Source organism: Kitasatospora sp. NPDC058048 (assembly GCF_042885555.1).
Taxonomy (GTDB): domain Bacteria; phylum Actinomycetota; class Actinomycetes; order Streptomycetales; family Streptomycetaceae; genus Kitasatospora; species Kitasatospora lactacystinica.
The window spans coordinates 57,672-110,395 of the sequence record NZ_JBHVRT010000014.1 but is presented as its reverse complement, the minus strand read 5'-3'; the positions used below and the strand labels follow the sequence as shown (position 1 = coordinate 110,395).

43 protein-coding genes are annotated in these 52,724 nt (G+C 74.6%); 13 read left to right on the top strand and 30 right to left on the bottom strand.

Annotation, left to right across the window (positions count from 1 at the left end):
• From ACFVVA_RS17065 to ACFVVA_RS17035, 7 genes are all read right to left on the bottom strand, one after another.
• A partial coding sequence (locus ACFVVA_RS17065) for an SflA family class IV lanthipeptide (protein ID WP_387690385.1) occupies positions 1–64 on the bottom strand: 64 nt, incomplete at its 3' end.
• 135 nt (positions 65–199) lie between these two features.
• Positions 200–367, bottom strand: a complete 168-nt coding sequence (locus ACFVVA_RS17060; RefSeq protein WP_387690250.1) for an SflA family class IV lanthipeptide — start codon at positions 365–367, stop codon at positions 200–202.
• A 240-nt stretch (positions 368–607) separates the two neighbouring features.
• Positions 608–1,519 (bottom strand): phytoene/squalene synthase family protein, encoded by a 912-nt coding sequence (locus ACFVVA_RS17055; protein WP_387690248.1) that lies wholly within the window; start codon positions 1,517–1,519, stop codon positions 608–610.
• 101 nt (positions 1,520–1,620) lie between these two features.
• Positions 1,621–2,166, bottom strand: coding sequence for a hypothetical protein (locus tag ACFVVA_RS17050; RefSeq protein WP_387690247.1), 546 nt, complete (start codon positions 2,164–2,166; stop codon positions 1,621–1,623).
• A 155-nt stretch (positions 2,167–2,321) separates the two neighbouring features.
• A complete protein-coding gene (locus ACFVVA_RS17045; RefSeq protein WP_387690245.1) occupies positions 2,322–3,560 on the bottom strand; it encodes a styrene monooxygenase/indole monooxygenase family protein in 1,239 nt (412 codons plus the stop codon).
• A gap of 159 nt (positions 3,561–3,719) precedes the next feature.
• Positions 3,720–4,370 (bottom strand): helix-turn-helix domain-containing protein, encoded by a 651-nt coding sequence (locus tag ACFVVA_RS17040; protein ID WP_387690243.1) that lies wholly within the window; start codon positions 4,368–4,370, stop codon positions 3,720–3,722.
• A 263-nt stretch (positions 4,371–4,633) separates the two neighbouring features.
• Positions 4,634–5,833, bottom strand: coding sequence for an MFS transporter (locus ACFVVA_RS17035; protein ID WP_387690241.1), 1,200 nt, complete (start codon positions 5,831–5,833; stop codon positions 4,634–4,636).
• A 207-nt stretch (positions 5,834–6,040) separates the two neighbouring features.
• Between ACFVVA_RS17035 and ACFVVA_RS17030 the strand changes: the two genes are divergently transcribed.
• Complete coding sequence (locus ACFVVA_RS17030) at positions 6,041–6,811, top strand: slipin family protein (RefSeq protein ID WP_387690239.1); 771 nt, start codon at positions 6,041–6,043, stop codon at positions 6,809–6,811.
• A gap of 116 nt (positions 6,812–6,927) precedes the next feature.
• Positions 6,928–8,292 (top strand): FAD-dependent oxidoreductase, encoded by a 1,365-nt coding sequence (locus ACFVVA_RS17025; protein ID WP_387690237.1) that lies wholly within the window; start codon positions 6,928–6,930, stop codon positions 8,290–8,292.
• 146 nt (positions 8,293–8,438) lie between these two features.
• On the opposite strand, the gene ACFVVA_RS17020 is transcribed toward ACFVVA_RS17025, so the two are convergent.
• The 3 genes from ACFVVA_RS17020 to ACFVVA_RS17010 form a co-directional block, all read right to left on the bottom strand.
• Complete coding sequence (locus ACFVVA_RS17020; protein ID WP_387690235.1) at positions 8,439–9,005, bottom strand: DUF6529 family protein; 567 nt, start codon at positions 9,003–9,005, stop codon at positions 8,439–8,441.
• A gap of 4 nt (positions 9,006–9,009) precedes the next feature.
• Positions 9,010–9,582, bottom strand: coding sequence for a hypothetical protein (locus ACFVVA_RS17015; RefSeq protein ID WP_387690233.1), 573 nt, complete (start codon positions 9,580–9,582; stop codon positions 9,010–9,012).
• Positions 9,583–9,735: 153 nt separating this feature from the next.
• The gene (locus tag ACFVVA_RS17010; RefSeq protein ID WP_387690231.1) at positions 9,736–10,353 is read right to left on the bottom strand and encodes a TetR-like C-terminal domain-containing protein; all 618 of its coding nucleotides are present in this window, start codon (positions 10,351–10,353) and stop codon (positions 9,736–9,738) included.
• Between the two features lie 398 nt (positions 10,354–10,751).
• On the opposite strand from ACFVVA_RS17010, the gene ACFVVA_RS17005 reads away from it, so the two are divergent.
• Positions 10,752–10,958: a hypothetical protein gene (locus tag ACFVVA_RS17005; protein WP_387690229.1), complete on the top strand. Its 207-nt coding sequence runs from the start codon at positions 10,752–10,754 to the stop codon at positions 10,956–10,958.
• Positions 10,959–11,117: 159 nt separating this feature from the next.
• Here the strand turns inward: ACFVVA_RS17005 and ACFVVA_RS17000 are convergent, their stop codons facing one another.
• The 5 genes from ACFVVA_RS17000 to ACFVVA_RS16980 all read right to left on the bottom strand — a co-directional run bounded on the left by ACFVVA_RS17000 (position 11,118) and on the right by ACFVVA_RS16980 (position 17,400).
• Entirely contained in the window at positions 11,118–13,175 is a 2,058-nt protein-coding gene (locus ACFVVA_RS17000) for a histidine kinase (protein ID WP_387690227.1), read from the bottom strand.
• Positions 13,176–13,305: 130 nt separating this feature from the next.
• Positions 13,306–13,983: a response regulator transcription factor gene (locus ACFVVA_RS16995; RefSeq protein ID WP_359898427.1), complete on the bottom strand. Its 678-nt coding sequence runs from the start codon at positions 13,981–13,983 to the stop codon at positions 13,306–13,308.
• Positions 13,980–15,350, bottom strand: coding sequence for a sensor histidine kinase (locus ACFVVA_RS16990; RefSeq protein ID WP_387690383.1), 1,371 nt, complete (start codon positions 15,348–15,350; stop codon positions 13,980–13,982). Before ACFVVA_RS16990 ends, ACFVVA_RS16995 begins: the two co-directional genes overlap by 4 nt.
• Positions 15,351–15,598: 248 nt before the next feature.
• Entirely contained in the window at positions 15,599–16,447 is an 849-nt protein-coding gene (locus ACFVVA_RS16985) for an ABC transporter permease (RefSeq protein WP_387690225.1), read from the bottom strand.
• The gene (locus ACFVVA_RS16980) at positions 16,444–17,400 is read right to left on the bottom strand and encodes an ATP-binding cassette domain-containing protein (protein ID WP_387690223.1); all 957 of its coding nucleotides are present in this window, start codon (positions 17,398–17,400) and stop codon (positions 16,444–16,446) included. Before ACFVVA_RS16980 ends, ACFVVA_RS16985 begins: the two co-directional genes overlap by 4 nt.
• A gap of 315 nt (positions 17,401–17,715) precedes the next feature.
• On the opposite strand from ACFVVA_RS16980, the gene ACFVVA_RS16975 reads away from it, so the two are divergent.
• Positions 17,716–18,108, top strand: coding sequence for a DUF302 domain-containing protein (locus tag ACFVVA_RS16975; protein WP_387690221.1), 393 nt, complete (start codon positions 17,716–17,718; stop codon positions 18,106–18,108).
• Between the two features lie 10 nt (positions 18,109–18,118).
• A complete protein-coding gene (locus ACFVVA_RS16970; RefSeq protein WP_387690219.1) occupies positions 18,119–18,961 on the top strand; it encodes a universal stress protein in 843 nt (280 codons plus the stop codon).
• 92 nt (positions 18,962–19,053) lie between these two features.
• Here the strand turns inward: ACFVVA_RS16970 and ACFVVA_RS16965 are convergent, their stop codons facing one another.
• The gene (locus tag ACFVVA_RS16965; protein WP_387690217.1) at positions 19,054–19,575 is read right to left on the bottom strand and encodes a MarR family winged helix-turn-helix transcriptional regulator; all 522 of its coding nucleotides are present in this window, start codon (positions 19,573–19,575) and stop codon (positions 19,054–19,056) included.
• A 52-nt stretch (positions 19,576–19,627) separates the two neighbouring features.
• Between ACFVVA_RS16965 and ACFVVA_RS16960 the strand changes: the two genes are divergently transcribed.
• Positions 19,628–20,494: an alpha/beta fold hydrolase gene (locus ACFVVA_RS16960; RefSeq protein WP_387690215.1), complete on the top strand. Its 867-nt coding sequence runs from the start codon at positions 19,628–19,630 to the stop codon at positions 20,492–20,494.
• 87 nt (positions 20,495–20,581) lie between these two features.
• On the opposite strand, the gene ACFVVA_RS16955 is transcribed toward ACFVVA_RS16960, so the two are convergent.
• The 3 genes from ACFVVA_RS16955 to ACFVVA_RS16945 all read right to left on the bottom strand — a co-directional run bounded on the left by ACFVVA_RS16955 (position 20,582) and on the right by ACFVVA_RS16945 (position 22,384).
• Entirely contained in the window at positions 20,582–21,565 is a 984-nt protein-coding gene (locus ACFVVA_RS16955; protein ID WP_387690214.1) for an alpha/beta fold hydrolase, read from the bottom strand.
• A 193-nt stretch (positions 21,566–21,758) separates the two neighbouring features.
• The gene (locus ACFVVA_RS16950; RefSeq protein WP_387690212.1) at positions 21,759–22,076 is read right to left on the bottom strand and encodes a DUF6300 family protein; all 318 of its coding nucleotides are present in this window, start codon (positions 22,074–22,076) and stop codon (positions 21,759–21,761) included.
• 29 nt (positions 22,077–22,105) lie between these two features.
• Complete coding sequence (locus ACFVVA_RS16945) at positions 22,106–22,384, bottom strand: hypothetical protein (RefSeq protein WP_387690210.1); 279 nt, start codon at positions 22,382–22,384, stop codon at positions 22,106–22,108.
• Positions 22,385–22,616: 232 nt separating this feature from the next.
• Here ACFVVA_RS16945 and ACFVVA_RS16940 point away from each other — a divergent pair, with 232 nt between their 5' ends.
• Together ACFVVA_RS16940 and ACFVVA_RS16935 are read left to right on the top strand one after the other, a co-directional pair.
• On the top strand, positions 22,617–23,399 hold the full coding sequence (locus tag ACFVVA_RS16940; RefSeq protein WP_387690208.1) for an NAD(P)-binding domain-containing protein: 783 nt from the start codon (positions 22,617–22,619) through the stop codon (positions 23,397–23,399).
• Between the two features lie 172 nt (positions 23,400–23,571).
• Positions 23,572–24,660, top strand: a complete 1,089-nt coding sequence (locus tag ACFVVA_RS16935; protein ID WP_387690206.1) for a branched-chain amino acid aminotransferase — start codon at positions 23,572–23,574, stop codon at positions 24,658–24,660.
• Between the two features lie 114 nt (positions 24,661–24,774).
• Here ACFVVA_RS16935 and ACFVVA_RS16930 read toward each other — a convergent pair whose 3' ends face one another.
• The 8 genes from ACFVVA_RS16930 to ACFVVA_RS16895 all read right to left on the bottom strand — a co-directional run bounded on the left by ACFVVA_RS16930 (position 24,775) and on the right by ACFVVA_RS16895 (position 32,639).
• The gene (locus tag ACFVVA_RS16930; protein WP_387690205.1) at positions 24,775–26,373 is read right to left on the bottom strand and encodes a long-chain fatty acid--CoA ligase; all 1,599 of its coding nucleotides are present in this window, start codon (positions 26,371–26,373) and stop codon (positions 24,775–24,777) included.
• A gap of 38 nt (positions 26,374–26,411) precedes the next feature.
• On the bottom strand, positions 26,412–27,389 hold the full coding sequence (locus ACFVVA_RS16925) for an alpha/beta fold hydrolase (protein WP_387690203.1): 978 nt from the start codon (positions 27,387–27,389) through the stop codon (positions 26,412–26,414).
• Positions 27,386–28,351 (bottom strand): beta-ketoacyl-ACP synthase 3, encoded by a 966-nt coding sequence (locus tag ACFVVA_RS16920; RefSeq protein ID WP_387690201.1) that lies wholly within the window; start codon positions 28,349–28,351, stop codon positions 27,386–27,388. The genes ACFVVA_RS16925 and ACFVVA_RS16920 overlap by 4 nt, the downstream gene beginning before the upstream one ends.
• Positions 28,348–29,160, bottom strand: coding sequence for an enoyl-ACP reductase FabI (fabI, locus tag ACFVVA_RS16915; protein WP_387690199.1), 813 nt, complete (start codon positions 29,158–29,160; stop codon positions 28,348–28,350). The genes ACFVVA_RS16920 and fabI overlap by 4 nt, the downstream gene beginning before the upstream one ends.
• A complete protein-coding gene (locus ACFVVA_RS16910) occupies positions 29,160–30,401 on the bottom strand; it encodes a beta-ketoacyl-[acyl-carrier-protein] synthase family protein (RefSeq protein WP_387690198.1) in 1,242 nt (413 codons plus the stop codon). The genes fabI and ACFVVA_RS16910 overlap by 1 nt, the downstream gene beginning before the upstream one ends.
• Positions 30,398–30,652 carry an acyl carrier protein gene (locus ACFVVA_RS16905; protein WP_387690196.1) on the bottom strand — a complete coding sequence of 85 codons (255 nt, stop codon included), beginning with the start codon at positions 30,650–30,652 and terminating at the stop codon, positions 30,398–30,400. The genes ACFVVA_RS16910 and ACFVVA_RS16905 overlap by 4 nt, the downstream gene beginning before the upstream one ends.
• Positions 30,653–30,752: 100 nt before the next feature.
• Positions 30,753–31,871, bottom strand: coding sequence for a radical SAM protein (locus tag ACFVVA_RS16900; RefSeq protein WP_387690194.1), 1,119 nt, complete (start codon positions 31,869–31,871; stop codon positions 30,753–30,755).
• Between the two features lie 48 nt (positions 31,872–31,919).
• Complete coding sequence (locus ACFVVA_RS16895) at positions 31,920–32,639, bottom strand: Phenylacetic acid catabolic protein (RefSeq protein WP_387690192.1); 720 nt, start codon at positions 32,637–32,639, stop codon at positions 31,920–31,922.
• A 397-nt stretch (positions 32,640–33,036) separates the two neighbouring features.
• On the opposite strand from ACFVVA_RS16895, the gene ACFVVA_RS16890 reads away from it, so the two are divergent.
• The 5 genes from ACFVVA_RS16890 (at position 33,037) to ACFVVA_RS16870 (ending at position 50,258) form a co-directional block, all read left to right on the top strand.
• On the top strand, positions 33,037–33,495 hold the full coding sequence (locus ACFVVA_RS16890) for a PaaI family thioesterase (RefSeq protein WP_380548341.1): 459 nt from the start codon (positions 33,037–33,039) through the stop codon (positions 33,493–33,495).
• Positions 33,496–33,693: 198 nt separating this feature from the next.
• Positions 33,694–33,861: a hypothetical protein gene (locus ACFVVA_RS16885; protein WP_387690190.1), complete on the top strand. Its 168-nt coding sequence runs from the start codon at positions 33,694–33,696 to the stop codon at positions 33,859–33,861.
• 216 nt (positions 33,862–34,077) lie between these two features.
• On the top strand, positions 34,078–35,325 hold the full coding sequence (locus tag ACFVVA_RS16880; RefSeq protein ID WP_387690188.1) for an MFS transporter: 1,248 nt from the start codon (positions 34,078–34,080) through the stop codon (positions 35,323–35,325).
• Positions 35,326–35,595: 270 nt separating this feature from the next.
• Positions 35,596–48,756: a MupA/Atu3671 family FMN-dependent luciferase-like monooxygenase gene (locus ACFVVA_RS16875; RefSeq protein ID WP_387690186.1), complete on the top strand. Its 13,161-nt coding sequence runs from the start codon at positions 35,596–35,598 to the stop codon at positions 48,754–48,756.
• Between the two features lie 29 nt (positions 48,757–48,785).
• Entirely contained in the window at positions 48,786–50,258 is a 1,473-nt protein-coding gene (locus ACFVVA_RS16870; RefSeq protein WP_387690184.1) for a condensation domain-containing protein, read from the top strand.
• A gap of 78 nt (positions 50,259–50,336) precedes the next feature.
• On the opposite strand, the gene ACFVVA_RS16865 is transcribed toward ACFVVA_RS16870, so the two are convergent.
• From ACFVVA_RS16865 to ACFVVA_RS16855, 3 genes are all read right to left on the bottom strand, one after another.
• On the bottom strand, positions 50,337–51,806 hold the full coding sequence (locus tag ACFVVA_RS16865; RefSeq protein WP_387690183.1) for a flavin-containing monooxygenase: 1,470 nt from the start codon (positions 51,804–51,806) through the stop codon (positions 50,337–50,339).
• A gap of 69 nt (positions 51,807–51,875) precedes the next feature.
• Positions 51,876–52,259 carry a hypothetical protein gene (locus tag ACFVVA_RS16860; RefSeq protein ID WP_387690181.1) on the bottom strand — a complete coding sequence of 128 codons (384 nt, stop codon included), beginning with the start codon at positions 52,257–52,259 and terminating at the stop codon, positions 51,876–51,878.
• Between the two features lie 135 nt (positions 52,260–52,394).
• Positions 52,395–52,700 carry a hypothetical protein gene (locus ACFVVA_RS16855; RefSeq protein WP_387690179.1) on the bottom strand — a complete coding sequence of 102 codons (306 nt, stop codon included), beginning with the start codon at positions 52,698–52,700 and terminating at the stop codon, positions 52,395–52,397.
• Between the last annotated feature and the right edge of the window lie 24 nt (positions 52,701–52,724).

The following is a 52,724-nucleotide window of genomic DNA, read 5'->3' as shown; positions in this document are numbered from 1 at the left end:
CGTCCTCGAAGACGATGGCGTCCTCGTCGATGTCCAGCAGGCCGGCGTCGCGGATGTCGGTCATCAGGGCACTCATGGGGGTCCTCCCAATGATTGAGGTTTTGGGGTCCTGCGTGCTGACCGCGCTCGGAGCCGGGGTCGGGCGGCTCGCTCGTCGTTCCGCCCGCCCCGGTCCGCCGTGCTTCGGGATCCGGACGGATCAGGAGTTGAACTCACAGGGGAAGCGGGTCGGGACGTAGGTCACCCACGGGTCGGCGAGGCAGGCGACGGGGGTGAGGTCGGCGTCGAGCTCGTCCTCGAAGACGATGGCGTCCTCGTCGATGTCCAGCAGGCCGGCGTCGCGGATGTCGGTCATCAGGGCACTCATGGGGGTCCTCCCAATGATTGGGGTCTTTGGGTCCTGCTTGCTGAGCGCGCTCATGCTAGCCAGGCGGCCCCACCCGGGACAGGGCGCCGACCGACCTGCCGGATCGCCTACGACAAAGGGAGGTTCCGTTTGTGGACGCCGGCTCCGACGGCTCTCACCGGGGCCGCACACACCGGATCGGCACCTCCGGGACCGGAGGCGTTCGCCGACCGGCGGGCGGTCAGCCGCGCAGGCGACCGGTCAGCCCCGTAGGCGGCGGGCCCGGAGGTACTCGCGGGCCAGCAGGCGCAGCGCGGCGGGCTTGGCCGGACCGGCCGAACGGCGCAGCAGGGCGCCGAGGTCGGCGCGGGCGGCGGCGCTGGTGAGCTCCTCCACGCCGACGATGCAGCGGACCATCGGCCGGTGGGCGGGCGGCACCCGGTCGATGACGGCCCTGCCCTCGGCGAGGGTGCGGTCGGCGCGGTCGAGCAGGGCGGCGAGCAGGGCCCGCACGGCGGGCAGGTCGCGGGCCCGCTCCAGGTCGGCGCGGGTGACGCCGTGTTCCTTCAAGGTCTCTTCGGGGATGGTCAGCCTGCCGTCGGCGAGGTCCTCGGCGAGGTCGTTGACGAAGTCGAGCCGCTGGCTGCCGTCGATGAAGGTGCGGCAGGCGGCGCGGTAGCCGGCCTGGTCGCCGTCCGGGCCGATCAGGCCGGCGACCACCATGAAGCCGGGCAGCGAGTACCCGTCCACGTAGGCCTGGTAGTCCTCCTCGGTGGCGAATCCGGTGAAGTCCAGGTCGGCCCCGGTCGCGGCGAGGAAGTCCAGCACCCGGTCCCGCAGGACGGGGTGGGCGGCGACGCTGTGCAGCAGCGGGCGCAGCTCGGGGTCGTCGGTGCGGCCGGCGGCGAGGCCGTCGGTGACCTGCTGCCGCCAGTGGGCGGACGCGGCCCGGCGTTCGGCGAGCGGGCCGCTGTCGAGCAGGGTGTCGGTGCGGTGCATGAAGGCGGCGGCGGCGATCACGTGCGGGACCATCCGCGCGGGCAGCAGCAGCTCGGTGGCGAGCGCGGCCTCCCGCCGGTAACGGGCCATCTGCTGCCGCTGCCGGCCGTAGTCGGCCCGCAGGCCGGCCTCCCGCACCCCGGCCGCGTCCAGCGCCCGCTCCCACCTGCCCACTCGGTCCACCCCATCGTTCGTTCGACGGGGCCGAGCGTAGCCGGTGGGAGCGGGAGGACCTATTCGGGGGCCCTGCGGCCCCGGGGTCGCGGCGGCGGCGGTCAGCGCTGGCGGATCGTGGCGAAACCGCAGGCCGGGGTGCAGAGGGTGACGATGCCGCTGTAGCGGTGGGTGGTCCGGCCCCGGGTGACGCTGTGCACAGTGTGCTTCTCCCGCAGGTTGAGCTCCCGGCAGCGCGGGCACGCGGCGCCGACCGGATCGCCCCAGGGGCGGTTGGGGTTGAGCTTGGCGATGGAGACGACCATCAGGACGGCGGCCACGCCCGCGCCGCCGAAGCCGATCACCCGCCACACCCCGTTGCCGGACTCCCGACGGTCGATCATCTCGTCGTAGGAGTAGGTGCCCCCGCCCCCGCGGCTGGACCAGATCCGGCACTCGCTGTGCCGGGTCATGGTCTTGCCGTCGCAGGTCGGCGGGGTGTCCGGGTCCGCCTTCCCGACCACCAGGGCCAGGAAGAATCCGAGTGCGATCAGCAGGCCGAGGACGACCACGGCGACGGTCCGGCTGCGGCCGCTGTGCAGCCGCTTGCGTTCGTTGTACGCCGTATCCATCACAGCCTGGGCCATGTTGCCCCCGTCGACCGCCACTGGTCTTCTCCCGTTGTCCACGTCGCCCGCCGGGCCCGGGTGCCGGGCCGGACGGGGCCCCCGTCCGGGGGCGAGAAGAACCCACCACGAACGAAGCCGACTTGTCCGGGACTTGGGAAGATCTTGACCCTTCGGTGGTCCGCCCGGCCGTCCGCTCAGTCGCCGACGGCGACCGAGGCCAGGTAGGAGCCCGCCCGGGCCGGGTCGAAGTACCACTCCTCCAGGTCCGCCGGCTCGTCGAAGGCGTTGGCGAACCGGTGGGCCACGGCGGGCGACCGGCCCCCGGCGCCGAGGATCTGGAGGACGTGCGGGGGCGGTGGGGCGAGCAGTTCGTTGCTCCAGGTGGTGGCGGGGGCGGCGAGGTGCCAGAACCTGTCGAAGGCCTCCTGCTGGAAGGCCCGGTCGAAGGGCCTGTCGCCGTGGTCGAGGATCGCCTCCAGGTAGACGGCGGCGCACTTGGCGGCGTTGTTGGAGCCCTGGCCGGCGATCGGGTCGTTGAGGACGACCACGTCCGCGACGCCCAGCACCGAACCGCCGCCGGGCAGTTCGCCGATCGGGTGGCGCACCGCCGGGGTGAAGCGCCCTGCCAGGGTGCCGCCCGCGTCGGTGAGTTCGACGCCGGAGCGGGTGCGGTCGTACTCCCAGGGTGTGAAGGTCTTCATCAACTCCAGGGTCACCCGCAGGTGTTCGGCCGGATCGCGGATCCCGTCGAAGGCATCCGCCGGGCCTCCCGGCCGGGCCTCCCAGATCATGATGTCGCAGGGCCCGGCCTCGGTCAGGGCGGGCACCATGAACAGTTCGCCGACGCCGGGCACCAGGTTGCAGCGCACCGCCGGGTAGTCGTGCTCGGGGCGCGGCCCGAGCCCGTGCACATAGCTGGCGGCCAGCGCGCGCTGCGGCCGCTCGTACGGGGAGCGCGCGTGGTCGCGCTCGAACAGCGAGGCCAGCGCGCCCTTTCCGGAGGCGACCAGCACCAGGTCGTAGGAGCCGGCCAGGTTCTGCAGGTCGGCCGCGGTCACCTGGCGCAGCTCCACCCGGCCGCCGCGCCCGGCGAACAGCTCCAGCCAGGTGGACATCTTCAGCCGCTGGTCGACGGACTGGGCGCGGGCGTCCAGCCGGGCGACCCAGTCGATCGCCCGCTCCGCCTCCGGCCCGGCGACCGACACCCCGAGGCCCTCGATCCGGGGCGCCCGGTCGGCCCACAGGTCGAGGCCGAGGGCGCGCTCGGTGCGCAGCGCGGAGTCGAACATGCACTGGCTGGACATCACCCGCCCGCCGCGCACCTCCTCCGGGCCGCGGTCGGTCAGCACCGTCACGTCGTAGCCGTGGGCCTGCAGCCCCAGGGCCAGTTGGAGTCCGGCCTGCCCGGCGCCGACGATCAGAATTCTGCGCATCGCCCCTGCTCTCCTGGTGGTACGTCCCGGACGGCGGCCCGCACGGCCCGGCCGCCACCGGACTGCTTACCAGTCATCCGGACGCCCGTCCACGGGCCGTGCCGTGCCCGTCGCCCGCCCTCCTGCCGGAGTTCCCGGGCCCGGCGGGACGCCAGGGCGTCACCCCGTGACCAGCTGCCGTCCGCTGACCTCCTCCGGGCGGATCCGCACCCAGCGCGGCCGGTCCCCGCCCGCCCAGGGGGCCGCGCCGGGCAGGCCGGCCAGACGCTCCAGTTCGACGGGGTCGTCCACGTAGTGCGCGGGGCCGAGGGCGAGCACGCTCCAGCCGCGCCCGAGGTACTCGTCGATGTGGTCGACCTGGAAGGAGACCGCGGCCCCCTCCTCCGGGGAGGCGGCGCCGTGCTCGCCGGTGCGGTAGGCGAAGGAGCCCCGGTCCACCACGTAGTTGACCGGCAGCACCACCGGCCCCGGCTCGACCGGCAGAGCGATCCGGCCGATGCCGTGGTCGCCGACCAGCTGCCAGCACTCCTGCTCGGTGAGGTCGAGCAGCCGGGGGCGCGGGCCGGGGCCGCCCTGGCCGGGCGGGGCGTCGGCGCGGCCGGACACCAGCTCCTCGGGGGTGCTGTCGAGGGCGGCGGCGATCCGGACGAAACCCCCCGGGTCGAAGGAGGGACCGGCCTCCAGCAGGCACCGCAGGTAACGGGGAGCCATCGAGGCCCGGTGGGCCAGGGCCTCCTCGCCGAGGCCCAGTTGCTCGCGCCGTTCGGCGATCCGACGGGCCACGACGGCGGGGTCGGGGGTGTCGTTCACAGGGGTGACTCCTCGGCTTGCCGGGGGCCGTCCGGCCGCGTCCGGGCGTTGACCAGGCCGGATCCATCCAAGCGCCCGGCCTGCGGCAAGTCGAGCAACAGCACGGCCCCGTGCGTGTCGGTCCGCGCCCCGGGCCGGCCGCCGCCGGCGTGCGGTCGACCGGCCGGTGCCACCCGGCCGGGGCGCCGCACCCCGGCGCCGCCGGGCGGGCCCGGGTCGCCGCGCTCGTCGGGGCGCTGCCAGCGTGCCCCGGACCGGGCCGTTCAACCGCGGGCGGGCGTGCTCGCCCCCGCCCCGGCCCGGCGACGGTCCCACCGGGCCGGGGCGAGCGCGGCGAGCATCACCGCCGCCGTGAGCACGAACGCCCACGGGTAGCCCGTCCCGCCCGCGACCGCCCCGAAGGCGACCGCGCCGATCCCCATCCCGCCGTCGTACGCGACGTTCCACAGCGCCGTCACGGTGCCGTAGCCGGCCGGCGGCACCCGCGCGTACATCAGCGCCAGCGTCGCGTTCTGCGCGACGCCGAACCCCGCGCCGAACACCGCGGCCCCGGCCACCACCGCGACCGGGCTGCTCGTGGCGGCCAGCAGCAGCACCCCGCCCGCCGAGACCAGCAGCGCGGGCAGCACCAACCCGGCCGAGCCCCGGCGGTCCCCGTACCGCCCGGCCAGCCAGCGGGTCAGCGTCGCGGCGCCGGGCTGGACCAGCAGCGCCACCGCGACGGCGGCGGCGGACGGCACGGCGAGCGGCAGGAAGGTGACCAGGATCCCGGCCGCCAGCGCCGTCGCGCCGAACACCGCGGCCGGTCGCAGCAGCGCGCCGTTGCGCAGCCCCTCCCGCACCCCCACGGCCGGCCCGCCGGCCCGGGTGCGGTCCGGCAGCGCCGGGACGGAGGCGACGGCGGCCAGCGGCGCCGCCGCCCCGATCGCGAACACCCAGCCCCAGCCGAGGTGCTCGCCCAGCCAGACGCCGAGCGGCAGGCAGGCCAGGGCGGGCAGCCCGGAGACCAGGCCGACCAGCGCGAGTCCCTCCCCGCGCCGCTCGGCCGGGATCAGCGCGGCGGTCAGCGCCCCGCCCGCCACCAGCGCGACCGCGAAGCCGAGCCCGCGCAGCAGGCAGACCGTCACCACCGCCGCCATGCCCCCGGTCCACGCCAGGACCGGCGTGGGCGCGCCGAGCAGCACCAACCCGGCCGCCAGCACCGGGCGGTAGCCGAAGCGCGCGGTCAGCCACGGGGTGGCCAGTTCGCCGATCACGGTGGCCAGCATCAGCGCGCCGGTGGCCAGGCCCGCGGCGTGCTCGCCGCCGCCGGACTCCTGGGCGTACAGCGGCACGGCGGAGAGCAGCAGGTTGAACCCGACGGAGGTGCCGAGCAGGGAGACGAAGCGCAGCAGCAGTGCCCGCGTCAGCAGTGGCGGCCAGGCGCATCCTGAGCCCGTCGCGGAGTCGGTCGTCGTCGTCACCCGGCGACGCTACCGGCCCGAACAGCCTGCCGGTAGAGCTTGCTTCGGCCCGCGGCGCCCGCCCCGCCGACGCTCCGTCGGATTACCCGCGCACGACGCTGTCCACCGCCCCGGCCCGAGCGCATACTGGCCAGCGCGGCTCGCACCGGGCGACGGGGCCACTCCGGTCCCCGGCCCGGCCGCGCCGCGACGGGGGAGGCCGGAATCGTGGCAGTTGTCGTGATCGTCGCCGTGGTGCTCCTGCTCTGGCTGGCGACCGGTGTGCGGGTGGTCCAGCAGTACGAGCGCGGTGTGGTGTTCCGGCTCGGCCGGGTGAGCGGGCAGGTCCGCCAGCCGGGACCGAGCCTGCTGCTGCCGGTGCTGGACCGGATGCGCAAGGTCAACGTCCAGGTGGTCACCATGCCGGTGCCGGCGCAGGAGGGCATCACCAAGGACAACGTCTCGGTGAGCGTCGACGCGGTGCTGTACTTCCGGGTGGTGGACCCGGTCAGGGCCACCGTGGACGTCCAGAACTACTCCTTCGCCATGCTCCAGGTCGCCCAGACCTCGCTGCGCTCCGTCATCGGCAAGAGCGAGCTGGACGACCTGCTCTCCGGCCGGGAGAACCTCCACCAGGGGCTGGAGGTGATGCTGGAGAGCCCGGCCACCGGCTGGGGCGTGCAGATCGACCGGGTGGAGATCAAGGACGTCAGCCTGCCGGACTCGATGAAGCGCTCGATGGCCCGCCAGGCCGAGGCGGACCGCGAGCGCCGGGCCCGGATCATCACCGCCGACGGCGAGTTCCAGGCCGCCACCAAGCTCGCCGAGGCGGCGGGCAGGATGAGCGAGACCCCGGCGGCGATGCAGCTGCGGCTGCTCCAGACCGTGGTCGAGGTCGCGGCGGAGAAGAACTCGACGCTGGTGCTGCCGTTCCCGGTGGAGCTGCTGCGCTTCTTCGAGGCCTCCGCCGCCGCCCGGGCCGCCGACCCCGGGGCATAGGCCGGGCCTATGGCCCCATAGATCACCACCGCCTGCTTCGCAGGTCATCCGTAGGGTTTGCTACAAAGGTTCGGCTAACCTTTGTTGCATCGCGCCCGACCGGAGGACCACTCGTCATGCCCCGCCCGATCCGAGTCGCGATCGTCGGAGCCGGCCCCGCCGGCATCTACGCCGCGGACGCCCTGCTGAAGTCCGACGCCGCCCAGGACCCCGGTGTCTCGATCGACCTGTTCGAGCGGATGCCCGCTCCGTTCGGCCTGATCCGCTACGGGGTCGCGCCCGACCACCCGCGCATCAAGGGCATCGTCACCGCCCTGAACCAGGTGCTCGACAAGCCCCAGGTCCGGCTGTTCGGCAACGTCGACTACCCGAACGACCTCGCCCTGGACGACCTGCACCGCTTCTACGACGCCGTGGTGTTCTCCACCGGCGCGACGGCCGACCGCGCCCTGGACATACCCGGCATCCACCTCGACGGATCCTACGGCGCGGCCGACTTCGTCTCCTGGTACGACGGCCACCCGGACGTGCCCCGGACCTGGCCGCTGGAGGCCGAGAAGGTCGCCGTCCTCGGCGTCGGCAACGTCGCCCTGGACGTCGCCCGGGTGCTCGCCAAGACCGCCGACGAACTGCTGCCCACCGAGATCCCGCCGAACGTGTACGAGGGCCTGAAGCGCAACCGGGCCGTCGAGGTGCACGTCTTCGGCCGCCGCGGCCCCGCCCAGGCCAAGTTCAGCCCGATGGAGCTGCGCGAGCTGGACCACTCCCCCACGATCGAGGTGATCGTCGCCCCCGAGGACATCGAGTACGACGAGGGCTCGATCGCCGAGCGCCGCTCGGTCAAGCACGTGGACCTGGTCGCCTCGACGCTGGAGAACTGGGCGATCCGCGACGTCGGCGACCGCCCGCACCGGGTGTTCCTGCACTTCTTCGAGTCCCCGGTGGAGGTGCTCGGCGAGGACGGCCGGGTGGTCGGCCTGCGCACCGAGCGCACCGAGCTGGACGGCACCGGCAATGTGCGCGGCACCGGCGGCTTCACCGACTGGGACGTGCAGTCGGTCTACCGGGCGGTCGGCTACTACTCCGACGAGCTGCCCAAGCTGCCCTTCGACCCGGCCTCGGGCACCGTTCCGCACCAGGCCGGACGAGTCCTGGACGGCGACGGCTCGCACCGCACCGCCACGTACGTCACCGGCTGGATCAAGCGCGGCCCGGTCGGCCTGATCGGCCACACCAAGGGCGACGCCAACGAGACCGTCGCCTGCCTGCTGGACGACCACGCCGCCGACCGCCTGCCCGGCGCCGTCGAGCCGGACCCGGCGGCCGTCGAGGAGCACCTGCGCGCCCAGGGCGTCCGCTTCACCACCTGGGACGGCTGGAAGCTGCTGGACGCCCACGAGCGCGCGCTCGGCGAGGCCGAGCAGCGCGAGCGGGTCAAGGTCGTCGAGCGCGAGGACATGCTCCGCCACAGCGGGGCCTGAGCCTTCGAGGTCCTGATCATGTCGCCCCGCCGAGCCCGTGCTCGGCGGGGCGATCCGGAGTGCCGGGCTGCCCGTCGGGACCGCCGCACCCGGTCACTCGCACTTCACCGACAGCGCCCGGAGGCACAAGGGCCGCCGGGGACGACTCACAGACCCGGCACGTGGTAGCCGTTGAGGCGCCAGAGCGCGGCGCTGTACCAGAGCAGGGCGATCAGGACGAGCAGGGCGCCGCCTGCCGTGGGCAGGGCCCAGCCGGGCAGCCGGCGGTGGCGGACCACGATGACCTTGGCGACGAACGCGCCGTAGAGGAAGCATCCGGCGAACGAGTGCACGGCGATCCGACTGTCCGTCAGCTGCACGCCGTAGGCCGTGAGGCAGTGGTAGGCAATCGGGAGGGACAGCAGGAACGCGGCCAGGCCGACCAGCCGGTGCCCGGTCCGGACCGACCGGGGTGCGGTGGGCAGGCCGGGCAGCCGGCCGTACATCCGGAGCGCCAGCAGGAGCTGGACCAGCGCGAGGCCCAGCAGGGCGGTGCCGAGCTGGGCCTTGAGCTGGTTGGCGTCGTCGAACCGGCGGCCGAAGAGGCCGCTCGCGTAGTCGGGTGTGTGCGCCCGGCCGTACCAGAAGAGGCCGGCCGTCACGGCCACCGGCAGCGCTGCCCACAGGAGGCCGGAGGCCCGCCGAGGGCGGGACGACCGTTCGACGCCGTTCATCCGCTCAGCTGCCCTCGACCTTGTTGCCCGAGGTGTTGACCACGTACCACGTGGCACCGAAGGCGCTGGACTCCTCGCCGTTGGTGTCGCCCTGCGCCGTGTCGCCCTCGAAGTAGTAGAGCGGGTGGCCGTTGTAGACGATCTGGGTCGTGCCGTCCTTGCGGGTGCTCGTGGAGAGCTTGGCCTGGTCGACGCCGTTGGCGGCGGTGGGGGTGCCGGTGGTCAGGGCGGGGGGCCAGGCGGTGGCGCAGGCGTCGTAGCAGGTCGACGTGGGCGAGGTGTCCGCCTCGAACAGGTAGAGCGTCTTGCCTCGGGCGTCGACCAGGATGTTCTGGTACTTGCCGACGGTGGTCGCCGAGACCGTGGCGGCAGCAGCGCCGGCTCCGGCGGAGGGGCTCGCGCTCCCCGTCGGGGTCGCTTCGGCGGACTGACTGCCGGAGGGGCTCGCCGCGGAGGTCGCCGCGGGTGTCGGGCTTGCCTCGGGTGTCGACTTCTTGCTGCTGGAGCAGCCGCCGCACACCACGGTGATCAGGGCGACGACGGCGGCCGTGGCGGTCACCGTACGGGAAATTCTCATGGGCTTCTCTCCGGCCGGGGTGGGAACTGGTGCCACCACTTCAGCGCGAACAGGCTCGGCCGCTTCACCAGGCACGCCAGCAGGCGGGCAAGGCGAGGCGACCGTTGACCCTGATGGCCGACAGCAGCGGCTCGCGGCCGGTCCGCGTGCCCGTCAGGTACGGACGATCGGCAGCAGCAGCTCGTCCACGATCTCCGCCGGATCGAGCCGCACCGCGTCCCCGCCGCACATCTTGATCCGGTACAGCATCAGCGCCGGCACCAGGTCGGTGACCAGCGGGGTGACCGCCCCGGGCCGGACCTCGCCGCGGGTGGTGCCGCGGTCCAGCACCTCGGCGATCAGCGCGGTCGTCGGCTGGACGACCCGCTCCAGCACGATCTCCAGGAAGGCGTGCGCCCGCTGGTGGTCGAGCTCGCTCATGACGGCCCGCACGGCGGCGCCGATCTCGCTGACCATCGCGGCGCGCAGCCTGGTGACCACCTCCAGCAGGTCCCCGCGCAGGCTGCCGGTGTCGGGGGCCGGGCCGGACGGCGGCAGGCTGGCCCGCAGCGCGTCCTTGACCAGCTCCTCCTTGGAGGACCAGCGGCGGTAGAGCGCGGCCTTGCCGGTCTGCGCGGCGGCGGCCACTCCCTCCATGGTCAGCCGGGCGTAGCCGTCGGTGGTGAGCTGCTGGAGGACCGCCTCGTAGATGGCGCTCTCCAGCGCCTCGCCGCGCCGCCGCAGCGGGGCGGCCGTCACCGGCCCGTGCCCGGTGTCCGTCTCAGCGGTCATGGTTGCGCACCTTCTTCAGTCGCCTTTCCTCGGTCCCGTCGCTCCACGTGTGCGGCCGCGGTTCCCGGGGAGGTCCCGGGCCGGCCGCGCGGACGGTGAAGCACTTCCCCGGTCGCGGAGATCACCTGGACCCCACTGTCGATGTTAGTGAACGAACCCGTTCCCGGCGTCGCCCCCGGCGCACGATCCGATCTGGTGTTCGAGTTGCGATGGGTTCCCCCCTCGATACGCTTCGAGAAGAGGCTCCCCGAGCCCGGACCCGCGCCGCCCCCGGCGCACCCCTTCCGCACGACAGGACCGGGACAGGACCGTGGCCCCATGCGGCTGGGGCGGGACCGGCGGTGGCATGGAGGAGCAGGTCGAAGTGGACCCGCCTGCGGAACCCCGTGGAGGACCCTATGACCGAGAGAACGGCCGGCATGGCGCTGGCAGCCGCCGGCGCCGCCGCGGTCTTCGCCGTGGTGAGCATCGTCGCCGCCGCCAGGGCGTGCAGGTGCCGGATCTCCGGCGCCGAGAGCGCCTCGGAAGCGAGCCGGCACCACGGCCCCGGCTCCGGCATGACCGCCACCAGCCACGGTCGCTGCACACCCCCGAACGTCTGTTGACCCCTCTCTTCCCCGATTCCCCTATTCCTGGAATTCCCGTCCCGCCCCCGGCCGTCACCCGGCGCGCCGGGGGCCCTTTCACGTGCCGGGCGCCCTCCCCCCGGGTGCACGCGGTGCCCCCACCGCACCGGACGGCTGCGGACGACGGGCCGCTCGCCGTCACCGGCCCGCCGGCCGGCGCGGGAGCACCGCGTGCACCCGGGTACCGCGCCGCAGGGCGTCCACGGTGCAGCTGCCGCCGATCTCCGCGGCCCGCTCGGACATCGACTGCAGTCCCACTCCCGGGTGCACGGGAAGCCCGTGGCCCGGGCCCTGCCCGTCGTCCTCGACGTCGAGCACCAGCTGCCCGCTCTCCGCCCGGACGGACACCGTGGCGCGGGCCGCCTGCGCGTGGCGCAGCACGTTGTTGAGCGCCTCGGCCGTGATCCGGTAGACCGCGACCTCGACGGCGGCGGGCAGCGCCGGCAGCGGGTCGGGCTCGAGCCGGGTGGTGACGGCGAGGTCCGGGCCGCTGAAGGTCTCGGCGAGGCGGCTCAGCGCCAGGGACAGGCCGTAGTCGCCCAGGGCGGTGGGCCCGAGCCGGTCGGTGATCCGCCGGACCTCCCGGACCGCCGAGGCGAGGTCGTCCGCGACCCGGTCCAGCACGCTGGAGAAGAGCGCCGGGTCGTCCACCGCGGCGGCGGCCTGCAACCGCAGCCGCAGGCCGGCCAGCATCGGGCCGAGGCCATCGTGGATGTCCCGGCGCAGCTGGCGGCGCTCCTCCTCGCGGGCCGCGACGATCCGCTCGCGGCTGGCCCGCAGGTCCTCCATCAGCTGGAGCGAGGCGACGGCGGGCGCGGCCTGGTCCGCGAGCGAGCGCAGGATGTCGCGGTCGCTGTCGTCGAGCACGCGCTGGCCCTGCCGCGGGGCGACGGTGAGTCGGCCGATCTGGTCCCCCCGGTGCACCAGCGGGAAGCCCTCGCCGCTGCCGGAGAGCTCCCCGACGGCGGCCAGCGGCCGTTCGCCACTGCGCGTGGAGACGGTCAACTCCACGCCGGGCAGCCGCAGTTCGTCACTGACGGTACGGCACAGCACGGCCGGCACCTCCTGCGGGTCGACGGTCTGGCTGACCCTCCCGGCGAGACTGCGCAGCACCTGGTACGGCTGCGCGCGCGAGCCGTAGTACCAGCGGTCGACGAGGCCGGAGGCCCCGCGCACGCCCCGGGGCAGGCCGATCGCGAGCACGAAGACCGCGGCGACCACCACCAGGGCCCCGAGGCCGCGGCCGGGCATCAGCATGGTGGAGAGCAGACAGGCCACCACCACGAACACCATCGCCAGCCCGGCGGCCACCAGCAGGCCGACCAGGATCCGCCGGGCCGCCCGGTCGAGCCGCCAGGAGCCGTCCCGGACCACGACGGCGGCCAGGGTGATCGTCCACAGCGCCGACGTGACGGCGAACGCGATGTACGAGGGCGTGCTCTGGTCGAAGAAGTAGCCGAGTTCGGCTCCGCCCCAGAGCAGGTAGACGCCGAGGGCGATCAGGACGTTCTGCCGGCGCCGCCGCGACACCCCGCGGATGCGGGCGAGCGGGACGAGCACCACCAGGACGGTCAGCACGACGTACACCACGAGCTGGGCGTCGAGCAGCCGGTCGTTGAGCGCCCCCAGCCAGTTCGCGAAGGCGCTGCCGGCGAACGGGTTGGGTTGGCCGAACACGGTGGCGTCGGAGAAGGAGTACCCGGCCGGGGCCAGCCTCCACAGGCCCACGGCGGCGATCGCGAACCACCACCACCTGCTCGGCAGCGTCCCGTTCGGCAACCACAGCGGCAGCGCGTGCCACAGGGTGGCACTGACCGCGTAGCCCACCGACACCAGGACCACCACGGCCCCGACCGCCTGGGGGGTACCCCCCTCCACCCACAGCGGGGCCTCGGCGGCGAGCGGGACGATCAGCGTCGCCCCGTACGCGAGCAGCACCCAGCCGAGCTGGTTCCCGGGCCGGTGGGCGTGCAGCAGCACCCCGCCGGCGACGGACGCCAGGCCGTAGCCGAGGACCGGTAGGAGACGGGCGGGCGTGGAGATCCCTGGCGTTCCGAGGTGGCTCACCACGTACCCGGCCCACAGTCCGCCGGCCACCAGGCAGACGAGCGCGCACAGCCCGGCCGCGGCCAGCTGCCGCTCCGCCGGACCGGACCGTGGCCGCCACCAGGCTCTGTGTGTGCTGTCCGCAGCCATGTCCGCCCTCTCTTCGCCGGGCACCTCCGGATCTCTGAAGTCTGCGCCACCTGTTGTCCCGGGCGCATGAGGCAGCAGCCCCGCCGGCCCCGTGGCGGCCCCGCAGCCGCGGCGGCGGGCCCCGGGCCGGTCAGACGGGCGGGTTGGGGCGGGTCAGGCCGCGGTCGTAGGCGAAGATCACGGCCTGGACGCGGTCCCGGGCACCGATCTTCGACAGCACCCGGCTGACGTGCGTCTTGACGGTCGACTCCGCCAGCACCAGGCGCTGGGCGATCTCGTTGTTGGACCAGCCGTGGGCGATGGCGACCAGGATCTCGCGCTCGCGATCGGTCAGGGCGTCCAGCCGCGGATCCGCGACGGGCTCGGCGCCGGGCGGGCGGACCGGCAGGCGGTGGGCGTAGGCGTCGAGCAGCCGCCGGGTGATCGCGGGGGCGACCACGGCGTCGCCCCCGGAGACGGCGCGGATGCCGGCCAGCAGTTCCTCCGGACGGGCGTCCTTGAGCAGGAAGCCGCTGGCACCGGCACGCAGCGCGGCGTGCGCGTACTCGTCGAGGTCGAAGGTGGTCAGCACCAGGATGCGGGAGCGCCCGCCGGTCGCGACGATGCGGCGGGTGGCCTCGATCCCGTCCATGCCGGGCATCCGGATGTCCATCAGGACGACGTCGGGGCGCAGGTCGGCGGCCAGCCGGACGGCCTCGCCGCCGTGGGCCGCCTCGCCGACCACCTCGGTGTCGGGCTGGCTCTCCAGCAGCATCCGGAAGCCGTAACGCTGCAAGGGCTGGTCGTCCACGATGAGGACGGTGGTCACGTCGGGCCGCCTGTCGGGTCGGGGGTGAGGTCCGGGTCCGCTCCGGAGCCCCGGTCCGCCGTGGGGCCAGGGTCCGCGGTGGGGTCCGCGCCGGTCGGGTCCGCGCCGGAGGTGGGGTCCGGCCCGGGGGTGAGGTCCAGAACGGCCTCCACGGTCCATCCTGCACCGGGGACGGGACCTGCCGTGACGCTGCCGCCGTACAGGGCCGCGCGTTCGCGCATCCCGGCCAGGCCGTGGCCGTACCCGTCCGTGCGACCGTGCCAGCGGGGGCCGCCGGGCCGGCCGGTGTCCTCGACGCGGATCCGCAGCCGCTCGGCGTCGACGGTCAGCGTCACATGGGCGCGGGTCTCCGGCCCCGCGTGCTTGAGGGCGTTGGTGAGCGCCTCCTGGACGATGCGGTAGGCCATCAGCTGGACGCCGCGGTCCGGTCGGTCCAGGGCGCCGGCGGCCGTGTACACCACCTGAGGCCCGGCGGCGCGGATGCGGGCGCACAGCCCGTCGAGGTCGGCGATGCCGGGCTGCGGCGTGTACTCGGCGGCCTGGTCCCCCTGGTCGCGCAGCACCCCGAGCATCCGCCGCAGTTCGCCGAGCGCCTGCCGGCTGGTGTCCCCGATCAGCAGCAGGGCCTCCCTGCCGCGCTCGGGGTTGGCCTGCGCCGCGTACGCGCCGCCGTCGGCCAGGGTGACGATGACGGACAGGTTGTGACCGACGATGTCGTGCATCTCCCGGGCCACCCGGGCACGCTCGGTCGCGGTGGCCAGCCGGCTGCGCTGGTCGCGCTCGATCTCCAGCCGGGCGGCCCGCTCCCGCAGCCCGGCGAGCTGGGCGCGCCGGACGCGCACCGCGATGCCCAGGGCCACGGCCGCCGTCGCCGCGCTGAACAGGAAGAACAGGGCGTCGCCGACCGGCAGCCCACCACCGGAGACGGCCACCGCGACCAGGGCCACGGCCACCGCCATGGCCGCACAGGACCACGCCAGGTGCCGCAGCCGGCCGTGCAGCGCCAGGCTGTAGAGGGCGACCAGCAGGGCGGCGTCGGCGCGCAGACCGACGTCCAGGGACCACTGCAGGACGAAGACCGCCATGATCGCGGCGAAGGCCGCCGTGGGCCGACGGCGGCGCCACAGCAGCGGCAGCACCAGGCCGGCCTGCAGGGCCAGGGTATGCGGCAGCGGCAGCCGGGCGAGCACGATCCGGTGCTCGCGCCCGCCGGCCTCGACGTGACCGGGAAAGAGGTCGGGCAGGCAGAACAGCAGGAAGGCGACGGCCACCACCGCGGCGTCCAGCACCCAGGGTCGGTCGCGGTCCCCCTGTCGAAGCCGCTGGCCGATCCGGGCCAGGCGGACGTACAGCGGGTGGCCGGACAGGACGTCGGCGGCCGGCGCGTCGGCGGCCCGGGGGTCACCGGCCCGGGAGTGACCGGCCCGGGAGTCACCCGCTCGGGGGTCGGAGGCCCGGGGATCGTCGGCCCGGGCACCTCCGGCCGCGAACGGGCTCGTGGTGGCGGCGTGCTCACTCACCGGTGGCACCTCCCTGGTCGGCCGGGCTGTCGAGGTCGTGGGTGCGGCGCCGGTTGGTCCCGGCGCCGCGATGGATCGTCTCCGCTCCGAGTCTCTCAGGCGTCGGTGCGCACCAGCCGCACGGCCGCCGCACCGAGGGCGAGGACCATCCAGCCGAGGAAGACGGCCAGCCCCACCGTGGGCGAGAGCGTGGTCGAGTCGTGGTGCAGGGCGAACATCGCCTCGCCCGCGTGGCTGGGCAGGTAGGGGCTGAGGTGGCTCTGCCAGGAGCTGGGCAGCAGCGCGGTCAGCCCGGGGACCAGCATCAGCGTGGCCACCAGCACCGCGATGCCGCCGGCCACCGAGCGCAGCAGCGCGCCGAGCGCGACGCCGATCACACCGACCAGCGCGAGGTAGAGCCCGGCGCCCAGCAGGCCGCGGACCACCCCGGCGTCGGAGAGGGTCATCGCCACCCGGGTGCCGGAGAGGACGCCGCTGTCGGCGACGAAGACGGCGAACACCCCGACGGTGCCGAGCACCAGCGCGATCAGCCCGTACACGGCGGCCTTGGACCAGAGCACCGGCAGCCGGCGCGGCACGGCGGCCAGCGTCGAGCGGATCATGCCGGTCGAGTACTCGCCGGCGGCGACCAGCACACCGAGGACGCCGAGGGCCAGCTGGGCGAAGTTGGTGCCGAACAGGGAGAGGCTCAGTGTGCTCGCGCTCGCGAAGTCCCGGTCCATCGGACGGCCGGAGGTCATCCGTGACTTGAACTGGTAGGCGGCGATCAGGCCGAAGCCGACCAGGAAGAGCAGGGCCAGCCCGAGGGTGATCCAGGTGGAGCGCAGCGACCACAGCTTCGCCCACTCGGAACGCAGCACCCGCACCGCCGTCACCCGGTACGCGGGGCGCGTGGGCCGCAGGTCGCCGGAGGCGGGCATCTGGCTCGGTGCGATGGTGGTCATGCCGCACTCCTCGGGGTCTCGCCGGCGGGGGCGCCGGCGGCGGTGGTGGTCGTGCCGTGGTACTCGACGGCGTCGCGGGTCAGGTCCATGAACGCCTCCTCCAGGGAGACCGTCCGCGGGGTGAGCTCGAACAGGGCGATGCCCCGCTCGGCGGCGGCCAGGCCGATCTCGCGGGCCGTGCGTCCGCTGACCAGCAGTTCCTCCGAGCCCGCCCGGCCGGTGACCTCCACACCGGGGCCGGCCAGCGCGGTGCGCAGCAGGGCCGGGTCGGCGCTGACCACCTTGACCACGTCGCCGCCGGCCTGGCGGACCAGGTCCTGCACGGTCGTGTCGGCCAGCAGCCGGCCCCGGCCGACGACGATCAGGTGGTCGGCGACCAGGGCCATCTCGCTCATCAGGTGCGAGGAGACGAAGACGGTGCGGCCCTCGGCGGCGAGCGAGGTGAGCAGGTTGCGGATCCACAGCACGCCCTCGGGGTCGAGGCCGTTGACCGGCTCGTCCAGCATCACCGTGGCCGGGTCGCCCAGCAGGGCCGAGGCGATCCCGAGCCGCTGGCCCATGCCGAGCGAGAACGCCCCGGCGCGCTTGCGGGCCACCGACGACAGCCCGGTCAGCTCGATGACCTCCTCGACCCGTCGGCGCGGGATGCCGTGGGTGTGGGCCTGGGCCATCAGGTGGTGGAAGGCCGAGCGGCCCGGGTGGATCGACTTGGCCTCCAGCAGCGCGCCGACCTCCTGGAGCGGCGCCGCGTGCTCGGCGTAGCGGCGGCCGTTGACCCTCACCGAACCGCTGGTGGGGGCGTCCAGCCCGACGATCATCCGCATCGTGGTGGACTTGCCCGCGCCGTTCGGCCCGAGGAAGCCCGTCACCGTCCCCGGCCGGACCGTGAAGTCCAGCTGGTCCACGGCCGTCTTCTCCCCGTACCGCTTCGTCAGCCGGTGCGCCTCGATCATCGCTCACCTCTGTGCTCCGGGGCCGGTTCGTCCGGCCGCCCTCGTGCACCACGCTACGTGCGGAGTCGGCTCCGATCCGTGGTACCGGAGTCCGATCATCGGCGCGCCCGTAGTACCGCGGTACCACCCCGGCACCCCACCACAGCAGCCGGTCGGCGGTGCTCCGCCAGCACCGCCCGGACCTCCGCCGGCAGCATCCGGTGGTCCCCGCCGTAGGTCACCGCCGCCGCGAACACCGCGCCGCCGCTCGCTCCGGGAGGCGGCGGGGGCGGCGTCCGCCGATACTGGGGCCGCCCGGATTCTTCTGGAGGAACCATGGACTACGGTCTCGGCGTGCGGCTCGACCGGCCGTTCGCGCAGGCGGTGGAGACGGTCACGGCCGCGCTCAAGGAGCAGGGCTTCGGCGTCCTGACCACCATCGACGTCCGGGCGACGCTGCGCGAGAAGATCGGCGCGGAGATCGAGGACTACCTGATCCTCGGCGCCTGCAACCCCGCCCTCGCCCACCGCGCCCTCCAGGCCGACCGCCGGATCGGGCTGCTGCTGCCCTGCAACGTGGTGGTCCGGGCGGACGGCGGGGCCACGGTGGTGGAGGCCGTCGACCCGCAGACCATGGTCACCCTGGCCGGCCCCGGCGGCGGGCTGGGCGAGGTCGCCGAGGAGGCGGCACGGCGGCTGACCGCCGCCCTGGACGCGCTGCGCGGATGAGGAGCAGACCATGACCGCACCCGTCGTCGCCGGATTCGACGGCTCCCCCGAGAGCCGCGCCGCCACCGAGTGGGCCGCCCGCGAGGCGCAGCGCCGCGGCTGCCCGCTCGATCTCCTGCAGGCCTGGCCGTGGCCGCACCAGGACGTGGTCGGCAGCGAGGAGACCTACCGGCGCGCGCTGGACCAACTCGCCCTCCGGGCTGATGAGTTGCGCCCGCTGGCCGGTGTCGGGCCGGTCACCTCGGCGATCGTCCCGACCGATCCGGCCGAGGCGCTGGAGGCGGCCGCGAACTCGGCCGGTCTGCTCGTCCTGGGCTCGCGCGGGCTGGGCGCGGTACGCGGCTTCCTGGTCGGCTCGGTGAGCCATGAGGTGCTGCGCCGGGCGAGCTGTCCGGTGGTGCTGGTCCGGGCGGAGGCGGTCGAGTCGGACGGCCCGGTGCTGGTGGGCCTCGACCTGACCCACCCGATGGACGACGTGCTGGCCTTCGCCTTCGACGCGGCCGCCCGGCGCGGGGCCCCGCTGCGGGTGGTGCACGTCTGGTCGCCGCCGGTCTCCAGCCAGTACACGGCACTCCAGGCCGTCGGCGGGCTGGGCGAGCTCTCCTCCGTCGACCGGGCCCGGTTCGCCGAGCAGCTGGCCCCCTGGCGGGAGCGCCACCCCGAGGTGTCGGTGACCGCCGACCTGATCCAGGGCAGCCGCTCCGTCGACCTGGTGGACGCGGCGGACGGGGCCCGGCTGCTCGTGGTCGGCCGCCGCACCCGCCGCACCCTGTTCGGCGCCCACCTCGGCCCGGTGGCGCACGCCGCGATCCACCACGCGGTCTGCCCGGTCGCCCTCGTCCGGCACGCCTGAGCGGCGAGGGGGCGGCGAGGGGCAGCGACGGGGCGGCGAGACACGGCGACCGGGAACGTCCGACCGGGGCGGCGACGGAGTGGCGGCCGGCCCTACTCCGGGCCGTCGGCCGGCACGTGCGCGGCGTAGAGCCGCTGGAGCAGCCCGTTGAGGTGTCGGCGTTCGGCCGCGGTCAGGGCGCCGAGGAACCGCTCCTGCTCGGCGGCGGCCGCGGCGGCGATCGTCCCGACCAGGGCGCTCCCCCGGTCCGTCAGGGTGACGACGCGGCGGCGCCGGTCGGTGTCGTGCGGACGGCGTTCGGCGAGCTGCCGGTCCGCCAGCTGGTCGAGGACCGGGACGAGGTTGCGGGCGTCCACGGCGACGAGTTCGGCCAGCCGCCGCTGGACCACCGGACCGTGCCGGTCGAGGGCGACCAGCACGGCGTACTGGCCCTGGGTCAGCCGGTGCTCGCCGAGGAAGGCCGCCCAGGAGCGGGCCGTGAGGGATCCCAGCCGCGCCAGCAGGAAGCCGGTGCCGCGTTCGAAGGCCGGTCGCTCCGGTGCGTCCGCTGCACCGGGTGTGTCCGGTGTGTCCGGTGTGTCCGGTGTGTCCGGCCGGTCGTTGTCGCCGCTCATGGGGTCAGCCTAGTCAATGGACATGCCCCATGTCGTTTGATAGACATGAATCATGTCTATTGAGCTGCGCCACTCGACCGTGGCCATCGATGACCGCTCGCTCCACGTGGTGGAGTCCGGCCCCACCGACGCCCGCCCCTTCCTGTTCCTGCACGGCTGGCCGGAGTCCTGGCGGACCTGGCTGGGGGTGATGGAGGCGGCCGGCGGCGAAGCCCGGACCATCGCCGTGGACCTGCCCGGGATCGGCGGCTCCACCGGGGCCGTCGAGGGCGGGTCGAAGCGCCGGCTGGCCGGGACGGTCCACGCACTGGTCCGGGAACTCGGTCTCACCGGCACCACCCTGGTGGGCCACGACGCCGGCGGGATGGCGGCCTACGCCTACCTGCGGCGGTTCACCGGCGTCGAGCGCGTCGTCGTGATGAACACCGTGATCCCCGGCGTCGACCCGTGGAACGAGGTGCTGCGCAACCCGTACATCTGGCACTTCGGCCTGCACGCGGTACCCGACCTGCCGGAGGCCCTGGTCCAGGGCCGGCAGGCGGTCTACTTCGACCACTTCTACGACGTGCTGTCGGTCGACCCCGCCCGGATCACCCCCGAGTCCCGCGCGGCGCACGCCGCCGCCTACGCGAGCCCCGCCGCGCTCACCGCGGGATTCGATCTCTACCGCGCCTTCCCCCAGGACGCCCGGGACAACGCCGAGGCCGCCGCCGTCCCGGCCGACACACCGCTGCTGTACGTCCGCGGCGACCGCGAGGGCGGCGACATCGAGGCCTACGCCCGGGGCTTCCGCGCCGCGGGCGTCCGCGAACTCACCACCGCGGTGGTCGCCGACGCCGGGCACTTCGCCCAGGAGGAGCAGCCCGCCGCCGTCTGGGCCGTCCTGCGCGACTTCACCGCCGTACGGCCGACGCTCTGAGACACGCCGTCGGCGCGCGCGGGACGGCCCGGCCGGGCGCGGTCGGCAGGGGACGGGGCCCCTGGTCGGCCCGGCCGGGCCGACCGCTCAGCGGGTGGCGCGCCGGCGGGTGATCCGGGTGAGTACCGAGCCGGACAGCAGCGCGGCGGCGCCGACCGCGCCGACCGCGGCGACGGCCTGCCCGTGGGAGCCGGTCGCCGCGAGCTCGGTCGGGGCCGCGGCAGCGCCACCGGCGGCGCCACCCGCGGCGCCCGCGGCCTCGCGGATCTGGCGGACGATGTCGTCGGGGTGGGACATCATCGACACGTGCGAGGAGTCGATCTCGACCGTGCGCGACTTGGCGCGCCTGGACTCGAAGCGCTCCAGGTCGGGGGCGATGGCCCGGTCCTGCCGGGAGACGACGAACCACGACGGGATGTCGCGCCAGGCGGCGGCGGTGGCCTTCTCCGCGAACCCGACCTGGGAGACGGGGCGCTGCTCGGCGGCCATCAGCCGGGTGCGGGACTCCGGCAGGTCGGCGGCGAAGACGGCGCGGAACTTCTCGTTCTGGATGTAGAGGTCGACTCCGCCGCCGCCGGTGCCCGTGAAGGGGACGGGGTTGAGCGCGGTGGCGAGGTCACTGCCCGCGAACTTCGTCGACAGTTCGGCCGGGGACTCGCCCACGTCGGGCGCGAACGCCGACACGTAGACCAGAGCCTTGACGTTCGGGTTCCCGGCGGCGGCCTGGGTGATGACGGCTCCGCCGTAGGAGTGGCCGGCCAGCACGATCGGGCCGCTGATGCTCTTGAGCAGACTGGCCACGTAGGCGGCGTCCTCGGTCAGACCGCGCAGCTCGTTGGGCGGGGCGAGGACGGTGAATCCGTCGTCCATGAGGCGCGTGGCGACGTCGTTCCACCCGGAGGCGTCCGCGAACGCGCCGTGCACCAGGACCACCGTCGGCCTCCCGCCGCCGCCCGGCCTGCCGCCGTCCTGGGCGGCCGACGCGGGCGGCGCGGTGGCGGCGACCGCACAGGTCGCGAGCGCCACCACGGCGGCGGAGGAGATCGAACGGCGGGACAGCGATATGCCCATGGTTCCTGCCTTTCAGCGAGGTGAGAGGGGGCTGGAACCACCCTGCCCACACCCCCGTCCGGGCAGCACACCACGCTGCGCACACGGGTGAATCCGCACCGCTGTTCGAGTTTCCGTACGGCGGCATCCGGTTTCGACGGCGTTCCGCACCACGTCCATCGACGCGGGCGGACCACCGTTCGGCCCAGCGCGTTCAGAGCTCCCCGGATCTGAACCGGGCGGCCTCGTCCTCCAGGTCCGCCAGGTCGGGCGTGCGGTGGCGGACGGCGCTCACCCACTGGTGGACGAGTGCCCAGAGTTCGGCGAGGCGGCCGGGGACCGGGGCGCCGAGGAGGGTGAGGAGGCCGGTCGCCGCCGGGTCGCCCTCGTCGCAGGCGGGGCAGAGAGCGGTCTCCTTGAAGCCGGTCACCTGCTTCCCGGCCTGATTCGGCCAGGAGTGCGGATAACGGGCGGTCAGGAGGGCCGGGATTCCGCAGCGTCGGCAGGGCGGGAGGACAGCGGTGCGGACCATGACGAGGGGAGAGGTTTCGCTCGGAGGCGTCATGCCGGACCCACCCCGGCCTCGCCACCGGCACCGGCACCGGCACCGGACGCGGTCCCGGTGCCGGACGCGAAGGCGGCGGCGCGCACGCTCGCACGCGGGGCGCGGATCGAGGTCCTCGGGGAGTCGCGGCCGCCTCCCCCGGGTGGGAGGGACCCGCCGATCCGGTCGGGCGCCAGCACCTTGACGGTGCGCCCGCCCCGCGCGCGGGCACGGCCCGGGCTGCGGGAGGAGTCCTCGACGGCGTTCATGGCCTTGGTCCTGCCGAAGGTGTTCACCCGTACGGTCTACCCGTCACCGCGCGTGTCGATGACACCTCGGACGGTGCGGTGTGCCGCCGGTCGTCGAAGAACCGGCCGCGCGCGGGAGTTCCGGCGGAGCGTGCCGGGTCGGTTCGCGCCCGGGCCGGCGGCGGCGTGTCGCGGGGCGCCGCGGTGGTCACACTACTGCGGAGAAGATCGCGACGGGCAGCACGAGCTGCCCGTGCGACCACCACGCACACCGGAGGCAGTGACCGTGAAGCGCGTCGGCATCATCGGAGTGGGCGAGATCGGCCGGGCCATCGTGACGGGCCTGCGCCACGGGGACGACCCGGGGCCGGAGGTCCTGCTCTCGCCGCGGGGCGCGCGGACCGCGGCCGAGCTGGCCGAGCGGTACGAGGACGTACGGGTGTGCGCCGGCAACCAGGAGGTGGTGGACGGCTCCGAGCTGGTGATCATCGCCCTGCGCCGCCAGGACTGGCGCGAGGCTCTGACCGGCCTGCACGTGCCCGACGACCGGGTCGTGGTCAATGTGGTGCCCGGCGTCGGCACCGGGGAGCTGCGCCGGGTGCTGGCCACCGACGCAGCGGTGACCCACGCCATCCCGCTGCCCACCGTGCGCGAGCGCCGCTGCCTCACCGTGGTCCACCCCTCGCACCCCGACGCGGACGCCTTGTTCGAGCGGTTGGGCGGGGCGCTCCCGGTCGCGGACGAGGTCGCGCTCAGCGTCCTGTCCGCACTGACCTCGACCCAGACCACCCACTACGCGTTCCTCACCACGCTCGTCTCCTGGGCCGTCGACCAGGGCATTCCCGCCGGGGACGCCGACCGCTTCGTCCGCGGCATCTACCAGGACGTCGGCCGCTCGCTCGGCGACGGGACCCGCTCGCTGGAGCGCCTCGCGGCCGAGCACGAGACCCCGGGCGGGAGCAACGAGCGCATCCGCACCAGCTGGTTCGACGAGGCCAACTCCGGGGCCCTGCGCACCGCCCTCGACGGCCTGGTCGGCGACCTCCGCACCGGCCACCGGTAGGCCGGGAACTCCGGAATCCCGCGATCCGCCGGCCCCCGCGGGAGCCGTCGGATCGAGGCTCGGCCGGGTCGCGGCGTATCACGTCCGGCTGACGACCGTTAGCATGACGGGTATGGCGCCGGTCATTGGCGCCGGTTCGCACAGATTCCACAGTGGTGTCGAGGAGTTGACGATGAGTCGCGCATTCCCTCTGTTCCGGACGACCGATCCCGTCCCCGAGGAGGAGCGACGCACCATCCTCGCCGCACCGGGGTTCGGCAAATTCTTCACCGACCACATGGCCACGGCCACCTGGACGCCCGCCGAGGGCTGGCACGACCGCAAGGTCACCGCGCTGGTGCCGTACTCGATGCACCCGAGCGCCGCCGTGCTGCACTACGCCCAGGAGATCTTCGAGGGGCTCAAGGCCTACCGCCACGCCGACGGCAGCGTCTGGCTGTTCCGCCCGGAGTTCAACGCCCGCCGCTTCGCCCGCTCCGCCGAGCGGCTCGCCCTGCCGGTGCTGCCTGAGGAGGACTTCCTCGACAGCGTCGGGGAACTGGTCCGCGCGGACGAGGCGTGGGTGCCGGACTCCGCCGACGAGAAGAGCCTCTACCTGCGGCCGTTCATGTTCGCCTCGGAGGCCTTCCTCGGCGTCCGGCCCGCCGAGCAGATCGCCTACTCGGTCATCGCCAGCCCGGCCGGCCCGTACTTCCCCGGCGGCGTCACCGGCATCACGCTCTGGGTCAGCAGCAACTACACCCGCGCCGGGCGGGGCGGCACCGGCGCCGCCAAGTGCGGCGGCAACTACGCCTCCAGCCTGGCCGCGCAGTTGGAGTCCCGCAAGCACGGCTGCGACCAGGTGCTGTTCCTGGACGACACCGGCGGCGAGGGCGACCTGGAGGAGTCCGGCACGATGAACCTGTGCCTGGTCACCTCGGCCGGCGAGCTGGTCACCCCCGCGCTGGGCAACATCCTCGACGGGGTCACCCGGGACTCGATCCTGGCGCTGGCGGGCGAGTTCGGGCTGACCCCGGTGGAGCGCTCGATCACCCTCTCCGAGCTGCGGGCCGGTGCCGCCGACGGCACGATCACCGAGGTGTTCGCCGCCGGGACGGCCGCGGTGGTCACCCCGATCGTCGGATTCAAGGGCGCGGGCTACGAGTTCACCGTCGGCACCGGCTCGCCCGGCAAGCAGACCGTCGCGATCCGCGAGCACATGCTGGACATCCAGTACGGGCGCGCCGAGGACGTCCACGGCTGGATGCGGCGGGTGGTCTGACCACCCCGGGCGGCCCGACCGGGCCGCCCGGCCCGCCGGGGTCCGTCCGGCGCCGGGGCCCGTTCGGCTCCCGCGCCCGCCCAACTCCCGGGCCCGCTCGGCTCTTGAGCCGACTCAGCTCTTGAGCCGGCCCGACTCCTCCTCGGGCACGACGACCTCGCGCTTGAGGATCTTCCCGGTCGGCCCCTTGGGCAGCGCGTCGACCGTCCAGACCAGCCGCGGGTACTTGTACGGCGCCACCCGCTCCCGGACGAAGCCGCGGATCTCCTCCGGGGTAGCCGAGGCACCCGCGCGCAGGACCACGGCGGCGGCCACCTCCTGGCCGAGCGTGGGGTGGGGGACGCCGATCACCGTGGCCTCGGCGACCGCCGGGTGCTCGTACAGCACGTCCTCCACCTCCCGCGGGTAGACGTTGAAGCCGCCGCGGATCACGACGTCCTTGCGGCGGTCGACGATCCGGAAGTCGCCCCGCTCGTCGCGGGTGCCGAGGTCCCCGGTGTGCAGCCAGCCGTCCCGGACGGTCTGCGCGGTGGTGTCGGGGCGGCGCCAGTAGCCCTTCATCACGTTGTGGCCCCGGATCACCACCTCGCCGACCGTGCCGTCCGGCACCTCGGTGCCCGACTCGTCGACGATGCGCATCCGCACGCCCTCGATCGGGATGCCGATGGTGCCCGCGATCCGCTCGCGGTCGCTCCGGTTGGCGCAGGCCAGCGGCGAGGACTCGGACAGCCCGTAGCCCTCCAGCACCACGCAGTCGAAGTCGGTCTCGAAGCCGCGCAGCACCTCCGGCGGCATCGACGCGCCGCCGCCCAGGCACACCCGCAGCGAGGAGACGTCGTACCCGGCGCGCTGCGGGTGGGTCAGCATCAGGGTGTACATGGTGGGGACGCCGAGGAAGACGCTCACCCGGTCGCGCTGGATCACCGAGAGCGCGCCCTGCGGGTCGAAGCGCCGTACCAGGGTCATGCAGGCCCCGACGGCCACCGCGCAGTTGAGGCCGATCACCTGGCCGAAGGAGTGGAACAGCGGCAGCCCGCCGAAGATCACGTCCCGCTCGACCATCCCCAGCACCTGGACGCCGGCCCGGACGTTGGCCACGATGTTGCGGTGGGTCAGTTCGGCGCCCTTGGGCGCCCCGGTGGTGCCGGAGGTGTAGAGGATGACCGCGGTGTCCTCTCCCCCGCGTCCCGCGGTCCGCGGCGGGCCGTCCGGCTGTTCCGCGAGCGTCGCGGCGAGCGCGGAGGGCTCGACCGGGACCAGCAGGGTGCCGGTGCGCCGCGCGCCCTCGACCGCCTGGTCGGTGCCCGCGTGCCAGGCGAGCAGCACGGCCGCCCCGGCGTCGGCGAGGCAGTGCTCGATCTCCCGGGCCTTGAGCAGCGGGTTCATCGGGACGACCACCGCGCCGGCGCGCAGGATGCCGTAGTACAGCACCGCGAACTGCGGCACGTTGGGCAGCAGCACGGCGACCCGGTCGCCGGGCGCGACACCGAGCCCGGCCAGCCAGTGCGCGGCCCGGGCGCTGAGCGCGTCCAGGTCGGCGAAGCTCAGCACCTCCTCGTCGAGCCGCAGGACGGGGTGCTCCGGGCAGCGCGCGGCGGTCGCGGTGAGCAGGTCGGGAATGCCGTGCGGGTCGCCCGGGAGGCCGGGCGGCCGGCCGGGGCCGCCGTGCGGCGCGTCGGCGTTTCTGTCGGACGGGTCGGGGACGGCGGACATGCGGGCGCTCCTCGGGGCGGCGGGGCTCGGTCTCATCGTCATACGGTCGGTCGGACGCCGCCGCGCGGCGCGGCGCTCTCGCCGGTGCGCTCACCGACGCTCTCGCCGGAGCCCGAAGCGGCACCCGCGGCGGCGGCATCGGCGGAGCCCGAGGCGGCGGCGAGCATCCACGGCACGATCCGCTCCACCAGCCCGCGGTTGTGCCGGATCCAGCGGAAGTGGTCCAGCGGGCGGCCGTCCGCCTGTTCGGCGGTGTAGCTCCAGCGCTCCACCCGGGCCGACGGCAGCTTGGCGCACAGGTGGTCGACGGCCCGCGGCGGCGCGAGCTCGTCGCCCTGCACGTCCACGGCCAGCACCGGCAGGTCGACCCTGGCCAGCGCCCGTTCGTAGTCGGTGACCGCGCCGCGCACCCGGTAGCGGCCGGTGCGCATCTGCCGCGCCCAGTCCCGCATCAGCCGGGCCGACTCGCGGCCGCCGAAGCCGAACCGCTCGCCCGGCCAGTACCCGACCACCGCCGAGGCGACGACCGAGAACTGGCTCAGTGCCAGCCGTCGCAGGCCCGCCCGCGGGCCGAAGGTCCGGTACCAGGCCGATCCGCTGGCCACCAGCACCGCGCCGGCGAGCCGGGGCCGGAGGACGCCGCAGTGCACCAGGCCCAGCTGCCCGCCCAGGCTGTGCCCGAGCAGGAGGCGCGGCGCGCCCGGGAACGCCCCGGCGACGGCGTCGAGCACCGCCCCGAAATCGTGCTCGACCAGCTCGCGGAAGCCGAAGGCGACCCCGTGCCGCGGCACCGGCCGGCTCTCGCCGTGGCCGCGCAGGTCGCAGGTGGCCACGCTCAGGCCGGCCGCGTGCAGGGCGCGGACCAGCGGGGTGTAGTGCCGGGCGGCCGTTCCCATCGCCGGCAGGACGATCACCACCGGGGCGGCCGGTTCGGGCCGGGCCAGTGCCCGGACGGTGAGCCGGGCCCCGTCGGGCGCGGCGATCTCGGCGATCACGGGGAACCGGGGGGTCTTCACGCCCGCGCCTCCCGGTCGGCGCCGGCGCCCGGCCGCCAGCCGATCACCCCGGCGCCCCAGGTGATGCCCGCGCCGAAGGCGGCGAGGCCGAGCAGTTTCGGGCCGTCCAGCAGGCCCTCCTCGCGGGCGTGGGTGAGGCCCAGCGGGATCGAGGCCGCCGAGGTGTTGGCGACCCGGTGGACGTTCAGGTAGAGCCGCTCCGGGGGCAGCCCCACCTCCTTGCCGACCGCGCGCACGATCCGGGCGTTGGCCTGGTGGGCGACGAACAGGTCGAGGTCCTCGCAGGTCAGGCCGCGCCGGTCGAGCACCTCCCGGGTGGCGGCGGACATCTTCTCCACCGCGTGGTCGAACACCTCCCGGCCGTCCATCCGCAGCTTGCGGTCGTCCCGGTCGGCGTAGAGCAGCGGGATCTGCTCGCCGTCGCTGCCGAGCGAGAAGCACGGTTCGGGCGCGCCGGGCACGTCGGCGATCACGGCGGCGCCGGCGCCGTCGGCCAGCAGCACCGCGGTGCCGCGGTCCTCGTGGTCGGTGATCCGGGTCAGCGCGTCGGCACCGCAGACCAGCACCGCCCCGGCCCGGCCGGTCTCGATCAGCGCGGCGGCGTGGTCCAGGCCGTAGACGAACCCGGCGCAGGCCGCGTGCAGGTCGAAGGCGGTGGCCTGCGGCATCCCGAGCCGGGCGGCGACCTCCACCGACACCCCGGGGGTGACCCGGTCGGGGGTGATGGTGGCGACCACGACGTGCCGGATGCTCGCGGCGGTGCGCCCGGCGCTGCGCAGCGCCTGCTCGGCGGCGGCCACCACGAGGTCGGCGAGTCGGCCGTCCGGCGCGAGGAAGCGGCGCTCCTCGATGCCGGTCCGTTTGACGATCCACTCCGGGGAGGCGCCGATCCGCTCGAAGTACGCGTTGGGGACGACGCGTTCGGGCAGTGCCGCGCCCACGCCCACGATGGCGGCCGTCATGCCGCGCCCCCTTCCGCGAAGGCCGGGCCGGTGCCCATCCGGACGGCGTGCATCCCGCCGTCGGCGTGCAGGATCTCCCCGCTGACGGTGGCCGCGAGGTCGGAGAGCAGGAACAGCACCGGTCCGACCACCACGGCCGGGTCGCCGCGGTCCCAGCCGAGCGGGGCCTCGGCCTGCCAGCGGTCGGCGATCCGGTCGAAGGTGCTGATCGCCTGCCCGGCGACGGTCTCCACCGGGCCGGCCGCCACCAGGTTGACCCGGATACCGGACGGCCCGAGGTACATCGCCAGGTAGCGGCAGACCGCGCCGAGGGCCGCCTTGCTCACGCCCATCCAGTCGTAGCCGGCCCAGGCGCCGCTGGCGTCGAAGTCCAGCCCGACGACGCTGCCGCGCCGTCCGTCGGCGGTGAGCAGCGGGGCGAGCGCGGTGGTCAGCGAGTGCAGGGAGACGGCGGCGGTGTGCAGCGCCTGTCCGGCGGCCTCGGGCGGGGTGGTGAGGAAGTTGCCGCTCAGCGCCGTCTGCCGGGCGGCGGCGACGGCGTGCAGCACGCCGTCGACCCCGCCCCAGCGCTGCTCCAGTTCCTTGACCAGCCGGGCGAAGTCCTCGGGCCGGGTGACGTCCAGTTCCAGCACCTCGGTGGGGCGGGGCAGGACGTCCGCCGCCTTCTCGGTGATCCGCCGGGCCCGGCCGAAGCCGGTGAGCAGGACCTCCGCGCCCGCCTCCTGGAGCGCCCTGGCGGTGTGCCAGGCGATGGAGTCCTGGTTGAGCACCCCGGTGATCAGATAGCGGCGTCCGTGGAAGCCGAGCATCACTCCTGGCCTTTCGTCGTACCGATCGCGTCGGCTGCCGCCAGCACCAGGGCCGCGTTGTGTCCGCCGAACCCGAAGGAGGTGGAGAGCCCCGCCCGGCGGCCGCCGGGCAGAGTGGGGGCGGCGAGCGCGGTGGCGCGGTGGATCAGGTTCAGCGGGCCGAGCTTCTCGTCGGGCTCGCGCAGCCCGACGGTGGGCGGGGCGGTGGCGTGGCGCAGCGCCTGCAGGGTGGCGATGGCCTCGACCGCGCCGGCCGCGCCGAAGAGGTGGCCGGTGCAGGACTTGGTGGAGGACAGCGGGATCCCTTCCAGGGCCGGTCCGAGGGCCAGCCGCAGCGCCTCGCACTCCGAGCGGTCGTTGAGGACGGTGCCGGTGCCGTGGGCGTTGAGGTAGCCGAGCTGTCCGGGGGTGACCCCGGCCGCGTCGAGCGCCAGGGTGACGGCGCGGGCCGCGGGCTCGCCGGTCGGGTCCGGGGCGGTGAGGTGGTGGGCGTCGCAGGTGGCGCCGTAGCCGAGCACCTCGCCGAGCACGGTGGCGCCGCGGGCGGCGGCGCCCTCGGCCGTCTCCAGCACCAGGATTCCGGCGCCCTCGCCGATCAGCAGGCCGTCCCGGTCGCGGTCGAAGGGCACCGAGCGGCCGCTCTCGGACAGCGCGCCGGCGGTCCGGAAGGCGGCCCGCACCAGGTCGGAGGTGGAGGCCTCGGCGCCGCCGACCACCACCGCGTCGGCGGCGCCGGCGGCGAGCAGCAGCAGGGCGGTGCCGATCGCCTGGGTCGCGCTGCTGCAGGCCGAGGCCAGGCAGAGCGCCTCGCCCCGGAAGCCGTACCGCTGGGCGATCTGCGAGGCCCCGGCGTTGGCCATCATGGCGGGCACCATGAGCGGGGACACGAAGTCCCCGCCCTGCTGCCGGAGCACCTCGGCCTGGCTCTCGAAGCTCGCCGTCCCGCCGAGCGCGCAGCCGACCACGCAGGCGACCCGCTCGGCGGGGTAGGGCGGCGGGCCGTCCGTCCATCCGGCCTGGGCCAGGGCCTCGGCGGCGGCCACGAGCGCGAGCTGGGTGAAGCGGTCGGTGCGGCGGATCTGCTGGCGCGACAGGTGGTCGGCGGGCCGGAAGTCCCGGCACAGCCCGAGCCCGTCGGCGAGCCCGCTCTCGCCGGCCACTGCGCGCCGGTGCAGCTCGTCGGCGCCCACACCCAGCGGGGTCACCGCGCCCAGGCCCGTGACGACGGCCCGGGGCGTCACTCCAGCCCGGCCTTGTGGCGGCACAGGGCGAGCACCTCGCCGACGGTGTACAGCCGGTCGAAGTCCTTGGGCTTCACCGGGATGCCCAGTTGCTTGCGGATGGACTGGCTGAGCTCGACCATGTCGAGCGAGTCGATCTCCAGCTCGTCCAGGGCGGCGTCCTCGACGATGCCCTCGCGTTCGACGCCGAGGTCGACCAGGGCGTCGACGACGAAGTTCTCGATGGCGGTGCGGTCCAGTGTGTCGGGCATGGCTCTCCTCGGCCGCGCGGGGCGGCGGTGGCGGTGCGGGGGACGTACGGGCGGTGCCGCGGGGGCGGTGGCCGGGGACGGCGCGCGGGGGGCGGTGGGCTCAGGCCGTGGTGCCGGCCTTGCTCGCGTGGTACGGGGCCCAGTGCCACTGGCGCCAGTAGCTCTCGGCGATGTCCAGCCACTGCTCCAGCCGGGCCGCGTCGTCCAGGAAGCGGTTGGCGCTGACCACCAGCCAGCTGTAGACGGCCTGGCTGTCCCGGCAGCCGCCGCAGTCGCCGGAGGTGCAGCAGAACTGGAGCGACTCGTAGTCGGCGCCCCAGACGTTGAAGCCGGGGATGACCGGGTTGCCGTTGGCGACGCGGTCCTCGTGCTCGGGGGCGTCGACGCTGAGGCTGGGGCAGACGTCGTAGCCGAAGCGGCCGCCCCAGTGCGTCCGGCCGGTCACCAGGGTCCGGATGAAGTACGGGTGGCTCACCACCGCGTGCGGGTAGAGGTCCTTGACCCGCTGCGCCTCGTCCAGCACCCGCTGCTCGTTGGCGATCTTCAGCGGGGTCTCGGTGCCGTGCTCGCTGTAGAAGTTGAAGGTGACGATGTTGCCGTTCTCGGCGATCTTCCGGACGGTGGGCTCGATGTGCTCGACCCCGGCCTCGGAGAGCGCGTAGATGAACAGCACCCGCTGGTCGTCGCGGTAGTGCTTGAGCGCGGTGTCGAACAGGCCGGTGAACTTGGAGCCGTTGACCCGGATCGCGCGCAGGTCGTCGTCGAGCGGGCCGCCGCCGAAGATGCTGACCGCGATGGCGATCTTCTCGAAGCCCTGCTTGGGCATCGGGCGCAGGCCGTTGGTGGAGATGGTGATGTACGGCAGCTGTTCGACGAAGGCCTCGACCCGGCGCGGGACGAGGGTGGGCTCGCCGCCGATCAGGGTGGCCTGGTTGACGCCGTCGTCGGCCAGCTTGCGGGCGAAGGCCCGGATGCGGTCCAGGTCGGAGAGTTCCTTGACGGCCGTGTCGAAGCCGCCCTCGAAGTACCAGCAGCCCTTGCAGCGGATGTTGCAGGTGTTGGTGAGGTGGACCTCGCAGGACCGGACCTCGCGCCCCAGCCGGCGCAGCCGGTGCAGGCGTTCGGCCAGGTCGGGCCGGTCGGCGAGGAGTTCGGCGGTTCGCGCCTTGGCCTCGCGCCGGCTCAGCGGGCGCTGTTCGATGGTGACGGGTGTTGCCATGGCGATGGGCTCCTCGGGAGTCGCGGGATCGGCGTGCTGCTGCGACTGCTACTCCGGGAGGCGCAGACCCAGGTTCTTGATGCGCGGGGTGACCTTCTCCCGCCACAGGTCGCAGGCCTCGCCGTTGGTGGTCTGTCGCAGGCCGAAGCGGACGGCCAGCCTGGCGCGCTCGGAGCGCGGGCTGCCGAAGATCCGGATGAAGGTCGGCCACAGCCGGTCCAGGGCCTGCTGGAGCTGCTCGCGGCCGTCGTCGGTGGCGGCGAGGTTGCGGCACACCCGGGCGCCGTGGGCGATGTGCACCTTCTCGTCGAGGATGATGGTGCGCACCGCGTCGGCCCAGGGGCGGTAGCTGCTCTGCGCGAACTCGGAGATCATCACCATGGCCGTCTCCTCCCCGATGTAGGAGAAGATCCCGCGCTCGGCCCAGGTGGTGCAGTTGTGGAACTCCTGGGCCCGGAACAGGTTCCGCTCGGCCAGGGTCTGCTTCTCCATGTAGCCGGTGTCCACGCCGATCTCGGCGAGGACCCGCTTGCCGATCTTGTAGTGGTCGTACTCCTCGGCGGCGCGCTCGGCGCAGACCTGCCGCTCCTCCGCGTCGGGGGCCAGCGGCAGGAAGACCTGCACGTAGTCGTCGCCGCCGGAGAGCTCGCCCTCGGTGTTGACCACCATGCCGCGGATCGCGATCTCCCGGTACTCCTCCGGCATCGCGAGGAACTCGTCGGGCGTGCGGACCACCACCGCCTCGTCGTCCAGAATGGAAATCCCCATGGCACAACACCCCGTCTCTGAAGCAGGAATCCGAAGCAGGACATGGTCGGGCGGGAGCGGCCGGGGCGGTTTCCACCGAGGCTCTCGATGACGACCACAAGGAAAAGGACGCCGCCCCCCAGCGGCCGGCGGAGCGCTTGGCGGCTCCGCTGAACTTCCTCGGAGCGTAGGTGCTGCTTTTTGGGCCGAACAAGGTCCCTCACGAATCGTGCCGAACGGATTCGGCCACCCGGCACTGCCGGAGGGACTGGTTCCGGCCGCCGTGACACCGGCACGACATGCGCAATTATCGTTCCTGTAACGGATCTTGGCGGTTGACCACGGAGAACGAAGCTGGCCGGAAGCAGGCCTGGACCGCCCCCGGCGTACCACCGGGCCGACGGTTACGCTGGCCCCCATGACCACCGACTCGAACACGGCGGTCGCCACCGTCGACGTCCTCCTGGGCCCCGACCGGCTCAATGAGCTGATCACCGACCAGTTCCCCGACTACGCCGCCTGCCGGGTGACCGACGTGGACGGCCACGCCCTGACCATGGCGGTGGACGGCGACCGGCTGCGCACCCGCCCGGGCGGCACCGTCTCGGGCCCGGAGCAGGCCGGGCTGTGCGACCTGGCCGCGTTCCTCCTGATCAACGCCCGGCTCGGGCCCACCCTGATGGCGCTGACCAGCTCGCTGCAGATCAGCTTCCTCAACCGGCCGCGCCCCGGGGCGCTGCGCGTGCACGCCAGGACGGCCAAGTTCGGGCGCCGGCTGTGCGTGGTCCTGGCCGAGCTGCTGGACGCCGACGGCGTCCTGGTGGCCAGCGCCACGCTGACCTACGCGATTCCGCAGGCCCGGCCCGGGACGGCCTGACCGTCCCCTCCTCGGCGCCCCTTCTCGGCACACTCCTTCTCCGCGCACCGGATCCCTGCACGCCGGTTCTCCGCGCACCGGTTTCACCCTGCCGCCGTTCCGGCCCCGGCGGCCGGACGAATCCGACATTACGAATACGGGGTGGGGTATATTGGCAGGACGGCCCCACCCCTGGGGGCCCGGAGAACGGAGAACGAGATGTGCCGACGAGTCGCCTGCCGCACCTGCGGGAAGCCGACCTTCGCCGGGTGCGGCATGCACGTGGAGCAGGTCCTGGCCGGGGTGCCCGCGTCCGCCCGCTGCGACTGCGCCACCCGGGGCAGCGCGGGCAAGGGCTGGTTCGGCCGGCTCTTCGGCCGCCGCTGACCCCCGCGTCGACCATCCCACCCGTCTGTCCGTACGCCAACAACTGGCCAGAGTGGCGCGAAAGATGACAGTAAGTCGGCCGAGTGCGCGATCTTTTGGACAGGAAATGATCTAAGCATTGATCTGGAACCTGTTCACCCTCTAGGTTGCGGTGCAATGTCACACTGAACCGCCATATATGGCGTGCCCGGGGGGACCACGGTGCCGGACACTGCATTGGAAGCAACGCACCAGACCACGAGCAAGCTGCCCCGGGTCTTCTACCGGCTGGCCGCAGGCGACGCCCTGAACATGTACGGGAGCCAGCTCGACCTGGTCGCGCTGAGCCTGTTCGCCTACGAGGCGGCCGGCAACGCCCTCGGCACGGCCGGGTACCTGGTCCTGCGACTGGGCGGCGGCCTCGCCGGCGGGCTGGTCGCCGGACGACTGGTGGCCCGGCTGGAGCGACGGCGGCTGATGACGGGCTGCGCCCTCGCCCAGGCGCTGGCGCTGGTCGTCGTCGCCCTCGTCCCGGCCTCGATGCGCATCCCCGTGCTCTACCCGCTCGCCCTGGTCCTCGGCGGCGCCGCCGCGGTGGCCTCGGTCGCGCTGCGGACCAGCATCCCCGAGATGGTCGGCGCCGAGCGCCGCGCCCGGGCCAACAGCCTGATGGCGAGCTGCCGTTCGACGGCGATGGTGCTCGGCTTCGCCTCCGCGGGCGTGGTGGTGGCCTGGGCCGGATTCCGGGCCGCGCTGCTCATCGACGCGGCCAGCTTCGTCCTGTTCGGGGCACTGGTGATCCGACTGCCCCTGCCCACCCGGGCCGCCCCGGCGGAGGAACCCGCGGCCCGGCCGGAGGAACCCGCGCCGGCGGCCGGGAAGCGCGGCCCCCGGTGGCAGGCACTGGTCGTCCTGCGGGCCGCTCCGGTGGTGGGCGCCATGGCGGGGATCCGACTGCTGGACGCCTTCGGCTCCGCCGCCCACAACATCAGCCTGCCGGTCTTCGCCAACCTGTCCTCCCCCGACAACCCGGCCGCACTGCTCGGCACCTTCTGGGCCACCTGGGCGATCGGCAACCTCGGCGCCCAGCAACTGGTCTCCCGGTTCATGCTGCGCCGGGGCATCGAGCCCGGCGAGCGCGGCTTCGCGCTGGGCACCTGCCTGATGTCCGCCTGCTTCATCCTGGTCTTCACCGACCTCCCGACCCCGCTCTTCCTGCTGGTCGCGATCGGCGCCGGCCTCGGCGACGGCTTCACCGAGATCTCCTACACCACCCGGATCCAGGCCCTCGCTGACGAGCGGCGCGGCGAGGCCTTCGGCATCCTCGCGTCCGCCGAGAACGTCGGCATGGGCACCGGGATGCTGCTGAGCGGCTCACTGCTGGCGGTGGTCAGCCCGCTGACCGTGGTCGGCGTCTCGCACGCCGTCCCGATCGTGCTGGCGCTCGCCTTCCTCGTCCTGGTCGCCCGCACCCGCCGCCGCTGAGCGGCCCGCCCACCGGCCCCCGCCACCACCCCGGCGTCCCGCGCCGTACGCGGCACCGGCCCGACGCACCACCCCGCGGCACCCCCACGCCGCACGCGGCACCGCTCCTTCGCACCGCCCTCCGGCGCCCGCGCCGTACGCGACACCGAGCTTTCCCCCGTACCGCCCCGGCGCCCCCGCGCCGTAAGCGCCACCCGTCTCCGCTCCCCTCCCTGACCCGGGGCGGCCCACACCCGCGCCCCGGCACCGATCCGAAAGGTGCCGAACGTCATGAGCCCCACCGGTCCCGACCACGGCCGGCTGCGAACCCTGGAAGCCCGACTGCTGCTGCGCCCCGAGATCGCCGACTGCGCACTGCTGCCCGTCGAGCGCGGGAACGGCCGCCCAGGCCTGCTGGCCTACCTGGTGCCCGCCGTCGACGGCGATCCCGAGGCCCTGCGCCGCCGGGCCGCCGCGGCCCTGCTGGACGCCGACCCGAGCGCCGAGGTGCACCTCCTGGACGGCATCGTCCGCACCCCCGAGGGCGAACCCGACGCCGCCGCCCTGGCCGCCGCACTCACCCGGGCCCCGGCCGCGCCCGGCCCCGCCCTCCGCCACCTGCGTGAACTCACCGACCACTGGCGGCCGTTCGGGGAGGCGTCGGCGACGGCCGGCTCCGCCCCGGCGGAGCCGGCGGCCACGCCCGCGGGCCCCGGGACGGAGGCCGTCGGCGCCCCACTGCCCGCCCCCGCGCCGGACGCGCCCCGGACGCTGCCCGAGGCGCTGCTGCGCGCCGCCGCCCTGCACCCCGACCGGGGGCTGCACCTGGTCCGGGCGGGCGGCGAGGCAACTCGGCTGACCTACCGTCAACTCCTCGCCCGATCGCGCGAGATCCTCGCCACCCTGGCCTCCGCCGGAGTGCGGGCCGGGGACCGGGTGATCCTCCAGGTCCCGGAACCGGAGCTCTACTTCCCCACCCTGTGGGCCTGCCTGCTGGGCGGGGTGCAGCCGGTGACGGTGGCCCGCCCGCCGGACTACCACGAGCGCAACCCCGTCCTGGAGAAGCTCTGGCACGCCTGGCAGACCCTGGAGGAGCCGCCGGTGCTCGCCTGCGGGCCTGCGGTGGACGGCCTGGAGCGGCTCGGGGAGCTGTACCCGGCGCCGGGCCTGCGGGTGATCGCCGTCGACCGACCCGTCGACCGGCCCGTCGACGGCGACCGGCCGGCGGCCGCCGAACACGCCCCCGCCCCCGGCGACGTCGCGATCCTCCAACTGTCCTCCGGCAGCACCGGGCGGTCCAAGGCGGTGCAGATCACCCACCGCGGCATCCTGGAGTACACCGCCGGAGCCGTCGCGAACGGCTGCGACCCGGCCGACACCACGGTCAACTGGCTGCCTCTGGACCACGTCGCCGGACTGCTGATGTTCCACCTGCGCGACGTGGTGCTGGCCGCCGACCAGGTGCAGGTGCCCACCGAACTCGTCCTCGCCGACCCGCTGGTCTGGCTGGACGCGCTGGAGCGCTACCGGGGCGCACACTCCTGGTCGCCCAACTTCGGCTACCGGCTGGTCGCCGAGGCCGTCCGGGCCGCCGGGCCCGGACGCCATTGGGACCTGTCCGCGGTCAAGTCGCTGATCAACGCCGGCGAGCAGTGCACCGAGGCGGTGCTGGACGAGTTCCTGGCCGCCACCGCCCCGTTCGGCGTCCGCCCCGAGCACCTGCTGCTGGGCTGGGGCATGGCCGAGACCTGCACGGTGATCACCTACAAGCGCTACCACGAGGACGGCTCCCGCCGGCTGGTGCGCACCGACTCGCTCAGCGGCCGGCTGGAGCCCGCCGACCCGGACTCGGCCGAGCGCGGCACCGGCTTCCTCAGCATGGGACGGCCCGCGCCCGGCACCCGGATGCGGGTCGCCGACGACAACGGGCGGGCGCTGCCCGAGCACTGGGTCGGCCGGCTCCAGGTCCGCTCCGGCCGGGTGACGCCGGGGTACCTGAACAACCCGGCCGCCAACCAGGAGGCCTTCGTCGGCGACGACTGGTTCGACACCGGGGACCTCGCCTTCCTGACCGACGGCGAGGTGGTGCTCACCGGCCGTCGCAAGGAGATCATCATCGTCAACGGCGTGCACTACTTCTGCCACGAGCTGGAGGACGTGGTGGCCTCTGTGGCGGGGGTGCGCTCCGGCCACGTCGCGGCCTTCGGGGTACCGGACGAACGCACCGGCACCGAGCAGCTGGTGATCGCCTACGTCCAGAGCGACCCGCAGGCCCCCGCGCCGCCCGTCGCCGCCGAGGTGCGGCAGCTGCTGGCGGCCCGCCGACAGCCCGCGCCCGCCCTGGTGCTCCCCGTCCCGGCGGCCGATTTCCCCCGCACCACCAGCGGCAAGATCCAGCGCACTGCGCTGCGCCAGCGGCTGCTGGACGGTGAACTCGACGACCACGTCGTGGCGCTGGACCTGGCCGAGGCCAACTCCCGGACGCTGCCGGACTGCGTGCGGCGGCTCGGCTGGGAGCCCCGCCCGGTTACGGAGGCCGTGGCCGCTCCGCTGGCGGACGAAACGATCCTGCTGCTCGGCCCGTCCGGCCCCGGCACCCTCACCGAGGCCCTGGCCGCCGCCCTGCCGAACGCCCTGGTGGTGGACCGGTCGCCGACCACCGACCCCGAGGACTGGCTGCGGGCCCTCGGGGACCGGACGGCCGACCGGCTGGTCTACCTCTGGAGCGCGACGGCCGACGGACCCGCCCGGCCGGACGAGTCGCTGCTCGCCCTGCTCCGGGCGCTCCCGGCCCGGCCGCCGCTCCGCGAGCTGGTCTCGGTCAGCGCCGGGCTGCACGCCGTACTCCCCGGAGAACTCCCCAGGCCCACGGCCGCGTTGACCGCGGCGCTGACCGCCGGGGCGCGCGCCGAACAACTGGCGCCCGCCGCCCGGCACCTCGACCTGCCGGGCGAGGCACCGGCCGCGGACCAGGCCGCCGCCCTGCTCGCCCTGCTCACCGATCCCCGGCCCGAACCCGAATCCGCCTGGCGCGCCGGCCGCCCCTGGGTCCCCCGGCTGGAGACGGCCGAGGCCGCCTCCGGGCCGGCCGGGGCGGGCTGCTCGCTGCTCACCCCCGGCGCCCGCTACCTCGTCACCGGCGGCCTCGGCGGGATAGCCGCCGAGCTGCTGCCCGGGCTGCTGCGCGAGTACGGCTCCCGACTACTGATCGTCGGCCGCAGCGACCTGGACGCCCCGACCGCCGAGGCGGCCGAACGCCGGGCCGCACTGCGCCGACTGGCCGCCCAGGGCGGTCAGGTCTCCTACCGCCAGGCAGATGTGACGAACCATCAGCAATTGGCGGAGGCCGTCGCCGAGGCCGAGCGGGAGTGGCAGGCGCCGCTGGACGGCGTGCTCCACCTGGCCGGCGGCTACCGGCTCGCGCTCCTCGCCGACACCGGCACCGAGGACTGGCGGGAGGCCGTCCGGACCAAGGCCGAGGGGACCGACCACCTCATCGAGCTGGTCAAGGAACGGCCCGGAGCACAGTTCGTCGCCTTCTCCTCGATGATCGGCCTCCAGGAGGCGGTCGGCTCCACCGGCTACGCCGCCGCCAACCGCTACCTGGAGAGCACCGTCGAGCGGCTGCGCCGGGAGAGCGGCACCCCGGCCTGGACGATCTCCTGGGGCCTGTGGCGCGGGATCGGCATGAACCGCGACACGGAGAACGAGCAGGCCGCCACCGGCCGGGGCATCGCCGTGCTGAGCGCCGCCCACGGGCGCCGACTGGCCGCCCTGCTGCTGGCCGGCGCCCCGGGCCACCGGTACGCCGGTCCTGACCCGAGCTCCCCCGCCGCCCGGCGCCGGCTGCGCGCCACCGCGCCCCGCCCGGTGACCACCGCCGCCCCGGCGCCGTCCACCACGGCTCCGGGCACCGCGGCACCGTCCACCACGGCACCGGGCACCGCAGCAGCCGGCCGGACCGCACCGTCCGGGCTGCGCCGACTCGTCCTGGACGCCTTCGAGTCCGTCCTGGACACCCCGCTGGACCCGGGCCGCCCACTCGCCGAACTCGGCATCGGCTCCCTCCAGTTGATGCGGGTGCACGGCGCGCTCGGCGCCGTGCTGCCCACGCCCCCGGCGCCCACCGAGCTGTTCCGCCACCCCACCGTGGACGCCCTGATCGAGCACCTGGCCGCCGAACCGGCCGCACCCACCGCTCCGCTCCGCTCCCCCGCCTCCGCCGCCGACGCCGGGCCGGGCGACGACCGCCGGGTGGCGATCGTCGGCCTGGCGCTGCGCCTGCCGGGCGCCGACACCCCCGAGCAGTACTGGCGGAACATCGTCGAGGGCGTCCGCAGCACCACCCGGTTCACCGAGGAGGAGCTGGCGGCCGCCGGACTGCGCCCGGAGGAGTACCGCCACCCCGACTTCGTCCCGGTCACCGGGGCGCTCACCGACGTCGACCGTTTCGACGCCGAGGCGTTCGGCATCAGCGGCACCGAGGCCGCGCTGATGGACCCGCAGCAGCGCCTGCTGCTGGAGATCTGCCGCCAGGCCCTGGAGGACGGCGGCTACGACGCGCCGGACCCGGAGCGCCGGGTCGGGGTCTTCGCCGGCACCGGGATGACCCTGTACGCGCTGCGCAACTACTACCAGCACACCCTGGCCGCCACCGCCGACCCGGCCGAACCGGTGGCCGCCCTGCAGACCGCGATCGGCAACCAGGCGGACTTCGCCGCCACCCGGGTCGCCTACCGGCTGGGCCTCACCGGACCGGCGATCGGCGTGCAGACGGCCTGCTCCACCTCGCTGGTCGCGGTGCACCTGGCCGTGCAGTCCCTGCTGGCGGGCGACTGCGAGCTCGCCCTCGCCGGGGCCGCCGCCCTGCACATCCCGCAGGCCGCCGGCTACCGCTACGAGGAGGGGTCGATCCTCTCCCCCGACGGCGCCTGCCGGGCCTTCGACGCCGAGGCGGGCGGCACCGTCGGCGGCAACGGCGTCGCCGCCGTCCTGCTCAAGCGCCTCGACCGGGCGCTCGCCGACGGCGACACCGTGCACGGGGTGATCCTCGGCTCGGCCGTCAACAACGACGGCGGCCGGAAGGTCGGCTACACCGCGCCCAGCGTGGACGGGCAGGCGGCCGTGGTCGGCCGGGCCCTGGACCTCGCGGGCGTACCGGCCGAGAGCATCGGCTACATCGAGGCCCACGGCACCGGCACCCCGCTCGGCGACCCGATCGAGTTCCGGGCGCTGGCCCAGGCGTTCCGGGCCCGGACCGAGGCCGCCGGGTTCTGCTCGCTCGGCTCGGTCAAGCCCAACATCGGCCACCTGGACACCTGCGCCGGAATGGCGGGCCTGATCAAGGCGCTGCTGGTGCTGCGGCACGGCACCGTCCCGCCGCTGGTGAACTTCACCAGCCCCAACCCCGCGCTGGAGCTGGCCGGCAGCCCGTTCCGGCTCGCCGCCGAGCGCCGGGACTGGCCGGACGGCCCCACCCCGCGCCGGGCCGGGGTCAGCGCCCTGGGCGTCGGCGGCACCAACGCCCACCTGGTGCTGGAGCAGGCCCCGGCCGCCGCCGCGGTGCCCGCGCCGCGGCCTGCCCCGACCGTGCTGCCGCTGTCGGCCCGCACCGCCCAGGGCCTCACCGAGCTGGCCGGACTGCTCCGCGACCGGCTGGACGCCGAACCCGCCCTCGCCCCCGGCGACCTGCCGCTCACCCTCGGCGCCGGCCGGCGCGCGCTGCGCCACCGGCTGGCCGTCGCCGGCCCCGACCCGGCCGCCCTGCGCAAGGGACTGGACGCCTTCCTGGCGGGCCGGCCCACCGCCGGCGCGGCCCACCGCGAGACCGGGCGCGGCGAGGTCCGCCCGGTGCTGCTCTTCACCGGCCAGGGCTCCCAGTACCGGGGCATGGCCGCCGAACTGCACGCGGCCTTCCCGGTCTTCCGCGCCGTCCTGGAGGAGTGCGACCGGCTGCACCGCGAGGCCTGGGACGAGCCGCTGCTACCGCTGCTGCTCGACCCCGCCGCGCAGGGCACCGAGGACGCCTGGACCACCGAGGCGGCGCAGCCCGCGCTGTTCGCCCTCCAGGCGGCCACCCTGCGGCTCTGGCAGGAGCTCGGCGTGCGTCCCGCCGCGGTCGCCGGGCACAGCGCCGGGGAGTACGCGGCCTTCCACGCGGCCGGCGCGCTCGACCTGGCCGACGGGATGTTCCTGACGGCGCTGCGCGGCCGGCTGATGCACCGGCTGACCGAACCGGGCGCCATGACGGTGGTCTCGGCCGGCCCGGACCGGCTGGCCGGGCTCGGCGACTGGCTGCCCGGGGTGGACCTGGCCGTGGTCAACGGCAAGGGCCAGTGCGTGCTGGCCGGCCCGCCGCGCGAGATCGCCGCCGCCGAGGCCGTACTGGCCGCCGACGGGGTGACCACCGAACGCCTGGCCGCCGACCGGGCGTTCCACTCCCGCTTGCTCGACCCGATGCTCGACCCGTTCCGCGACCAGCTGGCCCGGCTGCGCCTGCGGCCGCTGGCCGTCCCGCTGGTCAGCAACCTCGGCGGCGAGGTGCTGGCCCCCGGGACCGTCCCGACGCCCGAGTACTTCCTGCGGCAGACCCGGGAGACCGCCCGGTTCGACCAGGTGCTCGCCGCGCTGGACGGACTGGACCACGAGCTGTTCCTGGAGCTCGGCCCGCACCCGACGCTGACCGGCATGGGCCGCCGGGAGCTGCCGCACCGCCACTTCGTCGCCGGCGGCCGGCGCGGCGCCTCGCCGGAGCAGCAGTTCGACGCCGCCGCGGCCGCGCTGTGGTCGCACGGCGTGCCGCTCGACTGGGCCCGCTTCGCCGCCGCCCGGGACTGGCCGGACGGGCCTGCCCGCCGCGTCCCGCTGCCCACCACCGTCTTCCAACGCCGCCGCCACTGGTTCACCGCCCCTGCCCGGCCCACCACCGAGGACCCCGCCATGCACCAGGACCCACCCCAGCAGAGCGCGCCGGCCGCGACGCCGGCCGCCGCACCGACGCCGAGCCCCGAGGAGCTCGCCGAGCAGGCCGTCCTGCGCCAGGTCGTCGAGCAGACGGCCCGCCAGCTCGGCTACGACGAGGCCTCGGTCGGGACGGACGAGCCGTTCTTCGACCTGGGCGCCGACTCGCTCTCGATGATCAACATGATCCGCGACCTGGAGCGCGCGTTCCGGGTCCGGGTGTCGATGCGCGAACTCTTCGAGGCGGCCGACACCCCGGCCCGGCTGGCCGGGCTGATCGCCTCCAGGCTGGAGCCGGCGGTGCTGGCCACGCTGCTGCCGGCCGCCGAGCCGGAGCCCGTGGCGGAGCCCGAGCCCGTGCCCGCTCCGGCCGCCGTTCCCGCTGCCGCACCCGATGCCGCTGCCGTTGCCGTCCAGGCCGCCCCGGTGGCCCAGGGCGCACCCGCCGTCCACCCGGCACCGCCCGTCCAGGCACCGCCCGCCCAGGCACCGGCCGCGGTGCCGGTTCCCCAGCCCGTGCCCGTCGCGCCCACCGCCCCGCAGGCGGTGCCCACCGCGCTGCGGCCGGTGACCGACGGCACCGGCCTGATCGAGCGCCAGCTCGCGCTCCTCGGCCAGTTCTCCGACCTGATGCGCGACCAGCTCGGCCTGCTGGCCGGCGGCGCCCCCGCACTCCCCCCGGCGCCCGTGCCCGCGGCCCTGCCCCCGGCGGCGGCCGTACCCGTCACCGCCCCGGTCCCGACGCCCGCCGTCGAGGCGCCCGCCCCCGCACCGGCCGCCCCCGCACCCACCGCCCCCGCCGCAGAGGCGGCCGCCCCGCAGGTGCACGGCCCCCGGGTGACCGTCTCCCGCGAGTCCGGCATGGCCTCCGGCGGCCTGACCGACCAGCAGCGCGCCCACGTGGACGAGCTGGTCGCCCGCTTCACCGCCCGCACCACCGCCTCCAAGGCGATCACCCGCCGCCACCGCCGCACCCTGGCGGACAGCCGTGCCGTGGTCGGCTTCCGCTCCGGCACCAAGGAGATGCTCTACCCGCTCGCCGCCCGGCGGGCCCGGGGCTCCCGGCTGGAGGACGTCGACGGCAACGCGTACGTCGACATCACCATGGGCTTCGGCGTCCTGCTCTTCGGCCACGACCCGGAGTTCGTCTCCGAGGCCGTCCGCGAGCACCTGTCCTCGGGCCTGCGGCTGGGCCCGCGCGGTCCGGAGACCGGCGAGGCCGCCGAGCTGCTGGCCGAGCTGACCGGCACCGAGCGGGTCGCCTTCGCCAACTCCGGCACCGAGGCGAACGCCGGGGCGATCCGGCTGGCCCGCGCGCACACCGGCCGGGACAAGATCGTCATGTTCGAGGGCTCCTACCACGGCCACTCCGACCAGACCCTGGGCCGGACGCTGGGCCGCGGCGCCGACCGGGAGACCGTCCCGGTGTCCATCGGCATCCCCGGCAGCGCGGTCGCCGACCTGCTGGTGCTGCGGTACGGCGACCCGGAGAGCCTCAAGGTCATCGAGGAGCACGGCGACCGGATCGCCGCCGTCCTGGTCGAGCCGGTGCAGAGCCGCCACCCCGGCCGCCAGCCCGCCGACTTCGTCCGCTCGCTGCGCGAACTGACCACCCGGCTCGGCATCGTGCTGGTCTTCGACCAGATGCTCACCGGCTTCCGGCCCCACCTGCGCGGCGCCGAGGGCTTCTGGGGCGTCACCCCCGACATGTCCACCTACGGCAAGGTGCTGGGCGGCGGCTACCCGATCGGCGCGATCGCCGGGCGGGCCGACATCATGGACGGGATCGACGGCGGCCACTGGGACTACGGGGACGACAGCTACCCGCCCAAGGACACCACCTTCTTCGGCGGCACCTACATCCAGCACCCGCTGGCGATGACCGCCGCGGGAGCGGTGCTGCGCCACCTCAAGGCGGCCGGCCCCGGCCTCCAGGAGCGGCTGAACGCCCGCACCGACGAGCTGGCGGCCACCCTGAACGGCTTCTTCGAGGAGGAGGAGTTCCCGCTGCGCCTGGCCCACTTCGGCTCGCTCTTCCGCTTCGAGCCCCGGGCCGACATGGAGCTGCTCTTCCCGCACCTGCTGACCCGCGGGGTCTACGTGTGGGAGTGGCGCAACTTCTTCCTCTCCACCGCCCACACCGACGGCGACCTGGAGTTCGTGATCGACGCGGTCCGCGAGTCGCTGCGCGACCTGCGGCGCGGCGGCTTCTTCCCGGCCTCGCCCGGCGTCCGGCTGCCGGCCCCCCGGCCCGCCGCCGAACTCCCCGTCCCCGCCGAGACCGTGCGCGGCCAGGCGGAGCCGATCCCGTACCAGCCGGTCAGCGACCCGCAGCGGCCGGTGGACTTCAGCCTCTACTTCTTCGGCGACTACCCGCTGGACTCCCCGGAGGACGAGAAGTACCGCATCGTCCTGGAGAGCGCCCGCTTCGCCGACCGGCACGACTTCCACTCGGTCTGGCTGCCGGAGCGCCACTTCCACTCCTTCGGCGGCATCTTCCCCAACCCCTCGGTGCTGGCCGCCGCCCTGGCCCGGGAGACCAGCCGGATCCGGCTGAACGCGGGCTGCGCCGTGCTGCCGCTGCACCACCCGGTGCGGGTGGCCGAGGAGTGGTCGGTGGTCGACAACCTGTCCGGCGGCCGGGTCGGATTGGGCTGCGCCAGCGGCTGGCACCCCAACGACTTCCTGTTCTTCCCCGAGAACTACGGCGGCCACAAGGAGCTGATGCACCGGCAGATCGACACCGTCCGGGCGCTGTGGCGCGGCGAGCCGTACCAGGGCCGCAACGGCAACGGTGAGCCGATCGAGGTGACCCTGCACCCGCGCCCCCTGCAGGACCTGCCGCCCATGTTCACCGCGATCGTGGGCAACCCGGACAGCTTCCGCGAGGCCGCCCGGCACGACCTCGGCGTCATCACCAACCTGATGACCCAGGACATCTCCCAGCTCGCCGAGAACATCGAGGTCTACCGGCGCACCCGGGCCGAGCACGGGCTCGACCCGGAGGCCGGCCGGGTGGTCGTGCTGGTCCACACCTACCTGGGCACCGACCTGGCCACCGCCCGCGAGCAGGCCTACCGGCCGTTCTGCAACTACCTGCGCTCCTCGCTCTCGCTGTTCGGGCAGATGGCCAACAGCCTGGGCCTGACCCTGGACTTCAAGAGCGCCCGCGAGGACGACCTGGAGTTCGTGCTGGAGCGCGCGTACGAGCGCTACTGCGCCTCCCGCGCGCTGATCGGCACCCCGGAGAGCGTCCAGGGGGTGCTGTCCGAGCTGCGGGCGGCCGGCGCCGACGAGATCGCCGCCTTCGTGGACTTCGGGCTCTCCCCCGACCTGGTGGCGGCCGGCCTGCCCCAGCTCGACGTCCTGCGCCGGGACACCCTGCGCGGCGCGCCGCTGTCCTACGCCCAGCAGCGGATGTGGTTCCTGCACCGGATGCTGCCCGACGGCGGGCAGTACAACGAGGTCAAGGCGATCGCCCTGGACGGCCCGCTCGACCCGCAGGCCCTGGACGCCGCGCTGCGCCGGCTGGTCGAACGCCACGTCGCGCTGCGCACCGTCTTCCGGGAGCAGGACGGCGAACCGTTCCAGCAGGTGCTGGCGCCGCCCGCCGGCCCGGTGCTGCGGCGGATCACGGCCGACGGCGGCAGCCCGGACCCGGTGGCCGACCTGGTCGCCGCCGAGGGCGCCCACCGCTTCGACCTCGCCGAGGGCCCGCTGTTCCGGGCCCTGCTGCTGGAGCGGGACGCCGACCGGCAGGTCCTGGTCCTCTCGATGCACCACATCGTGATCGACACCCTGTCCACCGTGGTGATCACCCGCGAGCTGGGCGAGCTCTACCTGGCCGCCCGGGAGGACCGGGCCGCCCGGCTCCCGGTGCTCACCACCGGCCCGGCCACCGAGGCCGCCCGCGAGCGGGCCCGGGTGGCCGCCGGCGAGTACGAGGAGAGCCTCGCCCACTGGCGCAAGGTGTTCGGCGGCGGCGACCTGCCGGTGCTGTCCCTGCCCACCGACCGGCCGCGCCCGGCGGTGCCGGACGGCCGCGGCCGCTCCTTCGTCCACCACCTGCCCGCCGAACTCTCCGACGGCCTGCGGGAGTTGGCCCGGTCCAAGCGCTCCACCCTGTTCATGGTGCTGCTGACCGGCTTCGCCGGCGTCCTGCAGCGGTACGCCGGCCAGGACGAGATCGTGCTGGGCACCCCGGTGGCCAACCGGGCCGACGGCACCGAGGACCTGGTCGGGTTCTTCGTCAACACCCTGGCGCTGCGCCTGGACCTCTCCGGTGAGCCGGCCTTCGCCGAGGCGCTCGGCCGGGTCCGCTCCACCGCACTGGATGCCTACGAGCACCAGCAGCTGCCCTTCGAGGTGCTGGTGCAGGAGCTGAACCCGCAGCGCGACACCAGCCGCAACCCGCTGTTCCAGGTCATGGTCGAGTTCGAGAACCACATGGTCTTCGAACTGGACCTGCCCGGAGTGACGGCCCGTCCGCTGGACCACGTCGCGGACCGCTCCGCCTTCGACCTGACGCTCTTCCTGACCAGCCTGCCCGACGGCATCCGCTGCCACGTCGAGTACGCCGACACCCTCTTCGACCGGGCCACCGTCGACCGGCTGCTCGGCGCCTTCGAGCGGCTGCTCACCGCCGCGGTCGCCGACCCGGAGCGCCCCCTCGCCGAACTCACCGCCGTGTCCGCCACCGAGGCCGACACCGCCCTGGAGTGCGGCCCCCCGGCCGTCCGGGAACCCGAGCACCCGCTGGCCACCATCGCCGCGACCGCGGCCGGACGGCCCGAGCAGACCGCGGTGGTCGCCACCGACGGCACCGGGACGGACTACCGGACGCTGCTGGCCCGGGCGGACGACCTGGCCGGCCGGCTGCTGGCGGCCGGCGTCCGCGAGGGCAGCCGGGTGGGCGTCCTGCTGCCCCGCTCGGTCGACCTGGTGGCCGGACTGCTGGCCATCCTGCGCCTCGGCGCCGTCCACGTACCCGTCGACGTGCTGCAGGGCCCCGAGCGCTGCCGGCTGATCGTCGAGGACAGCGCACCGGTCGTCCTGCTCACCACCACCGACGACGCCCCGGCGGAACTCGGCCTGACCGTCCCGACGGTGCTCACCGCCACCGCACCGGCCGACGCCGCCGAACTGCCCCCGCTGCCCGCCCCCTCGGCGCAGGCCCCCGCCTACCTGCTCTACACCTCCGGCTCCACCGGCCGCCCCAAGGGCGTGCTGATGCACTCCCTCGCCCTGGCCCACTTCGTGGCCTGGAACGTCGCCGACCACCCCGCGGCCCGCACCCTCCAGTACGCCTCCTGCGGCTTCGACGTCAGCGTCCAGGAGATCCTCACCACGCTGGCCGGCGGCGGCACCCTGCTGCTGATCGAGGAGGAGACCCGCTACGACGTGACGGCGCTGGCCGCCGTGGTCCGCTCCACCCGCGCCGAGCGGCTCCACCTGCCGTACACGCCGCTGGCCGCCCTGGCCGACGCGCTCGGCGAGGAGCCCGTGCCGCACCTGCGGGAGCTGATCTCGGGCGGCGAGCAGGTACTGGTCACTCCCGGACTCCGGGCCTTCCTCAGCCGCAACCCCGGCTGCCGGCTGATCAACCACTACGGCCCGACCGAGACCCACGCGCTGACGGCCGGCGAGATCGACCCGGACGGCCCGGAGTACGCGCCGATCGGCCGCCCGACCCCGGGCAGCCGGATCGTGCTGCGCGACCCCGCCGGACGCCGGGTGCCGGCCGGAGCGGTCGGCGAGATCCACGCCCTCGGCGTCCAGGTCGGCATCGGCTACATCGGCCGCGACGAGGAGAGCGCCGCCGTCTTCACCGACACCCCCGACGGCCCGAGCTACCGCACCGGCGACCTCGGCCGCTGGCGCCCGGACGGCCGGCTGGAGTACCTCGGCCGGGCCGACCGCCAGGTCAAGGTGCGCGGCTACCGGGTCGAACCGGGCGAGATCGAGACCGTGCTGCGCGGCGTTCCCGGCGTGCACGCCGCCGCCGTGACGGCGCGCCGTACCGCGGCGGGCACGGTGCTCGCCGGGTACGTCGGATGCGCGCCCGCCGACCTGCCCCGGGTCGCCGACCGGCTGGCCGACCTGCTGCCCGACTACATGGTGCCCGGGCTCTGGGCCACCGTCGACGCCCTGCCGTTCAACGCGCACGGCAAGCTCGACACATCCGCCCTGCCGGAGCCGCGCCCGCTCGGCGCGGACGAGCCCCAGGCCGCGCCGGCCACCGAGCTGGAACGGACCGTACAGCGGCTCTGGGAGGAGGAGCTCGGCCGCCCCGTCGGGGTGGAGACCTCCTTCTTCGACCTGGGCGGGCACTCACTGGCCGCCACCCGGCTGCTGAACCGGGTCCGCGAGGAGACCGGGCTGCGGATCGGCGTGCTGGACTTCTTCCGCCGCCCGACCGTCCGCGCGATGGCCGCCCACGAGCCGGCCGCCGAGCAGCACCCCGCCCCGGCCTTCGAGGAGGGGACGCTGTGAGCACGGCGGAGGACGTTCGAGGAGAGGACGTGGCGAGCACGGCGGAGGACGGCTGGGCGCGGCTGCTGCGCCTGCTCGACGAACGCGAGATCGTGCTGCGCACCACCGGCGAGCGGCTCGGCTACCTGGCCCCCGCCGGCGCGATGGACGAGGAGGTCACCGGCCTCGTCCGGGCCCACCGCGACCGGCTGCTGACCACCCTGACCGGCGCCGGGGAGGCGCTGTCCGCCGCACCGGCCGGGGTGACCCAGTGGCGGCTGCACAAGGCCCACGGCGACGCGGCCGACCCCGCGGTGTGGAACATCCTCCAGCGGATCACCCTGCGCGGGCCGCTGGAGCCCGGGCGGCTGGCCGCCGCGCTGACGGCGGTCACCGAGCGGCACGAGAGCCTGCGGACCCGGTTCGTGGACACCGAGCTCGGGGGGCTCCAGCAGGTGCTGCCGAACACCCCGCTGGACGTCCCGGTCGAGGACCTGCGCGGGCTCGCCCCCGCCGAACGGGACGCGGCCCTCGCCGCGGCCCTGGAGGCCGAGGTCGGCCGCCCGTTCGACCTCACGGCGCCCCCGCTGCTGCGCGCCCGACTGCTGCGCCCGGCGGCGCAGGAGTGGGTGCTGCTGCTGACCATCCACCACATCGCGCTCGACGGCTGGTCGCTGGCCACCGTGCTGGCCGACCTGAGCGCGCTCTACCGCACGGGCGGGCCGCTGCCGGGAGAGGCCGGCCGGATGACCGACCACGCCTGCTGGGAGCGGACGGTCGTCAACCGGGCCTCTATGGCGGCGGCCGCCGACCACTGGGCCAAGGCCCTCGGCGGCGCCTCGCTCTCGGTGGACGTGCCCACCGACCGGCCCCGTCCCGAACGGCGCTCCGGGCACGGTGAGACGGCCGAGTTCCGGATCCCGGCAGCCGTGGCCGAGGAGATCGGGCGCTACGCCGCCGCGCGCTCCACCACCGCCTCGGCCGTCGTGGTCGCCGCCTTCGCCCGGCTGCTCGGCTCGCTCAGCGGCGCGCCGGAGGTGCTGATCCTGCTCTCCAACGCCAACCGCCGGCGGCCGGTCGACGAGCAGGTGGTCGGCCTGCTCACCAGCAGCATGCCGATCCTGGTGCCGACCCGGGGCGAGAGCGGGTTCGCGGGCCTGGTGGACCGCGCCGCCGAGGCGATCGCCTCCGCCCTCGACCACTCCCTGATGCCGTTCGGCCTGCTGGTCGAACCGCTGCGGGAGCGCGGCGTCCCCATGCCCGTCGGGTACCCGCAGATCGTGCTCGCCGTGCAGAGCACCCCGCCCATCGCCCTCGATCTCCCCGGCCTGACCGCCGAGATCGAGGACATCCCCGGCCACTCCGCCCGCGCCGACTGCGCGTTCTCGCTCACCCCGGACGCCGACGGCTACCTGGGGCAGGTCGAGTACGACGCCGACCTGTTCGACCGGGGCACCGTCCGGGGCTGGCTGGACGCCCTGGTCGCGGACCTGGCCCGGCAGTTGGAGGTCCCGCTCGCGTGACACCCGGTGGGCCCCGGTGGACGGTACGCCGTCCGCCGGGGCTCACCCGTCCGGGACTCCCGGGAACCCAGTGGCGGATCAACTGCCGTCCGGGGCACCGGTGAACCGGAGGACGCCGTCCTCGATCGGGTCGGAGAGCAGGACCTTCCGGTCGTGCCGGTAGTCCATGACCATCCGCCACGGGAAGTCCCGTCCCTGGCGCGGCATCGCGTCCTTCGCGCGCCGGATGTAACCCGACGAGAGCTCGTCGACGACGCCGTCCCCGGTCGCGTTGGCCGCACGGTCGACGGGCACGGCGACGGTTTGGCCGGTGGCGTCCATGTGCTTCAGCAGCCGCACCAGGTAGGCCGCGGCGACATCGACCTTCAGGGTCCACGAGGCGTTGGTGTAGCCGAAGACCCACGCCAGGTTGGGGATGCCCTCCAGCATGACGCTCTTGTACGTGCAGACGTCGTGCAGGCCGCGCACCTCGCCGTCGACACTGATCGACGCGCCGCCGAGGGCCTGCAGGTTCAGGCCGGTGGCCGTGACCACGACGTCCGCCGCCAGCTCCCGGCCGGACGCGAGCCTGATGCCCGTGGCGGTGAAGGTCTCGATGGTGTCCGTGACCACGGAGGCCCTGCCCTCGCGGAGCACCTTGAAGAGGTCGCCGTCCGGTACCGCGCACAGCCGCTCGTCCCACGGGTCGTACCTCGGGCTGAAGTGGGTCATGTCGAAGCCCTTGCCGACCCCGCGGCGCACGCCCGCCAGCAGCAGCCCGCGCACGGCCCGGGGGAAGCGCCGGGAGGCGTTGAAGAGGAGGCGCTGCAGCCTGATGTTGCGCCTGCGGGTCATCCGGTGGACCAGGGGCGCCGCCAGGACCTTCCGCTGCCACGCGGTGATCCGGTCGGTCGACGGCAGCGAGAAGACGTACGACGGGGAGCGCTGCAGCATCGTCACGTGCTCCGCCGTGCCCGCCATCGCCGGAACGAGGGTCACGGCCGTGGCGCCGCTGCCGATGACGACGACCTTCTTCCCCGCGTAGTCGAAGTCCCGGGGCCAGTGCTGCGGGTGGATCCGCACGCCCTCGAACTGCCCGACGCCGGGGAACTCGGGCAGGTGGCCCCGGTCGTAGTCGTAGTAGCCGGTGCAGGTGACGAGGAACGAGCAGGTCCAGGTCTGCCGCTCGCCGCTCGCCTCGTGCAGCGCGGTCACCGTCCACTGCTGCCGCTCGCCCGACCAGTCGGCGGCCAGGACCCGGAGCCCGTAGTGGATCGACTCGTCGACGCCGTACTCCCTGGCGGTGGCCGCGACGTAGGTGCGGATCGACGCGCCGTCGGCGAGCACCTGGAGCCCGTCCCACGGGCGGAACTCGTAGCCGAAGGAGAACATGTCCGAGTCCGAGCGGACGCCGGGGTAGCGGAAGAGGTCCCAGGTGCCGCCGATGCCGTCGCGGCGCTCCAGGATCGCGAAGTCCCGGTCCGGAAGCTCCCGGCGCAGGCGGCAGGCGACGCCGATGCCGGAGAGGCCGGCACCGATGATGAGGACGGTGGCGTGGTTCGCGGTCATGCATCCACTGTCGCCCACCGCGCGGGCGCGGGTACCGTCTTTCCCCGACAGTGTCCGTTCAACGGCCTGTCAGGAAGCCGTTTCCGCTGCTGCCGAGTTCTCGGCGGCCACGCTCGCCCGCCACTCGTCAAGCAGCTGAAAGAACGCCTCCAGCGGCGGAACCGCGCCGGCGTTCCGCTCGATGAACTGGTACCAGCTGAGGCTCATCGGCCAACCGCGCGTCCAGCACAGCCACTGCTGGAACGGGCCGACCGGATCGAAATCGAACCGCTCGTCGACCCCGTGAATCCGCAGGGCGAGGCCGTACCCCGAGAAGAGCAGGCCCAAGTCGTCCAGCGAGCCGTTGCGCACGAACATGCCGGGCCGCTGCCGCACCTGTTCAAGGACGTCATAGATGTCCCGCCACTCATCGAACGGCTTGGGCTTCGGTCGGTCTCCAAGATCAGCTGACACCCGCCCACTCTACGCTGACGAGCCCGAACGAGATACGACCTGTCACACCGGACAGGGAGATCAGATGTCCGCTCACAGGCCGTCGGCGCGCCGGCGCGGGCCGGGCGACCGCTCCGGGACCGCCGCGGGGCCCGGTCAGCCCCGGAAGACCTGCCACGCCGTCGACGACGCGTCCTCACGCGTCGCCCAGTGATTGAGCGGAAGCGCCGGCAGGGCGGCCATCGAGGGGTCGCTCTCCAGCAGGTGCGCGGCATGCACCAGCCTGGGGCCGCCCTTCCACCAGCGCGGCTCGGTCCCCGAGAACGCCTGCCAGTCACCGTCCTCGTCGAGGTGGACACTCATGACGGGCTGCCCGCGACGCACTCGCTTCGACACGAACACCGGCTCGTCCGGGCTGAGGGTGTACACCGGACCGCAGTCCTTGTGCGACTCGACGGTCACGACGTCCTCCTTGGCTGATCAGAC

Excerpts from the sequence above, each read along its gene's own strand:
- ACFVVA_RS17060 (WP_387690250.1), bottom strand. The coding sequence starts at position 367 with ATGAGTGCCCTGATGACCGACATCCGCGACGCCGGCCTGCTGGACATC.
- ACFVVA_RS17045 (WP_387690245.1), bottom strand. The coding sequence starts at position 3,560 with ATGCGCAGAATTCTGATCGTCGGCGCCGGGCAGGCCGGACTCCAACTG.
- ACFVVA_RS17025 (WP_387690237.1), top strand. The coding sequence starts at position 6,928 with ATGCCCCGCCCGATCCGAGTCGCGATCGTCGGAGCCGGCCCCGCCGGC.
- ACFVVA_RS17020 (WP_387690235.1), bottom strand. The coding sequence starts at position 9,005 with ATGAACGGCGTCGAACGGTCGTCCCGCCCTCGGCGGGCCTCCGGCCTC.
- ACFVVA_RS17015 (WP_387690233.1), bottom strand. The coding sequence starts at position 9,582 with ATGAGAATTTCCCGTACGGTGACCGCCACGGCCGCCGTCGTCGCCCTG.
- ACFVVA_RS17010 (WP_387690231.1), bottom strand. The coding sequence starts at position 10,353 with ATGACCGCTGAGACGGACACCGGGCACGGGCCGGTGACGGCCGCCCCG.
- ACFVVA_RS17005 (WP_387690229.1), top strand. The coding sequence starts at position 10,752 with ATGACCGAGAGAACGGCCGGCATGGCGCTGGCAGCCGCCGGCGCCGCC.
- ACFVVA_RS17000 (WP_387690227.1), bottom strand. The coding sequence starts at position 13,175 with ATGGCTGCGGACAGCACACACAGAGCCTGGTGGCGGCCACGGTCCGGT.
- ACFVVA_RS16985 (WP_387690225.1), bottom strand. The coding sequence starts at position 16,447 with ATGACCACCATCGCACCGAGCCAGATGCCCGCCTCCGGCGACCTGCGG.
- ACFVVA_RS16980 (WP_387690223.1), bottom strand. The coding sequence starts at position 17,400 with ATGATCGAGGCGCACCGGCTGACGAAGCGGTACGGGGAGAAGACGGCC.
- ACFVVA_RS16975 (WP_387690221.1), top strand. The coding sequence starts at position 17,716 with ATGGACTACGGTCTCGGCGTGCGGCTCGACCGGCCGTTCGCGCAGGCG.
- ACFVVA_RS16970 (WP_387690219.1), top strand. The coding sequence starts at position 18,119 with ATGACCGCACCCGTCGTCGCCGGATTCGACGGCTCCCCCGAGAGCCGC.
- ACFVVA_RS16965 (WP_387690217.1), bottom strand. The coding sequence starts at position 19,575 with ATGAGCGGCGACAACGACCGGCCGGACACACCGGACACACCGGACACA.
- ACFVVA_RS16960 (WP_387690215.1), top strand. The coding sequence starts at position 19,628 with ATGTCTATTGAGCTGCGCCACTCGACCGTGGCCATCGATGACCGCTCG.
- ACFVVA_RS16955 (WP_387690214.1), bottom strand. The coding sequence starts at position 21,565 with ATGGGCATATCGCTGTCCCGCCGTTCGATCTCCTCCGCCGCCGTGGTG.
- ACFVVA_RS16950 (WP_387690212.1), bottom strand. The coding sequence starts at position 22,076 with ATGGTCCGCACCGCTGTCCTCCCGCCCTGCCGACGCTGCGGAATCCCG.
- ACFVVA_RS16935 (WP_387690206.1), top strand. The coding sequence starts at position 23,572 with ATGAGTCGCGCATTCCCTCTGTTCCGGACGACCGATCCCGTCCCCGAG.
- ACFVVA_RS16930 (WP_387690205.1), bottom strand. The coding sequence starts at position 26,373 with ATGTCCGCCGTCCCCGACCCGTCCGACAGAAACGCCGACGCGCCGCAC.
- ACFVVA_RS16920 (WP_387690201.1), bottom strand. The coding sequence starts at position 28,351 with ATGACGGCCGCCATCGTGGGCGTGGGCGCGGCACTGCCCGAACGCGTC.
- fabI (WP_387690199.1), bottom strand. The coding sequence starts at position 29,160 with ATGCTCGGCTTCCACGGACGCCGCTATCTGATCACCGGGGTGCTCAAC.
- ACFVVA_RS16905 (WP_387690196.1), bottom strand. The coding sequence starts at position 30,652 with ATGCCCGACACACTGGACCGCACCGCCATCGAGAACTTCGTCGTCGAC.
- ACFVVA_RS16900 (WP_387690194.1), bottom strand. The coding sequence starts at position 31,871 with ATGGCAACACCCGTCACCATCGAACAGCGCCCGCTGAGCCGGCGCGAG.
- ACFVVA_RS16895 (WP_387690192.1), bottom strand. The coding sequence starts at position 32,639 with ATGGGGATTTCCATTCTGGACGACGAGGCGGTGGTGGTCCGCACGCCC.
- ACFVVA_RS16890 (WP_380548341.1), top strand. The coding sequence starts at position 33,037 with ATGACCACCGACTCGAACACGGCGGTCGCCACCGTCGACGTCCTCCTG.
- ACFVVA_RS16885 (WP_387690190.1), top strand. The coding sequence starts at position 33,694 with ATGTGCCGACGAGTCGCCTGCCGCACCTGCGGGAAGCCGACCTTCGCC.
- ACFVVA_RS16875 (WP_387690186.1), top strand. The coding sequence starts at position 35,596 with ATGAGCCCCACCGGTCCCGACCACGGCCGGCTGCGAACCCTGGAAGCC.
- ACFVVA_RS16865 (WP_387690183.1), bottom strand. The coding sequence starts at position 51,806 with ATGACCGCGAACCACGCCACCGTCCTCATCATCGGTGCCGGCCTCTCC.